General features: G+C 69.2%; 56 protein-coding genes and 1 pseudogene (1 of these 57 running past the window's edge). 32 read left to right on the top strand and 25 right to left on the bottom strand.

Annotation, left to right across the window (positions count from 1 at the left end):
• The 5 genes from CQ047_RS04150 to CQ047_RS04130 all read left to right on the top strand — a co-directional run.
• Positions 1-1,026: the 3' portion of a CdaR family transcriptional regulator gene (locus tag CQ047_RS04150; protein ID WP_105673024.1), read on the top strand. 171 nt of this gene lie to the left of the window's left edge; only the last 1,026 of its 1,197 coding nucleotides appear in the window; the start codon falls outside the window, past its left edge; the stop codon is at positions 1,024-1,026.
• A 94-nt stretch (positions 1,027-1,120) separates the two neighbouring features.
• Positions 1,121-2,041, top strand: coding sequence for an ACP S-malonyltransferase (locus tag CQ047_RS04145; protein ID WP_105673099.1), 921 nt, complete (start codon positions 1,121-1,123; stop codon positions 2,039-2,041).
• Positions 2,038-3,039 carry a beta-ketoacyl-ACP synthase III gene (locus CQ047_RS04140; RefSeq protein WP_105673023.1) on the top strand — a complete coding sequence of 334 codons (1,002 nt, stop codon included), beginning with the start codon at positions 2,038-2,040 and terminating at the stop codon, positions 3,037-3,039. Before CQ047_RS04145 ends, CQ047_RS04140 begins: the two co-directional genes overlap by 4 nt.
• Before the next feature lie 68 nt (positions 3,040-3,107).
• Positions 3,108-3,356, top strand: a complete 249-nt coding sequence (locus CQ047_RS04135; protein WP_017830435.1) for an acyl carrier protein — start codon at positions 3,108-3,110, stop codon at positions 3,354-3,356.
• A 97-nt stretch (positions 3,357-3,453) separates the two neighbouring features.
• Positions 3,454-4,692, top strand: coding sequence for a beta-ketoacyl synthase (locus CQ047_RS04130; protein WP_105673022.1), 1,239 nt, complete (start codon positions 3,454-3,456; stop codon positions 4,690-4,692).
• A gap of 63 nt (positions 4,693-4,755) precedes the next feature.
• Here the strand turns inward: CQ047_RS04130 and CQ047_RS04125 are convergent, their stop codons facing one another.
• On the bottom strand, positions 4,756-5,421 hold the full coding sequence (locus CQ047_RS04125; protein ID WP_105673021.1) for a YitT family protein: 666 nt from the start codon (positions 5,419-5,421) through the stop codon (positions 4,756-4,758).
• A gap of 95 nt (positions 5,422-5,516) precedes the next feature.
• Between CQ047_RS04125 and CQ047_RS04120 the strand changes: the two genes are divergently transcribed.
• Positions 5,517-6,917 (top strand): PLP-dependent aminotransferase family protein, encoded by a 1,401-nt coding sequence (locus CQ047_RS04120; protein ID WP_105673020.1) that lies wholly within the window; start codon positions 5,517-5,519, stop codon positions 6,915-6,917.
• A 134-nt stretch (positions 6,918-7,051) separates the two neighbouring features.
• Here the strand turns inward: CQ047_RS04120 and CQ047_RS04115 are convergent, their stop codons facing one another.
• Both CQ047_RS04115 and CQ047_RS04110 read right to left on the bottom strand, forming a co-directional pair.
• Positions 7,052-7,555, bottom strand: coding sequence for a DUF3145 domain-containing protein (locus tag CQ047_RS04115; protein ID WP_105673019.1), 504 nt, complete (start codon positions 7,553-7,555; stop codon positions 7,052-7,054).
• Positions 7,556-7,731: 176 nt separating this feature from the next.
• Positions 7,732-8,505 (bottom strand): hypothetical protein, encoded by a 774-nt coding sequence (locus tag CQ047_RS04110; RefSeq protein WP_105673018.1) that lies wholly within the window; start codon positions 8,503-8,505, stop codon positions 7,732-7,734.
• Positions 8,506-8,630: 125 nt separating this feature from the next.
• On the opposite strand from CQ047_RS04110, the gene CQ047_RS04105 reads away from it, so the two are divergent.
• The 3 genes from CQ047_RS04105 to CQ047_RS04095 are packed head-to-tail and all read left to right on the top strand — an operon-like array spanning position 8,631 to position 12,260.
• On the top strand, positions 8,631-10,631 hold the full coding sequence (locus CQ047_RS04105; protein ID WP_105673017.1) for a DUF262 domain-containing protein: 2,001 nt from the start codon (positions 8,631-8,633) through the stop codon (positions 10,629-10,631).
• A 46-nt stretch (positions 10,632-10,677) separates the two neighbouring features.
• Positions 10,678-11,925 carry an alpha/beta fold hydrolase gene (locus CQ047_RS04100; RefSeq protein WP_219844587.1) on the top strand — a complete coding sequence of 416 codons (1,248 nt, stop codon included), beginning with the start codon at positions 10,678-10,680 and terminating at the stop codon, positions 11,923-11,925.
• A gap of 53 nt (positions 11,926-11,978) precedes the next feature.
• Positions 11,979-12,260 (top strand): hypothetical protein, encoded by a 282-nt coding sequence (locus CQ047_RS04095; RefSeq protein ID WP_105673016.1) that lies wholly within the window; start codon positions 11,979-11,981, stop codon positions 12,258-12,260.
• 66 nt (positions 12,261-12,326) lie between these two features.
• On the opposite strand, the gene CQ047_RS04090 is transcribed toward CQ047_RS04095, so the two are convergent.
• The 3 genes from CQ047_RS04090 to glgA form a co-directional block, all read right to left on the bottom strand.
• Entirely contained in the window at positions 12,327-12,584 is a 258-nt protein-coding gene (locus tag CQ047_RS04090; RefSeq protein ID WP_017202258.1) for a type B 50S ribosomal protein L31, read from the bottom strand.
• Positions 12,585-12,675: 91 nt separating this feature from the next.
• Positions 12,676-13,461, bottom strand: coding sequence for an ABC transporter ATP-binding protein (locus CQ047_RS04085; protein ID WP_105673015.1), 786 nt, complete (start codon positions 13,459-13,461; stop codon positions 12,676-12,678).
• Positions 13,462-13,478: 17 nt separating this feature from the next.
• On the bottom strand, positions 13,479-14,663 hold the full coding sequence (glgA, locus tag CQ047_RS04080) for a glycogen synthase (protein ID WP_105673014.1): 1,185 nt from the start codon (positions 14,661-14,663) through the stop codon (positions 13,479-13,481).
• Between the two features lie 47 nt (positions 14,664-14,710).
• On the opposite strand from glgA, the gene glgC reads away from it, so the two are divergent.
• The 4 genes from glgC (at position 14,711) to CQ047_RS04060 (ending at position 23,046) form a co-directional block, all read left to right on the top strand.
• Positions 14,711-15,952 carry a glucose-1-phosphate adenylyltransferase gene (gene glgC / locus CQ047_RS04075; protein WP_105673013.1) on the top strand — a complete coding sequence of 414 codons (1,242 nt, stop codon included), beginning with the start codon at positions 14,711-14,713 and terminating at the stop codon, positions 15,950-15,952.
• 46 nt (positions 15,953-15,998) lie between these two features.
• Positions 15,999-16,634 (top strand): phosphoserine phosphatase SerB, encoded by a 636-nt coding sequence (gene serB, locus CQ047_RS04070; protein WP_105673012.1) that lies wholly within the window; start codon positions 15,999-16,001, stop codon positions 16,632-16,634.
• Positions 16,635-16,833: 199 nt separating this feature from the next.
• On the top strand, positions 16,834-22,341 hold the full coding sequence (locus CQ047_RS04065; RefSeq protein ID WP_181155827.1) for a glycosyl hydrolase family 8: 5,508 nt from the start codon (positions 16,834-16,836) through the stop codon (positions 22,339-22,341).
• A 9-nt stretch (positions 22,342-22,350) separates the two neighbouring features.
• On the top strand, positions 22,351-23,046 hold the full coding sequence (locus tag CQ047_RS04060; RefSeq protein ID WP_105673010.1) for an alpha/beta fold hydrolase: 696 nt from the start codon (positions 22,351-22,353) through the stop codon (positions 23,044-23,046).
• 3 nt (positions 23,047-23,049) lie between these two features.
• On the opposite strand, the gene CQ047_RS04055 is transcribed toward CQ047_RS04060, so the two are convergent.
• Entirely contained in the window at positions 23,050-23,760 is a 711-nt protein-coding gene (locus CQ047_RS04055) for a beta-ketoacyl-ACP reductase (protein WP_105673009.1), read from the bottom strand.
• Between the two features lie 135 nt (positions 23,761-23,895).
• Here CQ047_RS04055 and CQ047_RS04050 point away from each other — a divergent pair, with 135 nt between their 5' ends.
• From CQ047_RS04050 to CQ047_RS04035, 4 genes are read left to right on the top strand one after another with little or no spacing between them, the layout of a single operon-like run.
• On the top strand, positions 23,896-24,492 hold the full coding sequence (locus CQ047_RS04050) for a DUF4190 domain-containing protein (protein WP_105673008.1): 597 nt from the start codon (positions 23,896-23,898) through the stop codon (positions 24,490-24,492).
• Between the two features lie 51 nt (positions 24,493-24,543).
• The gene (locus tag CQ047_RS04045; protein ID WP_105673007.1) at positions 24,544-24,897 is read left to right on the top strand and encodes a DUF3099 domain-containing protein; all 354 of its coding nucleotides are present in this window, start codon (positions 24,544-24,546) and stop codon (positions 24,895-24,897) included.
• Positions 24,894-25,088 carry a hypothetical protein gene (locus CQ047_RS04040; protein WP_105673006.1) on the top strand — a complete coding sequence of 65 codons (195 nt, stop codon included), beginning with the start codon at positions 24,894-24,896 and terminating at the stop codon, positions 25,086-25,088. The genes CQ047_RS04045 and CQ047_RS04040 overlap by 4 nt, the downstream gene beginning before the upstream one ends.
• Positions 25,085-25,897: an SURF1 family protein gene (locus tag CQ047_RS04035; RefSeq protein WP_105673005.1), complete on the top strand. Its 813-nt coding sequence runs from the start codon at positions 25,085-25,087 to the stop codon at positions 25,895-25,897. The genes CQ047_RS04040 and CQ047_RS04035 overlap by 4 nt, the downstream gene beginning before the upstream one ends.
• A gap of 4 nt (positions 25,898-25,901) precedes the next feature.
• Here CQ047_RS04035 and CQ047_RS04030 read toward each other — a convergent pair whose 3' ends face one another.
• The 5 genes from CQ047_RS04030 to CQ047_RS04010 all read right to left on the bottom strand — a co-directional run bounded on the left by CQ047_RS04030 (position 25,902) and on the right by CQ047_RS04010 (position 30,009).
• On the bottom strand, positions 25,902-26,633 hold the full coding sequence (locus CQ047_RS04030) for a hypothetical protein (protein WP_105673004.1): 732 nt from the start codon (positions 26,631-26,633) through the stop codon (positions 25,902-25,904).
• A 76-nt stretch (positions 26,634-26,709) separates the two neighbouring features.
• On the bottom strand, positions 26,710-27,348 hold the full coding sequence (locus CQ047_RS04025; RefSeq protein ID WP_105673003.1) for an HAD family hydrolase: 639 nt from the start codon (positions 27,346-27,348) through the stop codon (positions 26,710-26,712).
• On the bottom strand, positions 27,336-27,770 hold the full coding sequence (locus tag CQ047_RS04020) for a cupin domain-containing protein (protein WP_105673002.1): 435 nt from the start codon (positions 27,768-27,770) through the stop codon (positions 27,336-27,338). Before CQ047_RS04020 ends, CQ047_RS04025 begins: the two co-directional genes overlap by 13 nt.
• Positions 27,767-28,351 (bottom strand): pyridoxamine 5'-phosphate oxidase family protein, encoded by a 585-nt coding sequence (locus CQ047_RS04015; RefSeq protein ID WP_105673001.1) that lies wholly within the window; start codon positions 28,349-28,351, stop codon positions 27,767-27,769. Before CQ047_RS04015 ends, CQ047_RS04020 begins: the two co-directional genes overlap by 4 nt.
• A gap of 59 nt (positions 28,352-28,410) precedes the next feature.
• Entirely contained in the window at positions 28,411-30,009 is a 1,599-nt protein-coding gene (locus CQ047_RS04010; RefSeq protein WP_105673000.1) for an ABC-F family ATP-binding cassette domain-containing protein, read from the bottom strand.
• A gap of 164 nt (positions 30,010-30,173) precedes the next feature.
• On the opposite strand from CQ047_RS04010, the gene CQ047_RS04005 reads away from it, so the two are divergent.
• The 4 genes from CQ047_RS04005 to CQ047_RS03990 all read left to right on the top strand — a co-directional run bounded on the left by CQ047_RS04005 (position 30,174) and on the right by CQ047_RS03990 (position 34,162).
• A complete protein-coding gene (locus CQ047_RS04005; protein WP_105672999.1) occupies positions 30,174-30,794 on the top strand; it encodes a DedA family protein in 621 nt (206 codons plus the stop codon).
• 4 nt (positions 30,795-30,798) lie between these two features.
• Positions 30,799-31,998: a sensor histidine kinase gene (locus tag CQ047_RS04000; protein WP_105672998.1), complete on the top strand. Its 1,200-nt coding sequence runs from the start codon at positions 30,799-30,801 to the stop codon at positions 31,996-31,998.
• Entirely contained in the window at positions 31,995-32,666 is a 672-nt protein-coding gene (locus CQ047_RS03995) for a response regulator transcription factor (RefSeq protein WP_105672997.1), read from the top strand. Before CQ047_RS04000 ends, CQ047_RS03995 begins: the two co-directional genes overlap by 4 nt.
• A gap of 116 nt (positions 32,667-32,782) precedes the next feature.
• Complete coding sequence (locus CQ047_RS03990) at positions 32,783-34,162, top strand: acyltransferase (protein ID WP_105672996.1); 1,380 nt, start codon at positions 32,783-32,785, stop codon at positions 34,160-34,162.
• Here the strand turns inward: CQ047_RS03990 and CQ047_RS03985 are convergent.
• The 3 genes from CQ047_RS03985 to CQ047_RS03975 are packed head-to-tail and all read right to left on the bottom strand — an operon-like array spanning position 34,048 to position 35,907.
• Positions 34,048-34,641: an energy-coupling factor transporter transmembrane component T gene (locus CQ047_RS03985; RefSeq protein WP_105672995.1), complete on the bottom strand. Its 594-nt coding sequence runs from the start codon at positions 34,639-34,641 to the stop codon at positions 34,048-34,050. The two genes, CQ047_RS03990 and CQ047_RS03985, sit on opposite strands and share 115 nt — an antisense overlap.
• Positions 34,638-35,330, bottom strand: a complete 693-nt coding sequence (locus CQ047_RS03980; protein ID WP_258132466.1) for an energy-coupling factor ABC transporter ATP-binding protein — start codon at positions 35,328-35,330, stop codon at positions 34,638-34,640. Before CQ047_RS03980 ends, CQ047_RS03985 begins: the two co-directional genes overlap by 4 nt.
• Positions 35,320-35,907 (bottom strand): biotin transporter BioY, encoded by a 588-nt coding sequence (locus CQ047_RS03975; protein WP_105672994.1) that lies wholly within the window; start codon positions 35,905-35,907, stop codon positions 35,320-35,322. The genes CQ047_RS03980 and CQ047_RS03975 overlap by 11 nt, the downstream gene beginning before the upstream one ends.
• A gap of 94 nt (positions 35,908-36,001) precedes the next feature.
• Here CQ047_RS03975 and CQ047_RS03970 point away from each other — a divergent pair, with 94 nt between their 5' ends.
• Positions 36,002-36,580, top strand: a complete 579-nt coding sequence (locus CQ047_RS03970) for a TetR family transcriptional regulator (RefSeq protein WP_105672993.1) — start codon at positions 36,002-36,004, stop codon at positions 36,578-36,580.
• Here CQ047_RS03970 and CQ047_RS03965 read toward each other — a convergent pair.
• The 7 genes from CQ047_RS03965 to sufB form a co-directional block, all read right to left on the bottom strand.
• Entirely contained in the window at positions 36,543-37,913 is a 1,371-nt protein-coding gene (locus tag CQ047_RS03965) for an MFS transporter (RefSeq protein WP_105672992.1), read from the bottom strand. The genes CQ047_RS03970 and CQ047_RS03965 overlap by 38 nt on opposite strands.
• Positions 37,910-39,064: a MalY/PatB family protein gene (locus tag CQ047_RS03960; protein ID WP_105672991.1), complete on the bottom strand. Its 1,155-nt coding sequence runs from the start codon at positions 39,062-39,064 to the stop codon at positions 37,910-37,912. Before CQ047_RS03960 ends, CQ047_RS03965 begins: the two co-directional genes overlap by 4 nt.
• An 86-nt stretch (positions 39,065-39,150) precedes the next feature.
• A complete protein-coding gene (locus tag CQ047_RS03955) occupies positions 39,151-39,480 on the bottom strand; it encodes a metal-sulfur cluster assembly factor (protein WP_105672990.1) in 330 nt (109 codons plus the stop codon).
• Positions 39,481-39,490: 10 nt separating this feature from the next.
• On the bottom strand, positions 39,491-40,261 hold the full coding sequence (sufC, locus tag CQ047_RS03950; protein ID WP_105672989.1) for a Fe-S cluster assembly ATPase SufC: 771 nt from the start codon (positions 40,259-40,261) through the stop codon (positions 39,491-39,493).
• Positions 40,262-40,588: a non-heme iron oxygenase ferredoxin subunit gene (locus CQ047_RS03945; protein WP_105672988.1), complete on the bottom strand. Its 327-nt coding sequence runs from the start codon at positions 40,586-40,588 to the stop codon at positions 40,262-40,264.
• Positions 40,585-41,790 (bottom strand): Fe-S cluster assembly protein SufD, encoded by a 1,206-nt coding sequence (gene sufD, locus CQ047_RS03940; protein ID WP_105672987.1) that lies wholly within the window; start codon positions 41,788-41,790, stop codon positions 40,585-40,587. The genes CQ047_RS03945 and sufD overlap by 4 nt, the downstream gene beginning before the upstream one ends.
• Positions 41,790-43,208: a Fe-S cluster assembly protein SufB gene (sufB, locus tag CQ047_RS03935; protein ID WP_105672986.1), complete on the bottom strand. Its 1,419-nt coding sequence runs from the start codon at positions 43,206-43,208 to the stop codon at positions 41,790-41,792. Before sufB ends, sufD begins: the two co-directional genes overlap by 1 nt.
• A 234-nt stretch (positions 43,209-43,442) precedes the next feature.
• On the opposite strand from sufB, the gene CQ047_RS03930 reads away from it, so the two are divergent.
• Positions 43,443-44,393, top strand: coding sequence for a heme A synthase (locus CQ047_RS03930; protein ID WP_105672985.1), 951 nt, complete (start codon positions 43,443-43,445; stop codon positions 44,391-44,393).
• 65 nt (positions 44,394-44,458) lie between these two features.
• Positions 44,459-44,926, top strand: a complete 468-nt coding sequence (locus tag CQ047_RS03925) for a hypothetical protein (protein ID WP_146114264.1) — start codon at positions 44,459-44,461, stop codon at positions 44,924-44,926.
• Here the strand turns inward: CQ047_RS03925 and CQ047_RS03920 are convergent.
• Entirely contained in the window at positions 44,872-45,777 is a 906-nt protein-coding gene (locus CQ047_RS03920) for a heme o synthase (protein WP_105672983.1), read from the bottom strand. The two genes, CQ047_RS03925 and CQ047_RS03920, sit on opposite strands and share 55 nt — an antisense overlap.
• Before the next feature lie 265 nt (positions 45,778-46,042).
• On the opposite strand from CQ047_RS03920, the gene tkt reads away from it, so the two are divergent.
• Genes tkt through pgl form a run of 6 tightly spaced genes read left to right on the top strand, consistent with a single transcriptional unit; the run spans position 46,043 to position 54,140 of the window.
• Positions 46,043-48,139 carry a transketolase gene (gene tkt, locus CQ047_RS03915; RefSeq protein ID WP_105672982.1) on the top strand — a complete coding sequence of 699 codons (2,097 nt, stop codon included), beginning with the start codon at positions 46,043-46,045 and terminating at the stop codon, positions 48,137-48,139.
• On the top strand, positions 48,136-49,248 hold the full coding sequence (tal, locus tag CQ047_RS03910; protein WP_105672981.1) for a transaldolase: 1,113 nt from the start codon (positions 48,136-48,138) through the stop codon (positions 49,246-49,248). Before tkt ends, tal begins: the two co-directional genes overlap by 4 nt.
• Positions 49,245-50,852 (top strand): glucose-6-phosphate isomerase, encoded by a 1,608-nt coding sequence (locus tag CQ047_RS03905; RefSeq protein WP_105672980.1) that lies wholly within the window; start codon positions 49,245-49,247, stop codon positions 50,850-50,852. Before tal ends, CQ047_RS03905 begins: the two co-directional genes overlap by 4 nt.
• A 23-nt stretch (positions 50,853-50,875) precedes the next feature.
• Positions 50,876-52,423: a glucose-6-phosphate dehydrogenase gene (zwf, locus tag CQ047_RS03900; protein WP_105672979.1), complete on the top strand. Its 1,548-nt coding sequence runs from the start codon at positions 50,876-50,878 to the stop codon at positions 52,421-52,423.
• Positions 52,420-53,355 carry a glucose-6-phosphate dehydrogenase assembly protein OpcA gene (locus tag CQ047_RS03895; RefSeq protein ID WP_105672978.1) on the top strand — a complete coding sequence of 312 codons (936 nt, stop codon included), beginning with the start codon at positions 52,420-52,422 and terminating at the stop codon, positions 53,353-53,355. The genes zwf and CQ047_RS03895 overlap by 4 nt, the downstream gene beginning before the upstream one ends.
• Complete coding sequence (pgl, locus tag CQ047_RS03890; protein WP_105672977.1) at positions 53,352-54,140, top strand: 6-phosphogluconolactonase; 789 nt, start codon at positions 53,352-53,354, stop codon at positions 54,138-54,140. Before CQ047_RS03895 ends, pgl begins: the two co-directional genes overlap by 4 nt.
• Before the next feature lie 63 nt (positions 54,141-54,203).
• Here the strand turns inward: pgl and CQ047_RS03885 are convergent, their stop codons facing one another.
• A complete protein-coding gene (locus CQ047_RS03885) occupies positions 54,204-55,187 on the bottom strand; it encodes a DMT family transporter (RefSeq protein ID WP_105672976.1) in 984 nt (327 codons plus the stop codon).
• A 61-nt stretch (positions 55,188-55,248) separates the two neighbouring features.
• On the opposite strand from CQ047_RS03885, the gene def reads away from it, so the two are divergent.
• Positions 55,249-55,815, top strand: coding sequence for a peptide deformylase (gene def, locus CQ047_RS03880; protein ID WP_181155826.1), 567 nt, complete (start codon positions 55,249-55,251; stop codon positions 55,813-55,815).
• Positions 55,816-55,932: 117 nt separating this feature from the next.
• Positions 55,933-56,463 (top strand): septum formation family protein, encoded by a 531-nt coding sequence (locus CQ047_RS03875; RefSeq protein WP_105672974.1) that lies wholly within the window; start codon positions 55,933-55,935, stop codon positions 56,461-56,463.
• A 56-nt stretch (positions 56,464-56,519) separates the two neighbouring features.
• Here CQ047_RS03875 and CQ047_RS18990 read toward each other — a convergent pair.
• Positions 56,520-56,716, bottom strand: a pseudogene (locus CQ047_RS18990) (hypothetical protein); the annotation flags it as partial.

Below are 56,716 nucleotides of genomic sequence, written 5' to 3'. Positions count from 1 at the left end.
TACGACGATCCGACCTCGACGCCGTGGATCGCGGCCGACATCTTCGCCGCGGCTCCTCGTGAGCTGCTGCGCAGCGTCAGCCTGCAGCAGACGCTGCAGCTGATCCGCGTCACCGTCGAGGTCACCGAGGAGCGCGTCGCGGGCAAGGGCGACCTGCTGCGCGAGGCGATCCTGCTGTACTCGCGCGACGTCGCGTTCGCCGCCGCCGACGTCTACGCGCGCGCCGCGGAGGCGCGCGGCCTGTGGGACGCGCGTCTGGAGGCGCTCGTCGTCGACTCGATCCTCACCGGCGAGGCCGACGAGGAGCTCCCGAGCCGCATCGCGGCTCTCGGGTGGCACGGTCACGGCGAGGTCGCCGTCCTCGTCGGCACGACTCCCCCGCAGTTCGACGTCGATCTCGTCCGGCGCACCGCCCGCAAGCTCGCGGTCGACGTGCTCATCGGCGTGCAGGGCTCCCGCCTCGTGCTGGTGCTCGGCCGCGCCCGCATCGCGGGCCAGGAGGGCGAGGACGAGGAGCTCGGCTTCCAGGAGATCGCCACCAGGCTGGAGCCGTCGTTCGGCCCCGGATACGTCGTGCTCGGTCCGGCCGTCGCGGCACTCGTCGACGCCAGCCAGAGCGCTCGGGCAGCCCTCGCCGGCTTCGCCGTCGCGCGGGCATGGCGCAACGCCCCCCGCCCGGTCGAGGCGGACGACCTGCTGCCAGAACGCGCCCTCGCCGGCGACCCGCTCGCGAAGCAGACGCTGATCGAGCGGATCTACCGACCACTGCAGGCGCACTCGACCGATCTCGTCACGACCCTGTGGAGCTACCTCGACAACGGTCGCTCTCTCGAGGCCACGGCGCGTGAGCTCTTCGTGCACCCGAATACCGTGCGCTACCGGCTCAAGCGGGTCAGCGAGGTCATCGGCTGGGACGCGACGGGTCCGCGCGAGGCGCTGATCCTGCAGACGGCGCTGATCCTCGGCTCGATCGGCGCGGCCGAGCAGGTGCGCCGTCGCGCGCCGCTGCGTCGACCGACCCGCTGACCCGCCCCCAGGCTGTACGCCACACACAAGGGATCTTCGGAATCTTGTGATGGATCATCCACCGTTCCTGCGTGATCGTTGGCAGACTGGGGAGGTGATCGTCTACGCCTGCCCTGGACAGGGTTCTCAGACTCCCGGCTTCCTCTCCCCCTGGCTCGAGCTCGACGGCGTCGCCGAGCAGCTCGCCGCCTACTCCGAGGCGGCACAGGTCGACCTCATCGCCCACGGCACGGAATCGGATGCAGACACCATCCGCGACACGCGCATCGCGCAGCCGCTGATCGTCGCGGCCTCCCTCGTCGCGGGTCGCGCCCTGCTCGAGCGCTCCGGACGTCAGCCCGACGGCATCGCCGGCCACTCGGTCGGAGAGCTCGCCGCACTCGTCGGCTCCGGAGTGATCTCCGCTGCGGACGCGATGCGGCTCGTCGGCATCCGCGGCCGGGCGATGGCGGATGCCGCGGCCCAGGAGGCCACCGGCATGAGCGCCGTGCTCGGCGGCGACGAGGATGCCGTCCTGGCCCGTCTCGCGGAGCTCGGCCTCACCCCGGCCAACTACAACGGCGGAGGGCAGATCGTCGCCGCGGGTGCGCTCGACAGCCTCGCCGCGCTCGCGGCGGAGCCTCTGCGCGGCACCCGCGTCATCGCCCTGCAGGTCGCAGGCGCGTTCCACACGAGCTACATGGCCTCGGCCGTGGCCGCGCTGCGCGACGCCGTCCGGGGCGTCGACGCCGCCGACCCGAACATCACGCTGTGGACCAACCGCGACGGATCCGTCGTCACCGACGGTGCGACCGCGCTGGACTACCTCGTCGACCAGGTGTCCTCCCCCGTGCGCTGGGACCTGTGCATGGCGTCCTTCGCCGACGCGGGGATCACCGGTCTCATCGAGCTCACGCCCGCCGGAGCGCTCACCGGCCTCGCCAAGCGCGGACTGCGCGGCGTGCCGACCGTCGCCGTGAAGACCCCCGAAGACCTCGATGCAGCCGTCGCGCTGCTGAACGGAGAAGCCGCATGAGCGTCACCCTGAACCAGCTCACCGGGCCGGCCTACACCCGCATCTACTCCTATGGAGCGGCGCGCGGCGAGAACGCCGTGCCCAACGACGACCTGGTCGGGCCGATCGACTCCAGCGACGAGTGGATCCGTCAGCGCACGGGCATCGTCACGCGCGTGCGCGCCGACAAGGGCACCGACGCGATCGATCTGGCGACGGCTGCGGGCATCGAGGCGATCGAGAAGGCAGGCGTCCCCGCTGATCAGGTCGACCTCGTGATCGTCGCGACCATCAGCAACCCGAAGCAGACGCCGTCGGTGTCGGCCATCGTCGCCGACCGCGTCGGGGCCAACCCCGCTGCCGCGTACGACATCAACGCCGCGTGCGCCGGCTACGCCTACGCCGTGGCACAGGCCGACGCGCTGATCCGCGCCGGCGCCGCACGCTACGCGCTGGTGATCGGCACCGAGAAGCTCTCCGACATCGTCGACCCGACCGACCGGAGCATCTCCTTCCTCCTCGGCGACGGGGCCGGCGCCGCGCTCATCGGCCCGAGCGACACCCCGGGGATCGCGCCCGCCGTGTGGGGCTCCGACGGTTCGAAGGCGGATGCCGTCGGCATGAACTTCACGCTGACCGAGTTCCGCGACGGAGAGTCCCCCTGGCCCACGCTGCGCCAGGAGGGCCAGACGGTGTTCCGCTGGGCCGTGTGGGAGATGGCCAAGGTCGCCCGCGAGGCGCTGGACAAGGCGGGTGTCGAGCCGTCCGACATCGCGGCGTTCATCCCTCACCAGGCGAACATGCGCATCATCGACGAGTTCGCCAAGCAGCTCAAGCTGCCGGAGACCACGGTGATCGCCCGCGACATCGAGACCACGGGCAACACGTCCGCGGCATCCATCCCGCTCGCCAGCCACCGGCTGATGACCGAGCACCCCGAGCTGTCCGGCGGTCTCGCCCTGCAGATCGGCTTCGGCGCGGGCCTCGTCTTCGCCGCGCAGGTCGTCGTCCTCCCCTGAGAACGTCCCGACCTTCCCTAGACTGTTTCACGGTTCCGAATACAACCCGCAAGAAAGAGGAAGACCACATGGCTTTCACCAACGATGAGGTCCTCGCCGGCCTCGCAGAGCTGATCACCGACGAGACCGGCATCAACGCTTCCGAGGTCGCCCTCGAGAAGTCGTTCACCGACGACCTCGACATCGACTCGATCTCGATGATGACGATCGTCGTCAACGCCGAGGAGAAGTTCGGCGTCACCATCCCCGACGACGAGGTCAAGAACCTGAAGACCGTCGGCGACGCCGTCAGCTTCATCGTCGCAGGCCAGGAGTAATCCCGGGGCACGGATGCCACCCCCGCCACCCGCGGGGCGTGGCATCCTCACCCCTGCCCTCACCTCGCACGCAACCCGTACGACAAGGAACCACACCATGACCAAGCGCATCGTCGTCACCGGCATCGGCGCCACTTCCGCCATCGGCGGGACCGCCCCCGAGAACTGGAGCAACCTCCTCGCAGGCGTCTCCGGCACCCGGACCCTCGAGCACGACTGGGTCGCGCAGTACGAGCTGCCCGTGACCTTCGCCGCAGAGGCGATCGTCCGCCCCGAGGAAGTGCTCCCCCGCCACGAGGCGAAGCGTCTCGACCCCTCCTCCCAGTTCGCCCTGATCGCCGCGCGCGAGGCGTGGGAGGATGCCGGATCGCCCGAGGTCGCCCCTGAGCGCCTCGGCGTCGACTTCGCCACCGGCATCGGCGGCCTCTGGACCCTCCTCGACGCGTGGGACACGCTGCGGGAGAAAGGGCCCCGTCGCGTCATGCCGCTCACGGTCCCGATGCTCATGCCGAACGCGGCCGCGGGCAACCTGTCTCTGCAGTTCTCGGCGCGCGCCTACGCGCAGACCGTCGTCAGCGCCTGCGCCTCCAGCACCGAGTCGATCATCCACGCCTTCCATCACCTGCAGGAAGGGCTCGCCGACGTCGTGATCGCCGGCGGCGCCGAGTCGGCCATCCACCCGATCACGATGGCGTCGTTCGCGTCCGCGCAGGCGCTCTCGCGTCGCAACGACGACCCCGCGACCGCATCGCGCCCTGGCGCCATCGACCGTGACGGCTTCGTCATGGGAGAGGGCGCTGCTGTGCTCATCCTCGAGACCGAGGAGCACGCGAAGGCCCGCGGCGCCAAGATCTACGGCTACGTCCTCGGAGGTGGCGTGACGGCTGATGCATACCACATCACCGGCAACGACCCCGAGGGCAACGGCGCCGCCCGCGCTGTCACCCACGCCCTCGGCGAGGCGGGCATCACCGCCGACCAGGTGACGCACATCAACGCGCACGCCACGTCCACCCCCGTGGGCGACCCCAACGAGTACGTGGCACTCAAGAAGGTCTTCGGCGACCGGATCGACGAGATCCCGGTGTCCGCGACCAAGGCCTCGACCGGGCACCTGCTCGGCGGCACCGGCGCGCTGGAAGCGATCTTCACCCTGCTCGCGCTCCGCGACCGCGTCGCTCCTCCGACGATCAACATGACCGAGCCCGACCCGGCCGTGCCCTTCCGGCTGTCCGGCGAGCCGCAGCCGCTGGGCGACGGTCCTCAGATCGCCATCAGCAACTCGTTCGGCTTCGGCGGCCACAACGCCGTCGCCGTCTTCGCCAGCGCCGACTGACGACAGGACGCACGACGAAGGCCCTCGGGAATCTCCCGGGGGCCTTCGTCGTGGGCGCCGCGTCTAGCGACTCGAAGCCGGGGACAGCCGGCGAGAACGCGTCGTGCGCACCCTCGTCATCCAGGGCAGGAACCAGCCGATGAGCGGCCCCACTCCGAAGGCGAAGAGGACGGTGCCGACTCCGACCGGTCCGCCGAGCAGGAACCCGACGACGAGCACGGTGCCCTCGATGAGCGTGCGGACGATCCACACGCGCCACCCGGTCCTGCGCACCAGCCCGGTCATCAGGCCGTCGCGCGGTCCGGGACCGAAGTCGGCTGAGATGTACAGCCCTGTGGCGAACGCGAGCAGGAGGAGGCCGGCGACGAACATCGGCGCTCCCACCCAGATCGACGACGGCGCGGGCACGAGCGCGAGGGTCAGGTCGGCGCTGGGGCCGATCAGCAGGGCGTTGAGGACCGTTCCCAGCCCGACCCGCTGTCGCAGCGGGATCCACAGGAGCAGCACGACGAGCGCGACGAGGTTCGTGACGACGCCGTATCCGATCCCGGTGCGGCCGGAGACTCCGAGCGCGAGCACATCCCAGGGCGAGACGCCGATACCGCCGCGCACCATCAGTCCCAGCGCCACACCGTAGAGGAAGAGGCCGAGGACGAGTTGCACGATGCGCTCGACGAGGTCGCGCCGGCTCGTGGCGGTGATCGGGAGGAGGACGGATCGGAGGAGCATCCCTCCATGGTGGCCTGCCCGTGAGGGCCGATAGGGAGGCCACTCGACGAGAAGTGGCCTGACGACGCGAGGCCACTTTGCGGCATGCTGGGTACATGGGATCTCGTCTGGTCGATCAGCTCGGCGCGCAGCACGTCGCCGGCGCCACCGCCGCGGCCCTCGCCGAGCGGATCCGCGCCCTCATCCTCGACGGGCGTCTGACCGTCGGCGAACGCCTGCCCAGCGAACGCGCCCTCGCCCTCGAGCTGCGGCGTTCGCGTTCCACCACGACCCGCGTGTACGGGCTGCTGGAGACCGACGGCTACGTGACGCGCCTGCACGGCGGAAGCACGAGGGTGGCTCTTCCGAACGTCGCGCCGTCGGCGAGCAGCGGCGACGACGAGTCGGCCATCGACCTCTCCATCGCGTCGATGGACTCGACTCCCGGACTGTACGACGCGACCGTCCGCTCGCTCCCCCGTCTCGCGGCCATGCGCGGCACCAGCGGGTACTCGCTGCAGGGCCTCCCCGAACTCAGGCACGCCGTCGCGCAGCGGTTCACCCGACGCGGCGTCGACACCGATGCCGACGAGATCATCATCACCTCCGGCGCACTGAACGCCGTGAACCTCATCCTCGCGGCGATGGGCCGACGCGGAGAGCGGGCGCTCGTCGAGCAGCCCACCTTCCCGCACGCCCTGGAGGCGCTGCACCGTCACGGCTACCGGCTGGTACCGACCCCGGTCGATGCCGACGGCTGGGACCACCGGCACTTCACCGACACGCTGCTGCGCAGCCGTCCGCACGTCGCGTACCTGATCCCCGATTTCCACAACCCCACCGGTGCGACACTGCCGGAACCGGAGCGGGCGCGCATCGCGACCACGGCGCGCAGCTCCGGCACGCGGCTCATCGTCGATGAGACCACGACCGAGCTCGACATCGACCGCGGCTCGTCCCCGCTCCCGATGGCGGCGTTCAGCCCCGAGGTGATCACGGTCGGCTCGATGTCGAAGATCGCCTGGGGCGGCATGCGCGTCGGGTGGATCCGCGCTGATCGGGCGGTGATCACGAGGCTTCTCGCCACCCGTCCATCGTTCGAGCTGGGCACCGCGCTGCTCGAACAGTGCATCGCGGTCGAGCTGCTCTCCGATATGCCTTCGCTCACCGATCACGTCCGCACCCGGCTGCGCGCCGGACGAGCGGCGGTGGCCGAGGGATTGATCGGGCTCGAGGGCATCACGATGCCGCCCACTCCCGGCGGCCTCTCCGCCTGGGTCGACCTCGGCGCGCCGATCTCGACGTCGCTGTCCCTGGCGGCGCGCTCCCACGGACTCGTCCTGCCGCCCGGCCCTCGCTTCACGACCGGGGGCGTCCTCGAGAGGCGCCTGAGGATCCCCATCACCCTCCCGCCCGAGCGCACGGCGGAGGCGATGAACCGGCTGCGCCTCGCCTGGGACGAGGTGCGACACGGCTCGCCTCAGCGCGGCGAGCTGCGGCACGAGGCCGTGGTGTGACAGACGAGGACCCCGTCCCTTGATGGGGCGGGGTCCTCGTCATTCAGGATGGGGATACGTCTTCTCAGCGTCCGGGGCGAATCACCGGCATCCGATACTCACGCCTTCCCATCCCAGGTCTCCGGAGCATGGGGCTAGCCCACCTTGTGGAGCCAGACCACGCGGGCGTCATCGCTCGCGTGCCGGAAGGGCTCCAGCTCCTCGTCCCAGGCCGAGCCGAGCGCGATGTCGAGTTCGCGCTGCAGCTCGGCCACGTTTCCCGCCGCGATCTCCATCGCGTAGCGGATGCGGTCCTCGCCGATCACCACGTTGCCCGCGGCATCCGTCTGCGCATAGTGGATGCCGAGATCGGGCGTGTGCATCCACCGGCCGCCGTCGCTGCGAGGAGTCGGATCTTCGCTCACCTCGAAACGGAGGTGCTCCCACCCGCGGATCGCGGTCGCCAGAGCTGCACCCGTTCCGACCGGTCCGTCCCAGTAGAACTCGGCGCGACGGGCGCCGTCGAGCACCGGCTGCTCGGTCCAGTCGAAGTTCACCGCACGCCCGATAGCGCGTCCGACTGCCCACTCGAGGTGCGGGCAGAGCGCGCGAGGCGCAGAGTGGATGAACACCACTCCGCGTGCGTAAGCCGTCGCCATGATCTCTCCGTTTCATCAGGTGCGTCTTCCCCAACGACCTGAACCACGAGAACTGGCGAGAATATGCGGTTGTGCGCCTATTGTCGCCCAGATCAGGAGAAATCACAAGCATGTGATTCACAGAGAGAAAGGGCCCCGGTCGATGTCGACCGGGGCCCTTTCGATGAGACGGAGGCTCAGGCCTCGCTCATCGCCATCTTGACCTGCTGGCCCTTGGCCGCGTAGTAGGCGGCGCGAGCGGCGTCACGCTGAGCCTGCTCGGCGTAGCCCGCCTCGAGCACGTCCTGCGGGACCTCGACGTTCGGGACGTCCTGCGTGCCGTTGTACTTCTCGATGTAGGCGTCGAGCTCGGGACCGGAGGTCCACGAGGTGATCAGGCAGTAGCGGGGGTCGGTGCCCACGTGCGTGGCGGCGTGCCACAGGCGCTGGGTGTCGACGATCAGCTGCGCGCCGGCCGGAAGGGCGATGCGGTACTCGATGCTCGGGTCGGTCCGGTTCTCACGGAGGACGAAGAAGCTGTCCTTGTCATCGGTGAGGTTGAAGAAGCCGCGCACGACCCAGCCGGTGCCGTCGGGGTTCAGACGGTTGTTGTCGTCCTGGTGGAGGTTGTAGAGGCACTCGCCGTAGGGGGTCGGCTGCAGCTCGATCACGCGGCAGCGGCCGACGTTGGCGCCCGGCTCCTGCGCGCGGCGCGTGAGGTTCGGCGCCTTGGCGGTCTGCGAGTCGATCCACACGCCGTCCTTGTCGGTGCGCGGCGGCTTGTGGTTCCAGAAGCCGTTGCACTCGATCTCGCCCTTGGCGCTCGCGAGAGGCGCGAAACGGGTGTCGCCCGAGGACTTCCAGTCGTTGTACTCGATGTCGAGCCACTCCTGGGGGTCGAGCTCCTGGTTGTAGCTGTCGAGGACGACGAAGCCCTTGTCCTCGAGTGCTGCGGACTTGATGTATCCCATGATCTGAACCAGATCCTTTCATCGGGGGCCAGCACGTTTTAACAGGCCCTGATAAGGCAAGCCTAACAGGGCGCCCTGATCGCGCACCGGAGGGTCGCCGTGCATAACCGAATAGACTTTTTCCCATGAGCTCTGCCACCAACGTCGAGGCGACAGCTGTCAACACGATCGAGTGGCTCTCCGCCGGATCCACCACGATCGTCGTTCCCGTGTACCAGCGCCAGTACCGCTGGGACATCGGCGGATGCGAACGCCTCCTCAGCGACATCCGCGCAGTCGCCGATCAGGAGCACGGCCACCGGCACTTCATCGGGTCCATCCTCTCGGCGCACGACACGGCTGCCGACGGCGATCTCATCCTCATCGACGGTCAGCAGCGTCTCACCACGCTGATGCTGCTCGTCGCCGCGTTGCACCACGCGGTCGGAGACACCGACCCTGCGCTGGCCGCCGAGCTCAGCGCGGTCCTCGTCCGCGACGACGACTCCTCCCGCACGCGGCTCCGTCCGCACGAAGCCTGGGCCGACCTGTACGAGTCGGTGGTGCTCGACCGTCGCGACGACGTCGACCGGGAGTCGCGTTTCGACGACAACTACGCCTTCTTCCGCAGCCAGGTGCACGTCGACGAAGCGCCCCGCATCTGGCGCGGGCTGCAGCGCCTCGAGCACGTCTCGATCACGCTCGGCGCCGACGCGAACGCGCAGCAGATCTTCGAGAGCCTGAACTCCACCGGGGAGCCGCTGCGCGACCACGAGCTCATCCACAACTACATCCTGATGGGACTCACGCACGCCGAGCAGCTCGACGTCGAGGCGCGCTTCTGGCTGCCGATCGAGCAGCACACCGGCGAGACGATCGGCGCGTTCTGGCGCCACTACCTCGTGATGACGACGGGGCGCGAGGTGGCGGCCAACGGCGAGCACGGCGTGTACAGCGCGTTCCGCCAGTCCTTCCCCCGGGTGGATGTCGAGCATCTCCAGTCGGATGCCGAGGTCTGGCGCCACTACGCGGAGATCTACGGCATCCTCCTCGATCCCTCTCGGGAGCCCGATGCGGAGATCTCGCGACAGCTCGGATACGTGAACACGTTCGGGCGCGCGGCGTATCCGCTCGTCCTGAGCGTCTACAGCGATCATTCCCGAGGGCTCATCGACCGCGACGAGCTCATCGAGACCCTGGAGTGGATCCAGACCCTCTATCTGCGCCGCACGCTGGTCAACCTGCCGAACGAGCGTCTGGTCGCCCGACTCTGCCGCGCGCGTGCGGAGGGGCGCGACGCGCTGGCCCGGGCGTTCGCCCGCATCACCCCGTCGGACGAGCGCGTGAGCGCGGTCCTCAAGTACAGCGAGCTCCCCCACGCCGCGTACGTGCTGGGCAGGCTGGAGGGCGTCGAGAATCCCCAGGACTACGACGTCGAACGGATCGTGCCCGCCGTGCCGCACGACACCTGGTCCGGCGACGGCGTCCGCGGCTGGGACGACTACAGCGACGACGAGCAGAACAGCCTCCGCGCGCTCGCCCCCACGCTCGGCAACCTCACCCTCCTGGAGCCGCGTCTCGCCGAGCGCGTCTTCGGCGCGGCCTATCCGATGAAGCGGGCCGAGGCCTACGCTCGCAGCTCCGTGCCGGCGACCCGCGACCTCGAGCGCACGGAGGCCTGGAGCACCGCGGCCATCACCCGGCGCACGATCCTCCTCACCTCCGATCTGCTGCGGATCTGGGCGCGTCCTGCGCTGCCGGAGATCGACGACGACGGCCTCACCCCGATCCTCGACGCCGTGCGGCGACGTGGCTGGCCGGCCGGCTGGGAGCGGGAGTTCGACTACGTCGAGTACCGCGGAGAGCGCTGGGAGGTGCCCGACGTCAAGTACCTCTTCAACCGGGTCATGCGACGCGCCTGGACCGACACGCGCGAGGCCGCCCTCTCCTACTGCGCGACGCACGGCGGGCCGATCTACGCGGAGATGGCGTGGAAGGGCCACTGGGACCAGCTCGACGAATCGCACTTCCTCTACATGGGCTGGGACAGCAACTACATGATGACCGCGGTGCAGGGTGTGCTCGACGAATCGGGCCTCGCCTCCGAGGTGTTCGTGAAGTACTCCTACATCGGCAACGTGATGTAGTCGTTCTCGACGGTGTTACCGTCATCGCGGACGATAGGCTCGACGGGTGAGCACCATTGTCCGTCGCCTGCTGGATCTGACCGTCGAAGAGCACACGCTCACCGTTCCCCTGGTGTGGTCGGATCCGTCCGATCCCCGCACCATCGACGTGTTCGCCCGTGTGGTGTCGCGCGAGGGCGGCGAGGCGCTCCCCTACCTGGTCTTCCTGCAGGGCGGCCCCGGCCACGAGGCTCCGCGGCCGTTCCACTCGTCGACCGCCCCCGCGTGGCTCGACGAGGCACTCGCCCACCACCGCGTCGTCATGATCGACCAGCGCGGAACGGGCCTGTCGACGCCGGTGGGAGACGCCGATCTGCAACGCGGCTCGACGTCCGTCGCCGAGCACCTCACCCATCTGCGTGCGGACTCCATCGTGCGCGACTGCGAAGCGATGCGCGAGCACCTGGGTGCTGCGACCTGGAGCGTGCTCGGGCAGTCCTTCGGCGGGTTCACGACCCTCGCATACCTGACGACGGATGCCGCATCCCTCGAGAACGTCTTCATCACCGGCGGCCTCAGCACCGTCACGCGCTCCGCCGACGAGGTGTACGCCCTCTGCTACGACAAGATGCGGACCGCATCCGAGAAGTACTACCGCCGCTTCCCGGAGCACCGCGACGTGATGCGCCGCCTCGTCGACCTCGCGACCGCGGGTGGCATCACCCTGCCGGACGGCGAGGTCGTCTCGGCGTCCCGTCTGCGCTCCGTGGGCTCCGCCCTGGGAACGAACGACGGCTGGCAGACCCTCTGGTCGCTCCTGGAGCGGGACCCCTCGTCGAACGCCTTCCGCTACGACCTGATGCACGCCATGCCGTTCGACGGCCGCAACCCGCTCTACTTCGCGTTCCACGAGTCGAGCTACGCCAGCGGTGAGGCGACACGGTGGTCGGCGGAGCGCGTCGAGCCCGCCGACTTCGTCGAGGACGTCACGCTGTTCACCGGCGAGCACATCCGCCGCGAGTGGACGGAGACCGTCCCCGCGTTCCAGCCGTGGCGTGAGGTCGTCCTGGAGCTCGCTGAGTTCGAGTGGCCGTCGATCTACGACGCCGACACGATCGCCGCGTCCGGCGCCACCGGAGCGGCCGCGGTGTACGTGAACGACGTCTACGTGCCCCTCGAGTTCTCGCTCGAGACGGCCGCGCTGCTGCCGGGCGTGCAGCTCTGGGTCACCAGCGAGCACGAGCACAACGGCCTGCGGTCGGGCCCCGTGCTGTCGCACCTCGTCGACCTCGCGCAGGGCCGCCGCCTCCGCTGAGAATCCCCCGCACGACGGATGCCGACGTCGTGCGCCCCGCGTAGCCTGGGCGCATGAAGGACATCGTCGGCTGGTTCTACGTCGCCATGGTCGCCGGCATGGGACCGGGGCTGATCGTCTTCGCGATCGTCAGGACGATGTCGAAGAAGACCGTCGAGGAGAAGTACGAAGGCACGGGCGGCGGATTCGGCGGAGCCTTCGACGCGATCTGGATGCCCTCGGCCTACGAGGCCGGCATGGAGCGCGACCGCCAGACCCGACGGACGGCACCCGCACCATCGCCAGGCGATCCGCCGAACGCCATCGACGGCGATCGCATCGTCATCGACATCTGACCGGATCCCCGGCGCAATGACGAAGGCCCCGCTCTCCGAGGAGAGCGGGGCCTTTCGCGGCGGTCCTTACTTGGAGGAACCGCCGAAGCCCTTGAAGCGCTGGTTGAACTTCTCGACGCGACCGGCCGAGTCCATGATGCGCTGCTTGCCCGTGTAGAACGGGTGCGAGGCCGAGGAGATCTCGACGTCGATGACGGGGTACTCCACGCCGTCCAGCTCGATGGTCTTGTCGCTCGTGACGGTCGAACGGGTGAGGAAGGTCTCGCCCGAGCCGAGGTCGCGGAACACGACGGCCTTGTAGTCGGGGTGGATGTCAGTCTTCATGGGATTCCTTAGTTGATGCCCTGGATTGTGCCAGAGTCGGGGAAGTCTGCGGTGCGGTGAGCACCAAGGATCGAGTTTAGCAGATGGGCGATCAGGATGCCGCGCGCGCGGCGTAGCGTCCGCCGTCCTCGGTGAGCACGATCGGCATGCCGAACGCCTCGGTGAGGGACTCGGCCGTGAGGGTCTCCGCGATCGGCCCTGCCGCGACGACCCTGCCCTCGCGGATCAGCATCACGTGGGTGAAGCCGACGGGGATCTCCTCGACGTGATGCGTGACCATGAGCATGGCCGGGGTCGTGGGCGACGAGGCGTAGCCGCTGAGCAGGCTCAGCAGCTCCTCGCGGGATCCGAGGTCGAGAGAGGCGGTCGGCTCGTCCAGCAGCAGGAGCTCCGGATCGGTCATCACGGCGCGCGCGATCTGCACGCGCTTCTGCTCGCCGTCGCTCAGCGTGCCGAAGGTGCGGTCGGCGAGGTGATCCAGCTTCCACTCGGCGAGGACGCGCAGCGCACGGCGCTCGTCGATGCTCTCGTAGAGCTCGTTCCAGCGGCCGAGAACCGAGTACGCGGCCGTGAGGACCGTGTTCAGCACCGTCTCGTCCCTCGGCACCCTCTTGGCCATCGCCGACGACGCGAAGCCGATGCGCGGGCGCACCTCGAAGACGTCCGTGCGACCCAGGGTCTCCCCCAGCACCGTCACCGTTCCCGAGGTCGGGTGCATGAGCGTGTCGGCCAACTGGAGGAGCGTGGTCTTGCCCGCCCCGTTGGGTCCGAGGACGACCCAGCGCTGATCGTCCTGGACCTGCCAGGTCACGTGATCGATGATGTTGCACCCCTCGCGGCGCACGACGACGTCGGTGAACTCCAGAGCGCTTGGCATGCTGCCAGCCTATCTGCTCAGTCCGTCAGCTCCGCGTAGAGCGCGCGCGTGGTGTCGGCGATCGCACTCCAGCTGAACTCGTCGCGTGCACGAGCGCGACCGGCCTCGCCGTACTCCCTCGCCCTCGCCGGATCCGACGCCACCTCGGTGAGCACCGCGGCGAGGTCTGCGACGTACTTCTCCGGATCGACGGGTGTGCCGGTGCCGTCCTGCACCTGCTCGATCGGGACCAGGCGTCCGGTGCGACCATCGGCGACGACCTCGGGGATGCCGCCGGTCGCCGTGCCGACCACGGCGGCGCCGCACGCCATCGCCTCGAGGTTCACGATGCCGAGGGGCTCGTAGACCGAGGGGCAGACGAACGTGGTCGCTGCCGTGAGGATCGCGGAGAGCTCGTCACGCGGCAGCATCCGCTCGATCCAGATGACGCCCTCCCTGGACTGCTGCAGCAGGCGCACGCCCTCCTGCACCTCCGCCATGATCTCGGGAGTGTCCGGAGCGCCGGCGCACAGGATCAGCTGAACATCGGCGGGCAGCCGCCCTGCGGCCTGCAGCAGGTACGGCAGACCCTTCTGACGCGTGATGCGTCCGACGAAGACCACGGACGGCCTCGACGGGTCCATGCCGATCGACGCCAGGAACTCCGGGTTCTGGACCGGACGCCAGCGCTCGACGTCGATGCCGTTGTGGATGACCCGAACCTTCGCGGGGTCGACGTTCGGGTAACTCCGCAGGATGTCGTTGCGCATGCCGGCGCTCACCGCGATCACCGCGGCGGCGTTCTCGTAGGCGAGCTTCTCGATCCCGCTCGACACCGCGTAGCCACCGCCGAGCTGCTCGGCCTTCCATGGCCGGAGGGGTTCGAGGCTGTGCGCGGTGAGCACGTGCGGGATGCCGTGCAACTGCGAGGCGATGTGACCGGCGAAGTTCGCATACCAGGTGTGACTGTGCACGAGGTCGGCGTCGGCGATCGCCGAGACGATCTCGAGATCGGTGCCGAGCGTCTGCAGCGCGGCGTTCGCGTCGGCGAGCTCCGAGGGGGTCCGATAGGCGAACGTCCCCGGTTCGTCACGGGGCGCGCCGAAGGCGCGGACACGCACCTCGATGCTCTCTCGCAGAGCCGTGACGAGCTCCGCGACGTGCACGCCAGCACCGCCGTAGATCTCCGGCGGATACTCCTTCGTGATCATTTCAACTCGCATGTGCGAAACGCTAGTACACGCAGGGATTGGCACTCTAGGGTGGAGCCATGTCCGCTCCAAAGAAGATCTTCGGCATCATCCTCGCCGGCGGCGAGGGCAAGCGTCTCATGCCCCTCACGGCTGACCGCGCAAAACCTGCAGTGCCCTTCGGCGGACAGTACCGATTGATCGATTTCGCCATCTCGAACCTCATAAACTCAGGCTTGAGACAGATCGTCGTCCTCACCCAGTACAAGTCCCACAGCCTCGACCGTCACATCTCGCAGACCTGGCGGATGTCCGCCCTCCTCGACTCGTACGTCACGTCAGTGCCCGCCCAGCAGCGGCTCGGCAAGCGCTGGTTCTCCGGCTCCGCCGACGCGATCCTGCAGAGCCTCAACCTGATCAACGACGAGAAGCCCGACATCGTGATCGTCATCGGCGCCGACCACGTCTACCGCATGGACTTCCAGCAGATGCTCGACGCGCACATCGCGTCGGGCGCGAAGGCCACGGTCGCCGGCATCCGACAGCCCCTGGCCCTCGCGTCGCAGTTCGGGGTCATCGACGCCGACATCGAGTCCGGACGCATCAAGCAGTTCCTGGAGAAGCCCACGGATGCCGAGGGGCTCGACGACTCGCCGCACGAGGTCCTCGCGTCGATGGGCAACTACATCTTCGACGCCGACGCGCTGATCGCCGCCGTCGAGGCAGACGGGGAATCCCCGACCTCCGGCCACGACATGGGCGGCGACATCGTCCCCTACTTCGTCGAACGGGGCGAGGCCGGCTACTACGACATGAAGCAGAACGACGTGCCGGGCTCCTCGCCGCGCGACCGCTCGTACTGGCGAGACGTGGGTACGATCGACTCCTTCTTCGACGCGCACATGGACCTGATCTCCACGCTGCCCGTGTTCAACCTCTACAACATGGAGTGGCCGATCCACTCGCAGGCGGTGAACTCCCCGCCCGCGAAGTTCGTGCGCGACTCGGTCGGACGCATCGGCAACGCGATCGACTCGATCGTGTCCCTCGGCTGCGTGCTCTCCGGAACGCACGTCGAGCGCAGCGTGGTCGGCCCGTGGACCCTCGCGGGAGGCGGCTCGACCATCACCGACTCTGTCCTGTTCGATCACGTCCGCGTGGGCGCCGGCGCCCGCGTGCACAGGGCGATCCTCGACAAGAACGTCGTTCTGGCCGACGGCGCGACGGTCGGCGTCGACCGCGAACGCGACCTGGCCCGCGGCTTCACCGTCACGGACTCGGGGATCACCGTGGTCGGCAAGGGCGTCTTCGTCGACCGCTGACGTCATGCGGCGTTCGAGCCCGGCGGCTATCGCTAGGCTCGAATCCGTGACCTCCGCGCGCTTCCTCGTCGTCCTCGATGCCGATTCCACCCTCATCCGCAATGAGGTGATCGAGCTGCTCGCCGACGAAGCAGGACGGCGCGAGGAGGTGCAGGCGGCGACCGAGGCGGCCATGCGCGGGGAGGTCGATTTCGCCACGAGCCTGCGCTCGCGCGTCGCGGCCCTCCAGGGCGTCGAGGTGTCGTCGTTCGAACGGGTTCTGGCCCGGATCGAGCCCACGACCGGAGTCCGAGAGCTCACGGCGGCGGTGCACGAACGCGGCGGGGTCGTGGGCGTCGTGTCCGGCGGATTCCACGAGATCCTGGACCACGTGGCTCCGGGTCTCGGCGTGGACCGCTGGCGCGCCAATCGGCTCGAGGTCTCCGACGGAGCGCTGACGGGTCGCGTGGACGGCGAGATCGTCGACGCCGAAGCGAAGGCATCATCGCTGCGGGAATGGGCCGCGGAGCTCGGAGTGCCATCGTCCGCGACGATCGCGATCGGCGACGGCGCCAACGACCTGAGGATGATGGCGGCCGCGGGCCTCGGACTCGCGTTCAATGCGAAGCCGGCCGTCCGCGCCGCCGCCAGCCTGGTCATCGGCCCGCAGGACCTCGGCGAGGTCATCGCTCTACTTCCGTAGCGTCCCGTACCGGCCGATGAACGGCCGATGCGCCTTTCGTGCCGGCGGATGAACTCTCCTCTCGTCCGGTCTCTCGTCATTGACCCGTGCCTTCGTGTGTGGATAGCATTCCCATAACAGATCGTAAATGATCTTTACTATCGAAATCCACCCTCGCCTCATAGGTCGCTGCCGTCGACCGCCCCACGAAGGACACTCGATGACCTCCTCGGACACCACGCACCCGCTCCGGCTCTCCCGCTCCGGAGTCGTGCGCACCCTGGCCGCGATCACCGCGGCACTCACGCTCTCGGCACTCATCGCTCCTACCGCGCAGGCTGCCGGACCCGAATCGGTGGCGGAATGGCGTTTCGCGACGGCGCCCTCCGTCGTCGACGCCAGCCCGGCCGCGAACGTCTTCACCGCGACGGGCGGCGCGGACACCGCGGCGAGCCTGCGTCCCGTCACGACCGACCCGCTGCTCTCCTACACCTACGACGAAGCCGAGCGCTCGGTGCGATACCAGGGCTGGAACGACGGCGTGGGCATCAAGGGGTGGGTGGTCACCCTGGACACCCGTGGCTATGCCGACCTCACTCTCACCTCACAGCAGCGCTCGTCCGGTTCGGGACCGCGCGACTTCGCTGTGCAGGTCAGCACCGACGGCCAGAGCACCTGGCAGGACGTGCCGGGTGGCGTCGTCACCGTGGGCACCGATTTCGCGACCGGCGGTTCCGTCGCGTCGCTCCCGCTGCCGGCATCCGCCGCCGACCGCGCCGACGTCGCGATCCGCTGGGTGGTGACCTCCACCACCAGCGCGAGCGGATCGACCGTCGGCGCGACCGGCTCCAGCCGCATCCGCGACATCTCGGTATCCGGCACATCCACCGGCACACCGGTCGAGCGGCCCACCGTCGCGACCGCGCTCTCCCCGCTGAACGGCGCCGTCGACGCGCCGCTGGACGCTGTGCTCACCGTGACGTTCAACAAGCCGATCGCGCTCGCATCGGGCGCGACGGCATCGGTCGTCGATGACGGTGGCTCCCCCGTCGCCGACGTCGCCGCGACCGCGAACGGCACCCAGCTCTCGCTGACGCACGCTCCGCTCCAGCCCGGACGCGGATACACCGTCACCCTGCCCCGCGCCGCGGTGGCCGGAGCGGCGGACGGCATCGCCCCGGCATCCGACATCGTGTGGTCCTTCCGCACCCCCGCGGCCCCGCGCGCCTCCGTGGCGGAGTGGGCGTTCGCCGACGACGGCGACGACGGCGTCTTCTGGGCCACCGACAGCGCCTATGCCGACCACTCCGCCCTCACCAGCGTCGGCACCCGCGGCGAGTACGGCTTCCACGCCGACCGCGGCAACGCGATCTCCGTGCAGGGCTGGGGCGGAGGCGCCGGCACCAAGTACTGGCTGGCATCGCTGTCCTCCGTCGGTTTCGAGAACCTCTCCCTCTCGTCGGAGCACAGCGCCTCGGGCTCGGGTCCCCGCGACTTCGTCGTCCAGATGAGCACCGACCGGGTCACCTGGACCGATGTCCCCGACTCCACGATCAAGACCGCGACGCACACCTTCACCTGCCCTGACGACACGTGCCGCCTCACCGACGTCCCGCTGCCCGCGGCCGCATCCGGGGCCTCGACGCTGTTCCTGCGCTGGCTGCAGGCCACCGACACTCCCTCCAACACCGACGACAACACCACCGTCGGCGGCTACGGCGACAGCTTCCTCCGCAACATCCGCATCTCGGGCGACCGGATCGACGGCGCCCCGCTCGTGATCCCGACCGTCGACGTGCAGACGGCCCCGGTCGATGCCGCGGCGACCGTCGACCTCGCCGCACCCGTGACCCTCCGCGTCAACAAGGACGTCTCGATCGTCGACGCCTCCTCCATCTCGATCGTCGACGAGACCGGAGCCGCCGCATCCGGAGTCGTCCCGACCGCGAAGGACGACCTCGTGTCGATCGCCCACCGGGACTTCGGATTCGGACACCGTTACACGGTCACGGTTCCGGCCGCGTCCATCGCGGGTGCCGACGGCGTCTCCCCCGTCCGCGACATCGTCTGGAGCTTCAGCACCTTGGCGAAGACACCCACCGCGTTCTCGATGAACTTCAACGGCGACACCCGCACCTCGATGAGCTTCGCCTGGTACACCCCGCCCGAGGTCACGGCGACGCATGTCCAGATCGCTCCCGCAGGCGCCCGCGACGGCGACGAGTTCCCCGACGACGGCGTGATCGAGTTCGATGGGAAGAGCGAGATCATCGACACGTTCGTGACGGAGAGCGACCGTGAGGCGCGCCGCACCACGAAGTACGCGAGCCACAAGGCGACGGCGGACGGGCTCTCCCCCGGAACCTCCTACGTGTACCGCGTCGGCGACGGCACACCGAACGGCTGGGGCGGGATCGGCAGCTTCACGACCGACTCGGCGATCGCGGAGCCGTTCCACTTCCTCTTCGGGTCCGATTCCCAGGCTTCCGATCTCGGGAGCTTCCTGGAGTGGCAGGACACCTTCGAGAAGGCGTCGGCGAAGGTGGACGACCCGAAGTTCCTCCTCGTCACGGGTGACCTCGTCGACAACGGGGACCTCGAGGAGCAGTGGCAGTGGATGCTCAACAGCGCCGCCGACCAGTTCGCCACCGTGCCCTACGTGCCGGTCCTCGGCGGGCACGAGGTGGAGGACTCGGGAACCCTTCCGAACAACAATTTCTTCAACCACTTCAACGAGCCCCGGGATGCCGCGGGCACCGGCGCCCACGAGGGCTCGGTCTACTCGTTCGAATACGGCGACGCCCTGTTCATGCAGTTCAACTCCCAGTACGGCGGAGGACTCGACGAGAACGGTGACACCGCCTGGGTCGATCCGCAGTTCAGCAAGCAGCTCGACTGGCTTCGTCGCACCGTCGCCGAGACCGACAAGCGGTGGAAGTTCGTGTCCCTGCACAAGGGCGTCTACTCCGCAGGAGAGAACGTCTGCAACTGGGAGGCCGACCGCGTCGCGTTCTACGAGAAGACGCTCGTGCCGATCTTCCAGGAGACGGCGGTCGACGTGGTGCTCGAGGCGCACGACCACATGTACATGCGCTCCCACCAGATGCGCGACGGCCACCCGGTCGACACCATCACGGATGAGAACGGTCAGATCGTCGTGCAGTACGACGTGACGGATCCGAACGGCGTGCTCTACCTGATGCCCAACGCGCTCGGCAACAAGTTCTACGAGACGCCGGAAGGGTGCGACACCTCTTTCGCGGCGATCAATGCCCAGCCGGAGAAGAAGATGTTCGTGGACTTCTCCGTGTCGCGCGACACCCTGTCCTTCACCGCGTACACGGCGGCCAAGGAGGACGAGATCGCCGGCTCCGACGGACTGCGCGAGTTCGACCACTACTCGATCACCCGCACGGACGGCACCCCAGATCCAGTACGCGACGCGAGCGTGCGCATCGCCGACGGCGCGGCGTCCTTCTCCTGGAAGGCGCCGACCGCTTCGGTCGAGCCCGTGCGGGGTTATCGCATCTACGAGAAGAACGACCGCGTGGGCGTGAACTGGAGCGCGTACATCCCCGCCGAGACCGGCAAGGAGCAGTACACGTTCGTCCAGCCCATCTCCGACGACCCCACGGTGCGCTACGAGTTCGTCGTGCGCGCCGTGGGCGCGAAGGACAACTCCGCGCCGGTGGCCATCGCGCCGCCTCGGGCGTCCGATGACGAGAAGGCGCCGTCGGCGCCCGTCGGCGTGACCCTCAGGGCGGCGTCGCCGTTCCAGGTGAACGTGAGCTGGCTGCCGTCGGTGGACGACGTCGCGGTGACCGGGTACAAGGTCTTCCGGGACGGGGAACTGGTCGCGCGGACCACGACGACGACCTTCCAGGACGCGGGGCGCGAGCCGGGCACGACCTACGAGTACCGGATCAGCGCCTACGATGCCGCGGGCAACGAGTCGGCGAAGAGCACCCCGGCGACGGTGTCGACCCCGCGGAACCCCACGACGACGGATCCGCAGCGCCCGTTCGGTCAGCACACGGTCTACGCACCGGGGACGCTGCGTCCCGGCGTGGGCCAGGAGCGGATGGATGCGACGGTCGCCTCCCTCTACGACGCGTGGAAGGACGCGTATCTGACGCAGAACCCCTACGAGTCGGACCAGTACTACGTCTACTACAACGGCAACGGCGAGGCGGGGGAAGACGCCCCCGATGCGGTGACCACGTCGGAGTCCAACGGCTACGGAATGCTCATCACCGCGATCATGGCCGGGCACGATCCGCAGGCGCAGACCCTGTTCGATGCGCTGCTGCGCTTCGCGAAGGCCCACCCGAGCAGCGTCGATCCCGACCTGATGGCCTGGCAGCAGCGAGATGACGGCACGGCGATCGTCAACACGACGGAGGTCGACGAGGAGGGCGAGGAGTACGGCGACGACGCGGCATCGGACGGCGACCTCGACATGGCCTACGCGCTGCTCATGGCCGACGCGCAGTGGGGCAGCGGAGGGGCGTTCGACTACCTCTCCGAGGCGCGTCGTCTCATGGCGGCGATCCTGAGGAGCGAGGTCCATCCGACGGATGACGTGATCCTCCTCGGCGACTGGACCAGGGACGAGATCGTCTTCGGCCGGTCGACGCGCACCTCCGACTTCATGCTCCAGCACTTCAAGGACTTCGCGAAGGCGACGGGGAACCCGCGCTGGACCGACGTGGTGGACGCGACGCAGTCGGCGTCTCACGACCTCTTCTCGCGCTTCAGCCCGACGACGGGTCTGCTGCCCGACTTCGCGATCCGCGACGGGGCCGGGTACCGACCGGTGGATCCGGGATTCCTGGAGGACGACAACGACGGCGCGTACAACTGGAACGCCAGCCGCGTGCCGTGGCGCCTCGGCACCGACTATCTCCTCACCGGCGACGATCGCACCCGGGAGCAGCTGTCGACGATGAACTCGTGGCTGCAGACTGCGACTCACGGCGATCCCTCGGCCATCGCTCAGGGGTACTCCCTCGAGGGGCAGCCGCTGGACGAGTGGACCGACCTGGCGTTCTCGGCGCCGTTCACGGTGAGCGCGATGGTCGAGGGCGGGAACCAGGAGTGGCTCGACGCGCTCTGGGAGGCGAACACCGCCGAGCCCGTCACGACGTACTTCGGCGACAGCATCCGGATGCTGTCCCTGATCGTCGTGTCGGGCAACTGGTGGTCACCCACCGGGGTCGGTCTGCCGGAGACGGCCGTCGCGCCCGTCGCACCGACAGGCCTGACGGCCACCGCGACAGCCCCTGCCTCCGTGCGACTCGAGTGGCAGAGCACGGCGGGAATGCTCAAGACCGCGGCCACCGGCCGCGCCGAGGTGATCGGCTACCGCGTCTTCCGCGACGGCGTGGCGGTCGCGAGCGTCGCGGAGGGCACGTCCTTCGTCGACTCCGGCCTCGTCGGCGGCACCACCTACCGCTATCACGTGACCGCGGTGGACTCGCTCGGACAGGAGTCGTCGCCCAGCGATGTCGCCGCGGTGACGACCCCGAAGTCCGGCGGCGGAACGCCCGTCGACCCGGGAACCCCCGGGTCCCCGCACGGCGGCGGACTCGCGACGACGGGCGGGAGCGTGCCGATCTGGATGCTCCTCGGTGGCCTGGCGCTCATCGCGGTCGGAGCGATCGCGCTGATCCGTCGCAGACGCGGTGGACGATCCGGACGCTCCACGGATGTCGGAGGCGACGCGTAGGGTCTGCGCATGGACATCATCCTCATCCCCGGTCTCTGGCTCGACGCGTCCAGTTGGAACGAGGTGGTCCCCGCCCTGGAAAGGGCGGGGCACCGCGTGCATCCCCTCACCATGCCCGGTGTCGGCGCACCGGCCTCCGAGTCCGCTGACATCGGCATCGCGGACTGGGTGGCGGCGGGCGTCGCAGCGGTCGACGCCGTGGACGGCCCCGTCGTGGTGGTCGGCCACAGCGGAGGCGGCAACGTCGCGTGGGGCGTCGTCGATGCGCGGCCCGATGCGGTGTCTCGCGTCGTCTTCGTCGACACGGTGCCGCCGCCGCCCGGCCAGGGGATCAGCGAGTTCGAGACGATCGACGGCGTCGTCCCCTTCCCCGGTTGGGACTTCTTCCCTCCCGAAGACGTCGACGATCTCGACGAGGCGACGAGGGCGCGCACGGCTCCCCTGGCGCTGAGCGTTCCGGCGCGGGTTCCGACCGATCCGATCGCGCTCTCCGCAGACGCCCGCTACGGCGTTCCCGCCACGCTCCTCATGGGAGGGCTCGACCAGGAGACCCTGGAGTCTCTGCTCGAGCAGTGGGGTCCGTACGCCGAGGAATACCGCGCCATCGAAGACGCCGAGGTCGTGCGCATCGGGTCAGGGCACTGGCCGCAGTTCTCCGTGCCCGAACGTCTCGCGGCGCTGATCGGCGCCGCGGCGTCGAGATGAGGGTCAGTGCCCCATCCCGAGACCGCCATCGACGGGGATGACGGCGCCGGAGATGTAGCCGGACTCGTCGCTCGCCAGCCAGGTGACGACGCTGGCGACCTCGTCGGGCGTCGCGAAGCGCCCGGCGGGGATGCTCGCCTTGTACTGCTTCTGCGTCTCTTCGGGCAGCTCCGCCGTCATGTCGGTCTCGATGAAACCCGGAGCCACGACGTTCGCCGTGATGCCGCGGCCACCCAGCTCGCGGGTGAGTGAACGGGCGAACCCGACCAGGGCGCTCTTGGACGCCGAGTAGTTGATCTGGCCGGCCGAACCGTAGAGACCGACGACGCTGGAGATGAGGATGACGCGGCCGAAGCGGGCGCGCAGCATTCCCTTCGAAGCCCGCTTGACGACGCGGAAGGAGCCGCCGAGATTGGTGGCGACCACGCTGTCGAAGTCGTCCTCGCTCATGCGGAGCAGCAGCGTGTCCTTGGTGATCCCGGCGTTCGCGACGACGATCTCGACAGGACCGAGCTTCTCCTCGACCTCGGTGAAGGCGGCGTCGATCGCAGCGGCATCCGTCACGTCGGCTCGGACGGTGAGTGTGCCCTCAGGCCCCTCGCCGCTGCGGACCGTGACCGCGACGCGGTAGCCGTCGCGGACGAATCGCTCGGCGATCGCTCGTCCGATGCCGCGGTTGCCTCCGGTGACGAGGACGACGCGCTGAGAACTCATTTTCACTCCTGATCCGGCCGGCTGGGTCCGTGGCCTGGTCGACATCGATCCTATCGATGATGCCGTGTGCGACCGGGATGACGTTTGACAGAACAACACGCGGCTGAAACGCTGAAGGCGACGAAAGGCTTCGACGTGAGCGACAACAGCATCCCCGGTCCTGCAGGCGAGCCGCAGCCGATCCAGCCTCCGGCAGCTCCGCCCGCTTCTCCGCCCCAGGCCTACCCGGCGGGCGCTCCCGGCCAGGCGTACCCCGGCGCGGCTCCCGCCTATCCCCCGGCTCAGCCCCCGTACGGCGCCCCCGCCGCTCCGCAGCCGTACGCGGCTCCGGCAGCCCCGCCCGCCTACGGCGCACCCGCGCCCCAGCAGCAGTACTACGCGTCGGTGCCCCCGACCCAGCCTGCCCCCGGGTATCCGTACGGCGCCCAGGGCTACACGGCTCCCCGTCCGAACAGCGGACTCGCGCTCACGTCGCTGATCTGCGGCATCGGCGGGCTCGTGCTGTTCTGGTTGTGGGCCCCCGTCGTCGCCTCCATCGTCGCCGTCATCACCGGCCACATGGCTCTGAAGCAGATCAAGAGCAACCCCGCCCTCGGCGGCCGAGGCATGGCCATCGCGGGACTCATCACGGGTTACGCCGGCATCGGGCTCCTCGTCGCGCAGATCGCGATCGTCCTGTTCGCGTTCTTGTTCTTCGGCGCCTTCTCCGTGCCGTTCCTCGTCAACAGCTGATCCCCTGCGGCGAGCTCCACAGCCTCCCCGGCGGCGTAGGCTTGATGCATCGTGAAGAACAAGCGTCTGGTGCCCGCCGTCACCTCCCTGCCGCAGTCGCCGCGGGACGAGGCCGACCATCGCGTGCGCCGCTACGCGCTCACGATGACGATCCGCGTGGTGTGCTTCGGACTGATGGCGCTGGTCCAGCCCTACGGGTGGTACACCTGGGTGTTCGGGATCGCGGCTGCCGTCCTCCCCTACATCGCGGTCGTGTTCGCGAACGCGGGCAGCGACAGCACGGAGACGACCGCCGAGTCGCCGGTGCAGGAGATCGAGGCGACGACTCGCCTGTCGGAGACCGTCGAGACGCCGTCCGAGACCCACATCATCACGATCCACGAACGTCGGCAGGACGAGGAGTGACGGCACTGGAGTGCTCGCGCGCCGGCTGCCGGAGCGCGGCGACGAAACAGGTCGTGTGGCGGAATCCGCGCATCCACGCGGCCGATCGCGAGAAGATCTGGCTCGCCTGCGATGACCACGCGGGGTTCCTGCACGACTATCTCGCGGCGAGGGACTTCCCCGTGACGATCAGAGACGGAGTCCCCGCATGAGCCAGCGGATGCTGCGCTGGACGGTGTACGTGCTCATCGCGATCGGATTCGCGATCGCGTGCGTCTTCCTGTCGCACTGGCAGTTCGATCGCAATGCCTCCCGCACCGAGCAGATCGCCCTCGTCGAGCAGAACTACGAGGCCGATCCCGTACCCCTGGACGATCTGATCGGATCCGACGGACGCTTCCACGCAGGCGACGAATGGCATCCGGTGACGCTGAACGGCTCGTATCTCACCGACCAGCAGCTGCTCGTCCGCAACCGCCCGCACGGAGGGACGGTCGCCTTCGAGATCCTGGTGCCGTTCCAGACCGGCGACGGCCGAGTCTTCATCGTCGATCGCGGGTGGGTCGCGCCCGGCGAGGGCGACACCCCGGACGCCGTTCCCGCACCGCCGCAGGGAGAGGTCGAGGTCGTCGTGCGGCTTCGACCTGGCGAGAGGCTCCCCGCGTCCGGCCGTGGAGCCGCCGAAGGCCAGGTGGCGACCATCCACCTGCCGACGGTGGCCGCGCTCGTCGGAGGCGACGATGTCGTGACCAGCGCCTACGGCCAGCTCGTCAGCGAGAAGCCGGCGGCCGCACCCCTCGGCACCTTCGACTCCCCCACCGACGACCCCGGCCCGCACCTGTCCTACGCGATCCAGTGGATCCTGTTCGCGATCATGGGCTTCATCTTCATCGGGTACATCATCCGCACCGAGATCGTGAAGCACCGCGAAGAGGTCGAGGGCATCCCGGTGAAGGAGAAGCGCAGGCGCAGCCGCGACCGTGACGCCGACATCGAAGACGAACTGCTCGACGCCCGCTGACCCGTCAGCCGTCCCACGCACGGACCCGACGGACGATCGCCGTCTTCGGATACTCGCCGGAGGGCGGCGCCGTCTCGAACAGATCGATCAGCAGGAACAGCGGGTACTCCGGCGCCTGGCGGATTCTGCGGAGGACGATCCCCTCGCATCCGATGATCGTCTCCCCCGCTCCCCAGATGACGGTCCACGTATGCGGAAGACCCGCGTCGAAGGGCAGCGTCACCTCGGCCATGTCGGTGGTCATCCGCGGGTCGTGATGCGCCTTCACGCCGGAGCGAGCGACCGTGGACGCGCCGATCGCGTCCGCATCGATCTCGAAGACGCAGATCTCTCCCGAGTCGTCGGCGGATAAATGCTCCGTTCCCACGAGCCAGGCCGCGAGCATGCAGCCGGGATCGTTGCTGGCGCTCACGGAGATGTCGATGCGGCCGTGATCCGGCGCGAACAGCAGCCTCGTCGGCGTCTCGGTGCGCACGACGAGACCATCGGGGCGGTGACGATGAGTCCCCCGCGCCGACCCCGTAGGGCCCGAGAACACACCGGTCTGGAGATTCGACACCCGAAGAGGCGCGTCCTCAGGACGCCAGTCGAGTTGATCCGCGTCGATACGCAGCTCCAGCCCGTCGCGGCTGTTCGCGTACCTCGCCTCCGACCGCTCAGGGACGGTCCACTGCGGGAGATAGTGCGCGACCCAGCGGGCGGGATCGACGCCCGTGGAGAAGTCGTCGTCGAACACCGGGGGCGAGGATGGCGGATCCGGCAACCGGACGTCTGTTGTGCGCACGGCACATGGTCTCACCGACCGCAGACATTCAGCCGGCGAGCAGCGGGATCAGCTCCTCCAGGGCGGCGATGCGCGTCCGCTCCTCCGGTGCGACCTGGTGTCCGCCGTCGAAATGCACGAAGGATGCTCCGAGGGCGTCCGCGATCTCCCGGTCATGATTGGTGTCGCCGATCATCAGCACCTCGTCGGCGTCGAGTCCCGACGAATCGAGCCAGCCCTGGATCGCATCGTGCTTGGACGCACGGAACGGATCGTGAATGGACAGCACGGCCTCGAACTCATCGGCGATGCCGTGCGGCGCCATCTGCGCGCTCAGGACGTCGGTCAGGGTCGCCGAGGCCAGGACCTGCCGGTGTCCGAGTCCGGCGACGGCCGCGATCGTGCGGTGCGCACCGGCGTGCAGCGAGGCCTCCCCCGTGCGCCGCGCGAGGAGCTCGAGGTATCTCCGGGCAGCCGGTTCGAACAGCGCGTCGCGGATGCCCAGGTCGGCGTAGAAGTCGCGGATCGGGAAGCGGAACGCCGAGCGGTAGGCCGCAGCATCCCCCAGCTCGTCGAGTCCGTGTTCCGACAGCACGCGGTTCATCACCTGTCGGCACAGGGCCGCGTCGTCGAGCAGCGTGCCGTTCCAGTCCCAGCAGACCGCGCGGACGCGCGTCAGTCCGTCCACGGCATCGGACGCTCGGGAAGACGGGAGCTGTCGTCCGGAAGGTGCGGCAGCTCCTCACCTCCGGCACGCACACAGAGCCAGCGCAGTTCGCCTGGGCTGTCTGGGCGTGCACGCCAGGTGCGGGCGACACCCTGCCCGACACGGATGACGGTGCCTGGTCCGACCTCGACGACATCATCGTCCAGGCCCATCTGGCCTCGCCCGCCGAGGAAGACGTAGACCTCCTCGACCTTCTGGTGCACGTGCCAGTACCCCGCCTCCTCGCCCGGCAGGAGCGCATTGGCCGTCATCCCGATGAACTGCATCGTGAGCTCGTGATCGACGACGCGACGACCGTCACGGGACCGCGCCTCGTCGAACCCGCCGAAGTGCCCCCGCCACTCGTCGAGCGCGCCGATCTCCGTCACCTGGTATCCGGTCATCGTCCGTCCTCCGTTCCTGCGCCGCTGCGGCTCCAGCCCGCGGCATCCCTCGTGTACACGATTCTCGCGTGACGCCGATCGCCCGACCCCTGCCAGAACTCGATGCGGTCGGGGACGAGACGCCAGAGCACCCAGTCGTCTGCGGCCACCCCGTCGCGTGCGGCAGCGGAGCGCGCAGCGAGGTCAGCGGCGCTCTCTTCGGGACTCGCCTCCTCGACGCGTCCGCGGACGCGGACGGCACGGACCTGCGGTTGCCACCAGAAGTTCAACGCCGCGACCGGACGCGCCGCCAGCTGCTCGCCCTTCGTCGAGGAGCGCAGCCCCGCGAACGCCCAGCCGCGCAGGGACACGTCCTTCAGGATGAGGGTGCGCGCATCGGGGATGCCCTCGGCGTCCACGGTCGCGAGCGTCATCACGTGCGGCTCCGGAACCCCCGCCGACACGGCGCACTCGAGCCACTCGAGGAACAGCGCGACCGGGTCGGTCGGGAGACCATCCAACGCGAGGACCGGAGCGCGTCCGGTCAGCGAGGCCAGCGCACGCAAGCGGTCGACGACGGGGGCGGGAGATTCCTTCGGCACGCCCCCAGACTACGACCGAGCGCCGACAGAGCACCCCGCGCGGCCGACGACGGGTCAGGTCACGCGAGCTCGATGAGGTCCTGGTACTCCTGGCTCCAGATGTCCTCGACGCCGTCGGGCAGGATCAGCACGCGCTCGGGGTTGAGCGACTGCACGGCGCCGGGGTCGTGCGAGACGAGCACCACGGCGCCCTCGTAGTGCGCGAGCGCGCCGAGGATCTCCTCGCGGGAGGCGGGGTCGAGGTTGTTCGTCGGCTCGTCGAGCAGCAGCAAGTTCGCCGACGACACGACCAGGGTCGCGAGCGACAGACGCGTCTTCTCACCTCCGGAGAGCACGCCGGCCGGCTTCAGCACGTCGTCGCCCGTGAAGAGGAACGAACCGAGGACCTTGCGCGCCTCGGTCTCGGTGATGTGCGGAGCGGCCGAGACCATGTTCTCGAGCACCGAACGGCTCACATCGAGGTTCTCGTGCTCCTGGGCGTAGTAGCCGACCTTCAGACCGTGGCCCGGTTCGAGCTGCCCGGTGTCGGGCTGGTCCACGCCCGCGAGCATCCGCAGCAACGTCGTCTTGCCCGCGCCGTTCAGGCCGAGGACGACGACCTTGGATCCGCGGTCGATCGCGAGGTCGACGTCGGTGAAGATCTCCAGCGAGCCGTACGACTTCGACAGACCGCTCGCCATCATGGGCGTCTTGCCGCAGGGCGCCGGCTTCGGGAACCGGAGCTTGGCGACGCGGTCCTCCTGGCGCACCTCATCCAGACCGGCGAGCAGCTTCTCGGCGCGTGCGATCATCTGGTGAGCGGCGGCGGCCTTGGAGGCCTTGGCGCCGAAGCGCGCGGCCTGCTGCTGCAGGGTCGTCGCCTTCTTCTCCGCGTTCGCGCGCTCCTTCTTGCGACGCTCCTCGTCGGCGGCGCGCTGGCGGAGGTAGTTCTTCCAGTTCATGTTGTAGGCGTCGATGACCTGACGGTTGGCATCGAGGTAGAACACGCGGTTCACGGTCTCGCCGACGAGCTCGACGTCGTGGCTGATGACGATCAGCCCGCCCTTGTAGTTCTTCAGGAACTCGCGGAGCCACACGACACTGTCGGCGTCGAGGTGGTTGGTGGGCTCGTCGAGGATCATCGTCTCGGCATCCGAGAAGAGGATGCGCGCGAGCTCGATGCGGCGGCGCTGACCGCCGGACAGGGTCTTGAGGGGCTGATCGAGGATCCGATCGGGAAGCGAGAGGTTGTTCGCGATGGACGCCGCCTCGGCCTCGGCCGCGTAGCCGCCCTGCCCCTCGAACTCCTCGGTGAGCCTGGCGTAGCGCTTCATCGCCTTCTCGGCGACGGCCGGGTCGTCCGAGCCCATCGCGACCGTGGCCTCGGCCATGCCGAGCGCCAGCGTCCCGAGGCCGCGAGCGTCGAGGATGCGCGTGCGTGCGAGCATCTCCGGGTCGCCCGAGCGGGGGTCCTGCGGCAGATAGCCGAGCTCGCCCGAGCGCGTGACGCTGCCGCCGGACGGGAGCACGTCTCCGGCGAGCACCTTCGTCAGAGTGGTCTTGCCGGCGCCGTTGCGCCCGACCAGACCGATCTTGTCTCCATCGGAGACGCGGAACGAGACATTCTCCATGAGCAGGCGTGCGCCAACGCGGATTTCGAGTTCGTGCACGGCAAGCACAGCGGGATGTCCGTTCGTTCGGGGTGGGAGGCGGCCGATGGGCCAGCCTCCCAGTATAAACCGGCACGCTCATCGAGCATTCCCAGGAAGATCACCCCACAGGGTGACGAGGACGATACCGCGGGTGGATGCCGTCCGATGCGCCCGCTTCCTAGCGTGGAGGGGTGGACGTCATCAACGAGATCATCATGCAGACCGTCGCCTCTCCCTGGCTCTACGTCGTGCTCTTCGCCGTGACGATCATCGACGGCTTCTTCCCACCGGTGCCCAGCGAGACCGTGCTCGTCGCCGCGGCGGCGGTCGCCGCCTCCTCCGGCCAGATCGCGACCCTGTGCGCCCTCGGCGTCATCGCGGCCGTCGGAGCGGCGATCGGCGACAACATCGCCTTCGCGATCGGGCGTCGCGTCGGCACCACCCGCTTCTCCTGGATGAGACGACCGCGCATCCAGGCCGCGTTCGCCCACGCCCAACGCGCGCTGGATCGACGCAGCGCCGCGCTCATCCTCGGGGCGCGGTACATCCCGGTCGGCCGGGTCGCGGTCAACATGTCGGCGGGGGCGCTCGGGTTCCCGTGGCGTCGCTTCGTGCCGCTCAGCATCGTCGCCGGCATCAGCTGGAGCGCCCTGAGCATCGCGATCGGGCTGTTGGCGGGGGCCTGGATCAAGGACCAGCCGCTCCTCAGCGCGGTCATCGGGGTCGCCGTGGCGCTGTCGATCGGGATCGTGATCGACAGGATCGCCTCGTCACGGCGTCGCCGCGAAAGCGCTCTGCAGCTGGCAGGATGACAGCATGGCCCGCCGCCTCCGTCTCCCCCGCATCAGTGCGCGCACCGGCGCGCTGATCGGCGTGTCCGCGGCGTCGGTCGCGCTGTTCGCCGTCCTGGTCTCCCTGCACGCGACGATCTACGGCACCCTGCTGCCGCTGGTGTTCATCCTCGGGGCCGCGATCTGCGCTGCCCCTCTTCTCTCGCTGACCCGCCCCCTGACCGCGATCGCGATGTTCTGCGGCGGCGCGTTCGCACTCCCCCTGCTGGTCTCCGCGTCCGGCGGCCCCGCGGCGCCCTGGCCGTGGTCGGTGCCCGCCATGCTCGCCTTCGTGCTGTTCGTCGGCGTCGTGACCTTCCGTCACGGCGCCCGCATCGGCGCCTACCCGCTCGTGATCGGCATGATCGGATCCCTCGCGGTCCCCCTGCTCCGCCCCGACGTCCATGCGGGCAACGCCGCGACCGCGAATCTCATCGTGACGGCATCCGTCGCCTGCGGCGGCTACCTGATCGCGATGCTCGCGGCCGGCAGGCTGCACGTCGCTCAGGAGCTGTCGCGCGAGAGGGAGCACTCGGCCCTCGAGCAGTCTCGCCGGGCGCTCATGGAGGAGCGCACGCGCATCGCCAGGGAGCTGCACGACGTCATCGCGCACAGCATGTCGGTGATCCAGGTGCAAGCATCGACGGCCCGCTACCGCCTGCCGGGCATCGGCGCGGAGGCGACCACGGAGTTCGAGAGCATCGCAGCGACGGCCCGCACCTCGCTGATGGAGATGAGAAGGATGCTCGGCGTGCTGCGCACCGAGGATCAGAGCGCCGAGCTCGCTCCGCAGCACGACATCGAGGATATCCCCGGGCTGGTCGACAGCATCCGTCGGGCCGGGGTCGCCGTGGGACTGGAGATCACCGGGGCGACGTCCACGGCCCCGGTGGCGGTGCAGATCGCGGCCTACCGCATCGTGCAGGAGGGACTGAGCAACGCCGTCAGGCACAGCCCGGGCGCCCCCGTCGCGGTGCGGTTGCAGACAGACCACGGCGCGCTCCGCATCCGCGTCTCCAACCCGGCCGCACACGCCGAGGGCCCTGCCGGCTCCGGACACGGTCTGCGCGGCATGCGCGAGCGCGCGGAGCTCCTCGGCGGTTCCCTCACCGCAGGCCATCAGGACGACGGCAGCTGGTCCGTCATCGCCGAGCTGCCCCTCGACATCGCACAGGAGAACCCATGACGATCAACGTCCTCATCGCCGACGACCAGGCCATGGTCCGGGCGGGGTTCGCCGCGCTCCTCGACGCCCACGACGGCATCCGGGTCGCCGGGCAGGCCGCCAACGGCGCGGAGGCGGTCGCGATGTCGGCCCGGCTCGACCCCGACGTCATCCTGATGGACGTGCGGATGCCGGAGCTCGACGGCATCGAGGCGACCCGTCGCATCCTCGGTCCCGGCTATCCCGCGGCTCACGTTCCGCGCATCCTGATGCTGACCACGTTCGACATCGACGACTACGTGTACGACGCCCTCGAAGCGGGGGCGAGCGGGTTCCTGCTGAAGGACGCCCTGCCCGAGGAGCTCGTGCACGCCGTACGCGTCGTGGCAGGGGGCGACGCGCTGCTGGCCCCGAGCGTGACCCGGCGGCTGATCGAGCAGTTCTCCAGCCGCAGACCGCGTGCTCCCCGCGCCGCCACGGCCCTCTCCGACCTGACCGACCGCGAGCGCGAGGTGCTCGTGCTGATCGGTCGAGGGCGCTCCAACAGCGAGATCGCGGCCGACCTCTTCATCGCGGAGCAGACCGTCAAGACCCACGTCGGCAAGGTGCTCGCCAAGCTCGGGCTGCGTGACCGCGTGCACGCCGTCATCCTCGCGTATGACGCGGGCCTCGTCGAACCCGCGTCCTGACGTCCGTCATGCCGCTGTCTCACCCCACGGTAGGGGGCGAGAACGGCACCGCGGGGTGATGCCTCGCCACTCGCCGGCTCCATAGTCTCCTGGGACACCGCTCCCGAGGAGGACCCATGAGCACCGTTCAGACACCGCCCGCCGTCGCATCGTCGGCCGTACCGCGGAGCACCCGCGACACGGGGATCGATCTGCTCCGCGCGCTGTGCGTGACCGGGGTCGTGCTGCTCCACTCGATCATGGTGGGTGTGACGGTCTCCGGAACGGACCCCGTGTTCGCGAACGCCGCGGAAGGCTCCTGGTGGATCGTCCCGGTGAGCTGGATGCTGCAGGTGATGCCGCTCTTCTTCATCATCGGCGGATTCGCCGGCGTCATCGCGTACCGCAGGCAGCGCGAGCGCGGAGGAACCGCCACGGCCTTCGTCGCCGCCAGGGTGCACCGCCTCCTGCGCCCCGCCGTCTTCGCGATCGGCCTGGTCGGTGCGGCTCTCGCGGTGCTCGCTCTCTCGGGCGTCCCCGCCGACCTCATCGCGATCGCCGGATTCCGCTACGGGCAGCCGCTGTGGTTCCTCGGCGTCTTCCTGCTCTGCCAGGCGCTGCTGCCCGCGCTGTCGGCGGCCCATGACCGGGCTCCGCTGCGCACCCTCGGCGCGCTCGCCGCAGCGGCCCTCGTCGTGGACGGCATCCGCGCGGCGACCGGCATCGATGGCATCGGATTCGTGAACCTCGCCTTCGTGTGGATGGCTCTGCAGCAGCTCGGATTCTTCTTCGCCGACGGCTCGATCGATGCCCTGAGCCGCCGCGTCCGGAAGGGCGTCGCCGTCGGCGCCGCCGCGCTCCTGGTCCTCTCCTTCGCGACCGGGGTGTACTCCCCCGACCTCATCGCGAACATCAACCCGCCCACGGGCGCCCTCCTGCTCGTCGGCGCGGTGCACCTCAGCCTCGTCTCCCTGTTCCGCGATCGCATCTCGGCGTTCAGCCGTGGGGCGCGCGCGGCCGCGTTCAGCTCCTTCGTGAACGGACGCACCATGACGATCTACCTGTGGCACATGCCCGTGCTGCTCGTGATGGCCGGGGCCTCGGCGATGGTCGCCCTGGGCACCGGAATGGCGCTCCCCGAACCGAGCAGCACCCTCTGGTGGCTCGGACGGCCGCTCTGGCTCGCCACCGCTCTGGCTCTCACGGCGCTGGTCGCGCTCGCCCTCACGCGGTTCGAGACCGCAGCGGCGCCCTCTCCCTCGATCTCGGGGCGCGGAGTCGCCGCAGCGACGCTGATCGGTCTGTGCGGGGTCGTGCTCCTGCTCGTCGCGGGGACCTCCGTCCTGACCGCGGCCATCGCGGTGGGCGCGCTGCTGATCGCGCTGCGTCTCGCCCGCGCTGCTCAGCCGAGCCCGCGCGCCGCCAGCGCATCGCCCACATCGTCGGCATGGCGCAGCGTCCGCACCATGAGCGGAACGATCCAGCGGATGCCGAGTCTCGCCCCCCGCGCGCGCTGAGCCTCGCGCACCTGATCGGCGAAACCCGCGACGACGGGGACCATGGTGATCGCCAGCGACACCGTCATCGCCACGGCCTCGACGTCCACTCCGCAGCGACGGAGCGGCCGGAGCGCCGCATGGAGCACCGCCAGCAGCTCCCCCATCCTCGTCGTCAGGGTGAGCAGCCCGGCCAGCAGCACCAGCGCGACGACACGTCCGGTGTTGATCCAGGCGGTGAGCGGCCCGACGAAGATCCACAGCGCGGCGCCCAGCACGAGCACGATCCACCGGAGGCGCCAGAGCTCGGCGGCAGGCACGATCGGCGGGAACCGCGCGAGTCCGTACAGGGAGAACACCGACGCCAGAGCGACCCCGATGATCCACGGGTCCGGAGGGGCGAGGGACAGCGCGACGGCGGTCGCAGCGAGTACGGCGAGCTTCACCGCTGCGGGGAGCCGGTGCACGGCACTCGTGCCAGGGCGATAGAGCTGGATCATCCGCACATCCGCCGATACGTCGGGATGAGCTCGTCAGGATCGCCCACGTCCACCAGGCGGCCGTCGGCGAAGAGCACCGCCGCATCGCATCGCCCCGCGAGCTCGAGGTCGTGGGTGACGACGACCACCTGAGCCTCCAGGGACAGCAGCAGATCGCCGACACGGCGCGCGTTGCGCAGATCGAGCAGGGTCGTCGGCTCATCGGCCACCACGAGCGCCGGCTCGGTGATCAGCACCGAAGCGAGGGCCAGCAGCTGCTTCTGCCCTCCCGACAGCGCCGATGCGGGAACGTCGGCGTGACCGGCGAGCCCGTGCTCGGCCAGCGCCTCCGTCACCCGACGGTCGATCTCGGCCCGAGGAAGGCCGCGGAGCGACAGCGCCACATCCTCGGCGGGTGTCGGCATCAGGATCTGCGCCTGCGGATCGGTGAACACGAAGCCGACCCGGCGGCGGAGCGCCGCGCGGTCGCGCGAGGAGTCGAGGCCGTGCACCGACACCCGCCCCGTCGACGGGGAGACGAGTCCGTTCAGCAGCCGGGCGAAGGTCGACTTGCCCGAGCCGTTCGCCCCGATCACCGCGATCCGCGGCGCGTCCATCGCGAGGCTGACCTCCGAGAGGATGCGCCGGCCGTCGCGCTCGACCGAGACCCGGTCGAGCGCGACGGTTCGCAGATCGGTCTCAGGCCGCACGCGCCCGCGTCCGCTCGAGCCGGATGGAGCCGCCGAAGGCCGGCGGGTACGCCCTGGCCAGCGCCAGGGTCAAGGCGGTGGCCGCGGCCGCCTTCAGCAGGTCCCCGGGGAGGAAGACCACCGTCGATGCCGCCGTGGGGAGAAGATCGACGCCGAGCACGAGCGACTGCACGGGGATGCCGAACAGGTAGACAACGAGGATGCCGCCGACGACCGTGCCGATGGCTGTGCGCCACCAGGTCAGCCGTCCGCTGCGGACGATGAGGCCGATCACGATGACGCCGAAGATCCAGCCCAGCATGTAGCCGGCGGTCGGCCCCACGAACACGCCGAGGCCTCCCCGCCCGCCCGCGAGCACGGGGAGTCCGATCGCTGCGAGCACCAGGACCAGGAGCACGGCGAGCGGTCCTCTGCGGGGTCCGAGCACCGTGCCGGCCAGCATGACTCCCAGGGTCTGCGCGGTGATCGGGACTCCGCCGGGCAGCGGGATCGTGACCGTTCCGAGGACGATGATGAGCGCGGCGAAGATCGCGATGCGCGCGAGATCACGGCCGAGATCGCGGGGGGCGTCGGTCATGGGTTTCCTTCCGTCGGGGTTCAGGGGTCTCGGTCGGGTGCCGATCCACTTCCTGAACACTGTTCACTTGAACGGTGTTCACTATAGTGGGGTCATGAGCCCCGACCACAACTCCGTCCGCCACGACCGTGACGGGGTCGCCAGCGCGGCGCTCGCCCTGCTCGACGAGGTCGGGCTCGCCGATCTGTCGATGAGACGCATCGCCGGACGGCTGGACATCCAGCCGAGCGCGCTGTACTGGCACTTCCAGAGCAAGCAGGAGCTCCTCGCGGTCCTCGCCGACCGCATCACGGCCGGGATCCCCCGCGACGACGCCGACGTGCTCACGATCGCGCGGAGCATCCGCGACGCGCTCTTCGCGTACCGCGACGGCGCCGAGCTCGTGCTCAGCACCTACGCGCTGCGCCTGGGGTCCTCCTACGCACAGACGGCTCTCGAAACGGCTCTCAGAGGCCTGCCCGATGCGCGGGATCGCGCCACCGCCATCCTGCACTTCGTGCTCGGTCACTCCACGCTCGTGCAGCAGCGCATGCACGCAGACAGTCACGGCGCGGCGAACACGGTCGACGAGATCGACGTCACGGCCGGACTCGACCTCGTCTTCGACCTCGGCGTCCGTGCACTCGCCGGAGAGGTCAGCGCAGCGGCGTCTCCGCCGCGTGACCGAGTCTGAGACCGGGCACCACAGCCACCACCGCCAGCGCGATCCCGAAGACGAACACCGCGCCGAAGGCGCCGGCGCCCCCGCCCAGCGTCGCGACTCCCAATCCGGCGAGGGCGATCGCGACGGCGGAGCCGGTCGAGTCCGCGATCGACAGCGCCGAGGAGTTGAAACCCTGGTTGGTCTCATCGGAGTACGCGAGCGTCAAGACCGTGAGGCGCGGATAGAGGAGCCCCATGCCGCCGCCCGCGAAGCCCCATCCGACGATCACGAGAACCGGCGAGAGGCCGAGCAGCGCGGCCGAGAGCACGCACAGCAGCGCCAGCACGATGAGCCCGGTGCTGATCACCGCGATCCTGCGATTGCCGAGCCGCTCCCCGAACCGACCCTGCAGCTCAGAGGCTCCGGCCCACGCGAACGCCGAGAGCATGAGGCCGACGCCGGCCCAGGTCGCCGTGAACTCGAAGCGCTCCATGAGCAGGTACGGCACGTACGCCTCGGAGGCGAAGAACGCTCCGGAGGCGATCCCGCGCATCAGGACGACGCTGGGCAGTCCGCGCCGCGACCGCAACGTTCCCCGCGGCAGCAGCGGCAGCACCGCGAACCCGATCAGCAGCACCGCGCCCGCTGCGACCGGCCAGCCGATACCCGGCTCCATCTCGGCAGCGAATCCGACGAGAACGGCGAGCACGGCGACGACGACGGCGAGCAGGAGCCGAGTGACGAGCGCCCGTCGATCCTGCGGCTCACCGTGGCCGAGGTCGACTCCGCGCAGACGGACCGCGATGGTCAGGAAAGCCGCAGCGGTGAGCACAGCCACTCCGAGGAACGTCCAGCGCCAGTCGACGTACTCCGCGACGGCGCCGGCCAGGAACGGACCGATCATCGACGGCACGACCCAGGCCGCCGCGAAGGCCGCGAACACCTTGCCGTGCAGCTGCGACGGATAGAGCCGCGCGACCACGACGTAGAGCGCGACCGTCTGACCACCCGTGCCGAGCCCCTGCACGAGCCGCCCGATCAGGAACTGGTGCATCGTGACGGCGAAGCCCGAGATCAACAGCCCCAGGATGAACAGCGAGACCGCGACGTAGAGGGCGCCTCGCGGACCCCGCGCATCAGACCAGGCGCCCGCGGCGACCATGCCGATCACACTCGTCGCCAGCGTGCCGGCGAACGCGACCGCGTACAGCGACTGGCCGTCGAGCGCGTCGCTCACGACCGGCATCACCGTCGTCACGGCGAGAGCCTCGATGGCCCCGAGGAAGATCAGTGCGATGGCGCCGACGGTGACCCAGATGCGTTCGCGGTCCCAGATCGAAGCGGCGGTCGCGGTCTCCGTCATCGGCCCACGAGCGCGGCGATGCGCTCGACGGCCTCGGTGAGGATCTCGGGATTCGTGCCGAAGTTCAACCTCACGAACCCCTCCCCCTCTGCACCGAAGGTCGATCCGGCGTTCAACGCCACCTTCGCGTCCTTGAGGATGCGGCGGGCGGGGCTGTCGCCGAGTCCGAGGCGGGAGACGTCGATCCACGCCAGGTAGCCCGCATCGGGGATGCGATAACGGGCGCCGGGCAGGAGCCGTGCGAGGAGGTCCTCCAGCAGCACCCGATTGCGGTCGAGGGTGCGCACGAGACCGTCGAGCCACTCGTCGCTCTCCTCGCCGAACGCGGCGACGGCGGCGAGGAGCCCCAGCTGCCCTGTGCGCCAGACGACCTCGATCGGCAGCGAGCGGAGCACGGCCGTCGTCGCGTCGTCGGCGGTGACCATCAGCGCGCACTTGAGGCCCGCCAGGTTGAACGCCTTGCTGGCGCTGACGACTGCGTAGCCGACGCGCTGGGCGACCGGACTCACCGAGAGGAACGGCGTGAACCCGGTGCCGGGCTGCGCGAGCAGCGCATGGATCTCATCCGACACCACCGCGGCGTCGAACTCGTCCGCGAGGTCCGCGAGCGCGGCCAGCGCGTCGCGGTCGTGCACGGTACCGGTCGGGTTGTGCGGGTTGCACAGCAGGATCGCCCGCGCGCCGTCTTCGAAGGCAGAGCGGATGCCGTCGAGGTCGAGCTCCCAGGCGGTGCCGGTGTCGCGGAGCGGCACCCGTTCCACCTCGGCTCCCGCTTCCTCCACGAGGTCGTAGAACGGCGGGTAGACGGGCGGCGTCACGATCACGCGCTCGCCCGGCTGCACGACGCGACGGAGGATCTCGACGATCCCCATGCTGACATCGGCCGTGGACCGCAGGCGCGCCGGGTCCACCTCCCAGTCGAAGCGGCGCTTCGCGAACGCGGCATACGTCTCGGCCAGCGGGCCCCGCGACGCGATGTACCCGGTGTCGCCCGTCTCGATCGCGCGCTGCAGCGCCGCCTGCACCGTCGGCGCCAGCGGGAAGTCGGTCTCCGCCACGAACAGCGGCAGGACGTCGGCGGGATACTCCCGCCACTTCTCGCTGGTGCGCTCACGGAGCTCGCTCAACGGCAGCGCTTCGACCTCGACCATGTTCCTCCGGGCTTCCCCTCGCTGGTGCGCGCTCGGCGATGAGGCACGAGCGCGTCGGCCGCCGCGCGGCAGTGCTCCGATCCGCGTCAGATCGCGAAGCCGAGCGCGCGCATCATGTCGCGTCCGTCGTCGGTGATCTTCTCGGGACCCCACGGCGGCATCCACACCCAGTTGATGCGGAAGCGATCGACGACGTTGTCCAGCGCCTGGGCCGTCTGGTCCTCGAGGACGTCGGTGAGCGGGCACCCGGCGCTGGTCAGCGTCATGTGGATGACGAGAGCGTCGTTCTCGTCATCCCAAGCGAGATCGTAGATGAGGCCGAGGTCGACGACGTTGATCCCGAGCTCGGGATCCATGACGTCCTTGAGCGCCTCGGTGACCTCGTCGTACTTCTCGTCCGTGAGGGTCGCTGTCATGGCTGTCAGCCTACGCCTCGACGGGAGCCGTGGGGTCGAGGAAGCGGTCGTAGCCCTCTTCCTCGAGACGGTCGGCGAGCTCGGGGCCGCCTTCCTCCACGATCTTGCCCGCGACGACCACGTGCACGAAGTCGGGGCGGATGTAGCGGAGGATGCGCGTGTAGTGCGTGATCAGCAGCACGCCGAGACCGGTGGCCTCCTTGGCGCGGTTGACGCCCTCGGAGACGATCTTCAGCGCGTCGACGTCGAGACCGGAGTCGGTCTCGTCGAGGACGGCGAACTTCGGCTTGAGCACCTCGAGCTGGAGGATCTCGTGGCGCTTCTTCTCGCCACCGGAGAAGCCCTCGTTGACGTTGCGCTGCGCGAACTTCGGGTCCATGCGCAGGTTCGACATCGCCTGCTTGACGTCCTTGGTCCAGCTGCGGATCGCTGGGGCCTCGCCGTCGAGCGCGGTCTTCGCCGTGCGCAGGAAGTTGGTCACCGTGACGCCGGGGATCTCGACCGGGTACTGCATCGCGAGGAACAGACCGGCGCGGGCGCGCTCGTCCACGCTCATCTCCAGGACGTCCTGACCGTCGAAGGTGATGGAGCCGGAGGTCACCGTGTACTTCGGGTGACCGGCGATCGTGTACGCGAGGGTCGACTTGCCCGAGCCGTTGGGGCCCATGATGGCGTGGGTCTCACCCGTGTTCATCGTGAGGGTGATTCCGTTGAGGATCGGGGTGGTCCCCGCCTCCGTCTCGACCGTCACGTGGAGGTCGCGGATTTCGAGAACAGACATTCAAACTTCCTTTGTCACAGTCGGATCGATGAGCACGTCGTCGCCGTCGATCTCGACGACGTAGACCGGGACGGGCTCGAAAGCGGGGAGATTCTGGGGCTTGCCGGTGAGCAGCGAGAACGCCGAGCCATGAGCCCAGCACTCGACGGTGTCGCCCTCGACGAAGCCCTCGGAGAGGGAGATGTCACCGTGCGTGCAGGTGTCTCCGATGGCGTGGATCACGCCATCGGAGTCCTTGATGACGGTGATCGGCACGCCGGCGGGGTCGACCCGCAGCGGCATGTCGGTCTCGAGGTCGGCGACGCCGCAGACGCGCTCGGCGCTCACGCGGTCACCGCCGCGAGCTCCGTCTCGATCGTCGCGAGCAGCTCGGTCTCGAGCGCCGGGATGCCGAGGCGCTGGACGATGTCGCTGAGGAAGCCGAGCACCACCAGGCGCCGCGCCTCCTCCTCGGAGATGCCGCGGGCCTGCAGGTAGAACAGCTGCTCGTCGTCGAAACGTCCCGTCGCGCTGGCGTGGCCGGCGCCGAGGATGTCGCCCGTCTCGATCTCGAGGTTCGGGATCGAGTCGGCGCGCGCACCCTCGGTGAGGACCAGGTTGCGGTTCGCCTCGTAGGAGTCGGTGCCGGTCGCGTTCGCGCCGATCAGCACGTCGCCGATCCAGACGCTGTGCGCTCCCTCGCCCTGCAGCGCGCCCTTGTAGAGGACGTCGCCCTTGGTGTGGGCGCCCTTGTGGTGCAGGTAGACCTGGCTCTCCAGGTGCTGACCGGCATCCGCGTAGGAGAGGCCGTAGAGGTACCCCTCCGAGCCGTTGCCCGCGAGCTCGACGTTCGGGTTCACCCGGACCAGAGCGCCGCCGAAGCTGATCACGAAGTGCTTGAGGGTCGCGTCCGCGCCCACGCGGGCCTGGTGCGCCGACGTGTGGATCGCGTCGTCCTGCCACTGCTGCAGGCTCACGACGGTGAGCCTGGAGCCGTCGCGGGCGATGATCTCGACGTTCTGCGAGTACTGCGCCGAGCCGGAGTGCGCGAGGACCACGGTCGCGGAGCTGTGCTCGAGCGCCTCGATCACGATGTGCGCATCGGCGCGGAGCCCGGCGCCGAGGCCGGTCACCTGCACGAGGATGGGCTCGGCGACCTCCTCCTCGCGCGGGATGCGGATGTGCAGAGCCTCGGCGGCGCCCTGCCAGGCGACGGCGGCCGTGATGTCCTCCGCGAGGAAGACCTCGCCGCGCGGAGCGTCGCCCGCAGCGAGCGGAGCCGCGACGTACTCCTCACCCGCGGGGAAGGCGTAGCTGACGCCGTCGTTGGGCGCGGCGACCTCGAAGAGCGGCTTCAGCTGCGCGACCGGGGTGTGCTTCCAGTTGACCTCGCGGCCCGAGGGCGCGCCGAAGTCGGTCGGATCAAAGGAGTGCGGACGCTCTGAGCGGGTCTGCACCGGGACGAAACCGGCGTCGGCCACCTGGGCGGCCGGGTCGATGTGCGCGTTCGTGTGCTGCGCCTCTGCGGGCGCGGTCGTAGGGGCCGTCACTAGCCGACCGATCCTTCCATGCCCATCTCGATGAGCTTGTTCAGTTCCATCGCGTACTCCATGGGCAGCTCACGCGCGATCGGCTCGATGAAGCCGCGCACGATCATCGCCATCGCCTCGTCCTCGGGCATGCCGCGGGACTGCAGGTAGAAGAGCTGCTCCTCGCTGACCTTCGAGACCGTGGCCTCGTGACCCAGCTGGACGTCGTCGACGCGGATGTCGATCGCAGGGTAGGTGTCGCTGCGGGACTTCGTGTCGACGAGCAGCGCATCGCAGCGCACGGTGTTCGCGGAGTGGTGCGCGGCGGCATCCACCCGCACCTCGCCGCGGTAGCCGGCGCGACCGCCGCCACGGGCGATCGACTTCGAGACGATCGACGACTGCGTGTACGGCGCCATGTGGATCATCTTGGCGCCGGCGTCCTGGTGCTGGCCGGGGCCCGCGAAGGCGACCGAGAGGGTCTCGCCCTTGGCGTGCTCGCCCATCAGGTAGATCGACGGGTACTTCATCGTCACCTTGGAGCCGATGTTGCCGTCGACCCACTCCATGGTCGCGCCCTCGTGGGCGACGGCGCGCTTGGTGACGAGGTTGTAGACGTTGTTCGACCAGTTCTGGATCGTCGTGTAGCGCACGCGGGCGTTCTTCTTCACGATGATCTCGACGACGGCCGAGTGCAGCGAGTCCGACTTGTAGATCGGAGCCGTGCAGCCCTCGATGTAGTGGACGTAGCTGTCCTCGTCGGCGATGATCAGGGTCCGCTCGAACTGGCCCATGTTCTCCGTGTTGATGCGGAAGTAGGCCTGCAGCGGGATCTCCACGTGAACGCCCTTGGGGACGTACACGAACGAGCCGCCGGACCAGACCGCCGTGTTCAGCGCCGCGAACTTGTTGTCGCCGGCGGGGATCACGGTGCCGAAGTACTCCTCGAAGAACTCGGGGTGCTCGCGCAGCGCGGTGTCGGTGTCCATGAAGATGACGCCCTGCTCCTCCAGGTCCTCGCGGATCTGGTGGTAGACGACCTCGGACTCGTACTGCGCGGCCACGCCGGCGACGAGTCGCTGGCGCTCGGCCTCGGGGATGCCGAGGCGCTCGTAGGTCTCGCGGATCTCCGCGGGGAGCTCCTCCCACGACTGCGCCTGCTTCTCGGTGGAGCGCACGAAGTACTTGATGTTGTCGAAGTCGATGTCGCTGAGGTCGGCACCCCAGGTCGGCATCGGCTTGCGTCCGAAGAGCTGATAGCCCTTGAGACGCGTCTTCAGCATCCATTCGGGTTCGTCCTTGAGGGCAGAGATGCCTCGGACGACCTCTTCGGAGATGCCGCGCTTCGCCACGGCTCCCGCGGCGTCGGCATCGTGCCAGCCGAACTCGTACACCCCCAGACCATCAAGCTCCGGGCGGTCGATCAGCACATCCGACATCACACACTCTCCTTATTGGGCCTCAACGGTGTCATCCGCCCCGACACACCTGATCCCCGTCGAGTCTGCGGGAGCGGGTGCCGCTGGTGGGGCCCTCATCACCGGCGCTTCCATCGCGCCTAAACTGTCAGGGATGCGTTCCGCGGTCACGCGGGCATCCCAACACCCCGATTCTACAGGTTCCCTCAGACGTGCGGGCCGTCATGTCCGCGTCACGGGGGTTCCGGAGGACCCATGCCCGACACCGCCACCGCCGACTCCCCCGCAACGAGGACCGGTTTTCTGTCCCGCGTCCATGATTGGCTGCCCTCCGAGATCGGCCGCCGACTGACCGTCGCGGCCTGGCTGTCTTTCCTCGCCGAGGTCATCATCATCGGCACCGGAGGGGCCGTACGCCTCACCGGTTCGGGGCTCGGCTGCTCACAGTGGCCGCTGTGCACGCCCGAGTCGCTCGTGCCGACGCCCGAGCAGGGCATCCACGGCATCATCGAGTTCGGCAACCGCACCATGACCGGAGTGGTCGGCCTCCTCGCACTCGCCGTGGTGTTCTTCGTCCTCCGCTTCCGCGCCCGGCGTCGCGACCTCTGGGTGCTCTCCCTCGTTGTGCTCGGCGGCATCGTGATGCAGGCCGTCGTGGGCGGCATCACGGTGTGGACGGGCCTGAATCCGTTCATCGTCGGCTTCCACTACGTGTCGTCGCTGCTGCTGGTGTGCATCACCGCGGCGTTCCTCGTTCGCCTGTACGCGGTCCCCGGACCGCGCGAGAAGGCGGTGCCCGCCTGGTTCGCGATCCTCTCGCACGTGACCGGCCTCGCCCTCGCCGTCACGATCGTCTTCGGCGTGCTGACCACGGGTTCCGGCCCGCACTCCGGCGACGCAGAGGTGCTCCGTCACGGCTTCGACGCCACCGTCCTCGCGCACGTGCACTCGTGGCCGGGCTACATCCTCGCCGGACTCGTCGCGGTGCTGACGATCTCCGCCTGGGCGCTGCGCCTCGAACCCCGCAGATGGCTGCTCGTCCTCGTAGCGGCGATCCTCGTGCAGGTCGGGGTCGGCGTGTGGCAGGCCCGCGAAGGGCTTCCGGAGATCCTCGTCGGCATCCACATGGTGCTCGCCGCCCTGTCGGCGGCGACCTACACCGTCGTGGTGCTCCACCTCAAGCGCCCCGCATCGCCGCGATCCTGATGCGCCCAGCCGACGCATAGACGGCACATCGGAGACGCAACAGAAGCTGCGTCATGGTGGGCGGCATGAAAAAGTCACTCACGCACAGCATCGGCTTCTGGCTCCTCCTGCTCGTCTCCCTCGTCGCCGCGGCGGTCGGCGGATGGATCATCTCGGGCCAGCTGAGCACGATGACCTCGACGCTGCTCGACGGCACCGCCACCGGAGTCGAGGTCTACGTCGGACAGTCGCTCATCGTGTTCGGCGCTGCGCTCGTCGGCGCCGGCGTGCTCGGGATCCTGATCGCGCTCGCGCTCGTCGCCGTGCAGGCGATCCTTCCGGCGTCGCAGCCGGTCGCCGTCGAGGCCATCGACTGGAGCGCTCAGAGCGCGCCCGCAGAGGACGTCGCGTCGGCAGAGCCCGAGGCCGTGGAGCCTGAGTCGGTCGTCGATCCCGAGGCTGTCGCGGAGACCGCGTCAGAGGACTCCGCGACCGAGGATCAGAACGGGAGCAGCGGGTCGATCGCGACCGCGACGAAGATCAGCGTCAAGTAGGTGATCGAGGCGTGGAAGACCCTCATCGGACGCGCCTCGGTCCCCCGCACCGCACGGTTGTACAGGCGGTGCGACTCGTAGATGAACCAGCCGCCGAAGACGAGCGCGGAGACGGTGTAGACGAGCCCCATGCTCGCGATCGGCACGAGCAGCAGTGAGCAGGCGACGGTCGCCCACGCGTAGAGGATGACCTGGAGTCCGACCTGCGACGCGTTGCGGGTGACGCCGAGCATGGGGACGTCGACGTCGTCGTAGTCGTCCTTGTACTTCATGGAGAGCGGCCAGTAGTGCGGCGGCGTCCAGAGGAAGATCAGGGCGAAGAGGATGAAGGCCGGCCAGTCCAGGGAGCCGGTCACGGCCGCCCAGCCGATCAGCACGGGGAAGCATCCGGCGATGCCGCCCCACACGATGTTCTGCTCCGTGCGGCGCTTGAGGATCATCGTGTAGATCACGACGTAGAAGAAGATGGCGGATGCCGAGAGCACCGCGGCCAGCCAGTTCGTCGTCACGTACAGCCACACCGTCGAGAGGACGGCGAGGGTCCATGAGAACACGAGCGCACCGCGCGGCGTGATCTCGCCGGTGACGAGCGGCCGGTTCTCGGTGCGGTGCATGTGCGCGTCGATGTCGCGATCGAGGTACATGTTGAACGCCGCTGCGGAGCCTGCGCTCATGGAGCCGCCGATCACCGTCGCAAGGACGAGCCACAGGTTCGGCAGGCCGCCCTGAGCGAGGAACATCACCGGGACGGTGGAGACCAGGAGGAGTTCGAGCACGCGCGGCTTCGTGAGGGCGACGTAGGCCTTCACCGTACGACCGACGGACTTCTTCGCAACGGTCTGATCAGACATCGTCGAGATCTCGATCGCCTCCTCCGGGCACGCGTGGGCAGCCCTTTCAGTCTAGGGCACGGGGCGAGAGCCACCGTCCGCCCGTCCGCGCACCACGAGGGGAATTCCTCTCCCCTGAATGCGTTGTAGTCCGATGTAACGCGGTAACACGCACCGCTATGCTGAAAACACTCGCGCGCCCGGCGCTCAAGCATCCCCTTCCGTATCGTTGCGGACCGCGACAGTGCATACCGGGCGCTCTCGAACTGTTGAGAAGGGCTTCACCGTGTCGGAATTGCAGTGGGAAGAGATCGATCGGCGCGCGGTGGACACCGCTCGGCTGCTGGCGGCGGATGCCGTGGAGAAGGTCGGCAACGGCCACCCCGGCACCGCGATGAGCCTGGCGCCGGCCGCCTACCTGCTGTACCAGCGGGTGCTGCGTCATGACCCCGCCGACACCGACTGGCTCGGCCGCGACCGCTTCATCCTCTCCGCGGGTCACTCCTCCCTCACGCAGTACGTCGAGCTCTACCTCGGCGGCTTCGGACTGGAGCTCGACGACCTCAAGGCTCTGCGCACGTGGGGCTCGCTGACCCCCGGCCACCCCGAGTACGGCCACACCAAGGGCGTGGAGATCACCACCGGCCCGCTCGGCCAGGGTCTCGCCTCCGCGGTCGGGTTCGCCTACGCCTCGCGCTACGAGCGCGGCCTCTTCGACCCCGAGGCCGCTGCGGGCACCAGCCCCTTCGACCACTTCATCTACGTGATCGCCGGCGACGGCGACCTGCAGGAGGGCGTCACCAGCGAGGCCTCGTCGCTCGCGGGCCACCAGCAGCTCGGCAACCTCATCGCGATCTACGACTCCAACCAGATCTCCATCGAGGACGACACGAACGTCGCCTTCACCGAGGACGTCGCGAAGCGCTACGAGTCCTACGGCTGGCAGGTCCAGGTCGTCGACTGGAAGAAGACCGGCCAGTACGTCGAGGACGTCGCCGAGCTCTACGCCGCGATCGAGGCGGCCAAGGGCGAGACCGACAAGCCGTCGCTCATCATCCTCAAGACGATCATCGGCTGGCCGTCGCCCGGAAAGCAGAACTCCGGCAAGATCCACGGCTCCGCCCTCGGCGCGGACGAGCTCGCCGCGACCAAGAAGGTCCTCGGCTTCGACCCCGAGGAGCACTTCGCGGTCGCCGACGACGTCATCGCCCACACCCGCGGCCTCGCGGCACGCTCCGCAGAGGTCCGCGCGGCCTGGCAGGAGTCGTTCGACGCCTGGGCGGCGGCGAACCCCGAGCGCAAGACCCTGCTCGACCGCCTGGAGGCCAAGGAGCTTCCGGCAGGCATCGACGCGGCCCTCCCCGTGTTCGAGGCGGGCAAGGACGTGTCGACCCGTGCCGCATCCGGCCAGGTCATCAACGCCCTGGCCGCCGAGCTCCCCGAGCTCTGGGGCGGTTCGGCCGACCTCGCCGAGTCGAACCTCACCACGATCAAGGACGCCAAGTCCTTCATCCCCGCCGAGTGGTCCACCCACGAGTGGTCGGGCAGCCCTTACGGCCGCGTCCTGCACTTCGGCATCCGCGAGCACGCGATGGGTGCGATCGTCAACGGCATCAAGCTGCACGGTCCGACCCGTCCGTTCGGCGGCACGTTCCTGATCTTCAGCGACTACATGCGCCCGCCGGTGCGTCTGGCCGCGCTCATGGACGTGCCCAGCATCTTCGTGTGGACGCACGACTCCGTCGCCCTCGGAGAGGACGGCCCGACGCACCAGCCGATCGAGCAGATCGCCACGCTGCGCGCCATCCCGAACTTCACGCTCGTGCGTCCGGCCGACGCCAACGAGACCGCGGCGTCCTGGCTGGAGATCCTCCGCCGCCAGGGAGGCCCGACCGGCATCGCCCTGACTCGTCAGAACATCCCCGTGTTCGCGCGCGGCGAGGGCGCGGCATCCGGCGACACCTTCGCCTCCGCATCGAACGTCTCGAAGGGCGCGTACGTGCTGGCCGAGGCGCCGAACGGCACCCCCGACGTGATCATCATCGCCACCGGTTCCGAGGTCCAGCTGGCCGTCGACGCGCGTGCGGCGCTCGCTGCCGAGGGCGTGAACGTCCGTGTCGTCTCCGCGCCCTCTCTCGAGTGGTTCGCCGAGCAGGACGAGGCGTACCGTGAGAGCGTGCTCCCGAAGAGCATCACCGCCCGGGTCTCGGTCGAGGCCGGTTCCGTGCTCAGCTGGCGCGGGATCGTCGGCGACCGCGGCCGCTCGGTCGGCATCGACCACTTCGGCGCCTCCGCCGACTACAAGACCCTGTTCGAGAAGTTCGGGATCACCACCGAAGCCGTCATCCAGGCGGCACGCGAGACCATCAAGGAGAACGCATGAGCACCCCCACCTCAGACCTCGCAGCCGCCGGTGTCAGCATCTGGCTCGACGACCTGTCCCGCACCCGCATCTCCTCCGGCAACCTCGCCGAGCTGATCGCCTCGCGCAACGTCACGGGCGTCACCACCAACCCGACGATCTTCGCGAACGCCATCACGAACCCCGACGACACGTCGTACGACGCGCAGGTCGCCGAGCTCGCGGCATCCGGCGCGACCGCGGAGGAGGCCGTGTTCGCGGCCACCACGCAGGACGTGGCCGCCGCGCTCGACGTGTTCCGCCCCGTGTGGGAGGCCACCGGCCACGTCGACGGACGCGTGTCGATCGAGGTCTCCCCCGACCTCGCGCACGACACGGACGGCACGGTCGCCCAGGCCAAGCAGCTGTGGGCAACGGTCGACCGTCCGAACCTGCTCGTGAAGATCCCCGCGACCAAGGCTGGCCTTCCCGCGATCGCGCAGGCGATCGGCGCGGGCATCAGCGTCAACGTCACGCTGATCTTCAGCCTCGAGCGCTACGCCGAGGTCATCGAGGCGTACCTGACCGGTCTCGAGACCGCGAAGGCGGCGGGCATCGACCTCTCGACCATCGAGTCGGTCGCGTCCTTCTTCGTGTCGCGGGTCGACACCGAGACCGACAAGCGCCTCGCCGCCATCGGCTCGGACGCCGCGGACGCCCTCAAGAACAAGGCCGGCCTCGCCAACGCGCGCCTCGCCTACGAGCTCTACGAGAAGACCTTCGCCGGTGAGCGCGCGCAGGCGCTGATCGCCGCGGGCGCGAACCCGCAGCGCCCGCTGTGGGCGTCGACCGGCGTCAAGGACCCGAACCTGCCCGACACCCTCTACGTCACGGAGCTCGTCGCCGCGGGCGTCGTCAACACGATGCCCGAGAAGACGCTCGAGGCGACCTTCGACCACGGCGTCGTCACCGGCGACACGATCACGGGCGGCTACGAGGAGGCCCGTGCGGTCTTCGCGGGGCTCGCCGACCTCGGCATCGACTTCGCCGACGTCACCCAGGTGCTCGAGGACGAGGGCGTCGCGAAGTTCATCGACTCCTGGCATGACCTGCTCAGCCAGGTGAGCGAAGGGCTCGAGGCGCAGCGATGACCTTCGCGCTGCACGCCTCGGGCGCGGCGAAGGCCGCGATCGAGGAGAGCGTCCCCGGACTGGTGCACGACCTCGTCGCGTCGCGCATCACCGGGGGCGACGCGACACTCTGGGGCCCGGATGCCGAGTCCGAGGCAGCCGTGCGGCTCGGATGGGTCGAGGCCGTGTCGATCTCGCGTCCCCTCGTGGGTGAGATCGTGGCGCTGCGCGACGAGCTCGCCGCGAAGGGCGTCACGCGCGTCGTCCTCGCGGGCATGGGCGGATCCTCCCTCGCCCCCGAGGTCATCTCGCAGACGGCGGGCGTTCCGCTCACGATCCTCGACTCGACCTCGCCGGCGCAGGTGCTCGCCGCTCTCGACGACGGGCTCGAGAGCACCGTCCTCGTCGTGTCGTCGAAGTCCGGCTCCACCGTGGAGACCGACTCTCAGCGCCGCACGTTCGAGACGGCGTTCCGCGACCTCGGCATCGATCCCGTCGAGCGCATCATCGTGGTCACCGACCCCGGTTCGCCTCTCGACGCCTCGGCCCGCGACGCCGGCTATCGCGTCTTCAACGCCGATCCGAACGTGGGTGGACGCTACTCGGCGCTCACCGCGTTCGGTCTCGTCCCCTCGGGTCTCGCCGGCGTCGACATCGACGAGCTGCTAGACGAGGCCGAGGCCTCGCTGCTGGAGGTCGCGGTCGACTCCGCCGAGAACCCGGCTCTCCGCCTCGCAGCGGCGATCGCGGCCACCAGCCCGCGCCGTGACAAGCTCGGACTCATCACCGACGGCACGCACATCAACGGCCTGCCCGACTGGATCGAGCAGCTCATCGCGGAGTCCACGGGCAAGGACGGCACCGGCATCCTCCCCGTCGTCCTGCTGCCCGTGTCCCCGGAGCTCGACGCGAACCCCGCCGACCTGCAGATCGTGCGCCTGGTCGATGACGCGAACGAGTTCCACCTCCGCGAGAAGCACCAGGGCGAGATCCTCGTCTCCGGCACGCTCGGCGCGCAGTTCATCGTCTGGGAGTATGCGACGGCCATCGCCGGATACCTGCTCGGCATCAACCCGTTCGACCAGCCCGACGTCGAGTCCGCCAAGATCGCTGCCCGCGGTCTGCTGGACGCCCGCCCGGAGGCCACGGCTCCGGCGTTCATCGAGAACAGCGTCGAGGTCCGCGTGTCCGACCCCGAGCTCGCCGCCTCCGGCACGATCGAGGGCGTCCTCGACTCCCTGTGGGCCCGATTGGGCGACGACGGCTACGTCTCGATCCAGGCCTATGTGAACCGACTCGACGTCCCGCAGCTGCAGGGCCTCCGCGAGCTCGTCGCCGCCGACTCCGGTCGACCGACGACCTTCGGCTGGGGACCCCGCTTCCTGCACTCCACCGGTCAGTACCACAAGGGCGGTCCGGCACAGGGCGTGTTCCTCCAGCTCCTGGAGCGCACCGACGTCGACCTCGAGATCCCCGGTCGGCCGTTCACGTTCGGTCAGCTCATCGAGGCGCAGGCCGCGGGTGACGCCGCGGTGCTCGCGGAGCACGGCCGTCCGGTCGTCACGCTGACGATCACCGACTCGTCGGCAGACGTGCTCACCCTTTTCGAAGCAGCACAGAAGTAAGCAGCCAGGAGAATCCCCCACCGATGTCTGTTCCCATCTCGCGCGGGCACAACCCGCTGCGCGACCCCGATGATCGCCGTCTCAACAGGATCGCCGGGCCCAGCGCCCTGGTGATCTTCGGAGTGACCGGCGATCTGTCGCGCAAGAAGCTCATGCCCGCGGTCTACGACCTCGCCAACCGGGGCCTGCTCCCGCCGGGCTTCGCGCTCGTCGGATTCGCCCGAAGGGACTGGGAGGATCAGGACTTCGCGCAGGTCGTGTACGACGCGGTCAAGCAGCACGCGCGAACCCCCTTCCGCGAGGAGACCTGGACGCAGCTGCTGCAGGGCATCCGCTTCGTGTCCGGCGAGTTCGACAACCCCGAGTCGTTCCGCAAGCTCCGTGAGACGGTGGATCAGCTCGACGTGGAGCGGGGCACGATGGGCAACCACGCGTTCTACCTGTCGATCCCGCCGAAGTCGTTCGCGGTCGTCGCGCAGCAGCTCAAGGACTCGGGCCTCGTCGGAGACGACGAGGGAGAGGACCGCTGGCGCCGGGTCGTGATCGAGAAGCCCTTCGGGCACGACCTCGAGTCCGCTCGCGAGCTGAACAAGGCCCTCGAGGTGGCGTTCTCCGCGGACTCGATCTTCCGCATCGACCACTACCTCGGCAAGGAGACGGTCCAGAACATCCTGGCGCTGCGCTTCGCCAACGAGCTGTACGAGCCGATCTGGAACCGCAACTACGTCGACCACGTGCAGATCACGATGGCCGAGGACATCGGCGTCGGCGGCCGCGCCGGCTACTACGACGGCGTCGGCGCGGCCCGTGACGTCATCCAGAACCACCTGCTGCAGCTTCTCGCCCTCACCGCGATGGAAGAGCCGATCAGCCTGTCCGCGGAGCACCTGCGTGCCGAGAAGGAGAAGGTCCTCGCGGCGGTGCACGTCCCGGACGACCTCGCCCTGGCGACCGCACGCGGGCAGTACGCCGGCGGGTGGCAGGGCGGCGAGAAGGTCACCGGGTTCCTCGACGAGGAGGGGATGAACCCCGAGTCGGCGACGGAGACCTACGCGGCCATCAAGCTGGAGATCGACACCCGCCGCTGGTCGGGGGTGCCGTTCTACCTGCGCACCGGCAAGCGGCTCGGCCGACGGGTGACCGAGGTCGCGGTCGTCTTCAAGCGCGCACCGGAGCACCTGTTCGGGCGCAGCAACACATCGGAGCTCGGTCAGAACGCGCTCGTGATCCGCGTGCAGCCCGATGAGGGCGTGACCATCCGGTTCGGCTCGAAGGTGCCGGGCAACGGCACGAACGTCCGCGACGTGACGATGGACTTCGGCTACGGGCACGCCTTCACCGAGGCGAGCCCCGAGGCCTACGAGCGCCTGATCCTCGACGTCCTGCTGGGCGATCCGCCGCTGTTCCCGCGGCACGAGGAGGTCGAGCTCTCGTGGAAGATCCTCGACCCGGTCGAGGAGTACTGGGCTGCCGAGGGCGGCCCCGTCGAGCAGTATGCACCCGGATCGTGGGGCCCGGCATCCGCTGATGCCCTGTTGGCCCGCGACGGACGAGTCTGGAGACGCCCGTGATCATCGACCTTCCCGACACGACCGTCAGCCAGGTCGCGAAGAACCTCGTCAAGGCCCGTGAGGAGGGCGGCGTCGTCGCTCTCGGCCGCGTGCTCACCCTGGTCATCTCGGCGCGGAACGGCGTCGCGGAGGCCGCCATCGACGCGGCCAACGACGCATCACGCGAGCACCCGATGCGCGTCATCGTGCTCACCACCGGGGGCGGCGAGTCGCGACTCGACGCCCAGATCCGCGTCGGCGGAGACGCCGGAGCCAGCGAGGTCGTCGTGCTGCGCGCCTACGGCGATGCGGCGAGCAACGAGGAGAGCCTCATCACCGGCCTCCTCCTCCCCGACGCCCCGGTGGTGGCCTGGTGGCCGGAGGAGGCGCCCGTCTCCCCCGCGACCTCGCCGCTCGGCAGGATCGCCCAGCGACGCATCACGGATGCCGCGACCTCCCCCGACGTGCGCGACCGCCTCGCCCTGCTCGGCGAGACGCACGCCCCCGGAGACACGGATCTGGCCTGGACCCGGCTCACGCACTGGCGCGAGCAGCTCGCCGCCGTGCTCGATCAGCCTCCGTACCTCGAGGTGACGGATGTCGAGGTGCGCGGCGCCGTCGCTTCCCCCTCGACCGCACTGCTCGCGGCCTGGCTGCAGATGGCGCTCGAGGTGCCGGTGCGCTGGTCGTACGAGGACCCTGAGCACTGGCAGGAGGGCATCAAGTCGGTGCGGCTCACCCGTGCAGACGGGGACATCCTGCTGGAGCGTCCGACTCCGGGCGTCGCCGTGCTCACGCAGCCCGAGCAGCCCGACCACGACCTCCACCTGCCGCGCCGCACGCTCAGGGAGTGCCTCGCCGAGGAGCTGCGTCGCCTCGACCCCGATGTCCTGTACGGTCGAGTCATCACCGAGGGCTGGGAGAAGCTGGGTCCGCCCGAGACAGGAGAATGATGTCGATGCAGACAGCGTCCGCAGAGAAGCGGGTCGTCGTCGAACCCACCCCCGCCGCCGTCGCGGCGCGGGTGGCCGACCGGTTCATCGCTCGGTTGCGAGCACGCACGCGCAACGGCCGGATCGCCCACATCGCCCTCACGGGCGGTTCGATGGGCGGTGCGGTGCTGCGCGCGACGGCGGAGAATCCACGGTCGGCCGACATCGACTGGTCGCTCGTCCACTTCTGGTGGGGCGACGAACGCTTCGTGCCCCGTGCTCACGCCGACCGCAACGCCGTGCAGTCCCGAGCGGCTCTCCTGGACAGCATCCCGGTCCCCGTCGAGAACGTCCACGAGATCGCGGCATCCGACAGCGGCCTCACCCTCGACGAGGCGGCCGCCGCGTACGCGGCGGAGCTCGCGCGGTTCGGAACCGATGAGAATCCGTGGCCGTCGTTCGCGGTGTGCTTCCTTGGCGTCGGACCCGACGGCCACATCGCCTCGCTCTTCCCGGACCGCCCGGAGGTCACGGTGACGGATGCCGCGGCCCTGCCCGTGCGCGACTCCCCCAAGCCTCCGCCGGAGCGCGTCACTCTCACCCGACCGGTGTTGAACTCCTCCAAGCGCGTCTGGCTCGTGCTCACGGGCGCCGACAAGGCCTCCGCGCTCGGTCTGGCCCTCGCGGGCGCCAGCTACACCAGCGTGCCCGCAGCGGGCGCCAAGGGGCGCAAGCGGACGGTCTTCTTCGTCGACGAGGCGGCTGCCTCCGAGGTCTCCCCCGACCTCATCGACCCCGCGTACTGATCGGACGCGAACCCGGACCTCGACGGCCGTGACGGTCGTGGCGTCCGAGTGCGCGGAGAGCGCCTACTTCTGCTCGTCCGCTCCCGTGGCGCCGTCGCTCCCCCGCGGGATGCCGAGCTCCTGACTCTCGCTGAGAACCTGCGGGTGGTACCGGGCGAGACCGACCACGCCCCACACCGCGATGGCGCCGGCGACCCCGAAGATCACGAGCACCCAGCCGGGCGCCGCCGCCGCTTCGCCGAGCACGAGCATTCCGATGAGCACCGCGATCAGCGGGTCGACCACCGTGAGACCGGCGATGACGAGGTCGGGCGGACCGGAGCTGTACGCGGTCTGCACGAAGTACGCGCCGACGGCGGATGCCGCGATCAGGGCGATCACGCACACGAGGGTGATCCACTCGAAGTTGCCGGCCTCGATGCGATTGATGACCGCTTTGGCGAGGGTGGCCACGAAGCCGTAGAGGATGCCGGCGCCGATGACGTAGAAGAGAGCCCGCATGCGGTGACGCAGCACGAGCCAGCAGGCGCCGAGCACGATGATCACGACGAGCAGGATCGCCAGGATCGTGAAGAGCTCGATGTCGCTGATGGGTTTCTCCGCCGCGAAGATCGCGGCGAAGGAGACGAAGAGGAAGATGCCGCCGACGCAGCAGACGATCGCGGTGATGGACTGCCTCGTCGGCGTGTGTCCTGAGACCCTGGCGTTGAGCAGGGTCGTGATCACGAGGGCGATCGCGCCGAGCGGCTGCACCACGATCAGCGGCGCCTGGGAGAGCGCGGCGAGCTGGCACACGATGGCCAGTCCGAGCATGAGCGTGCCGATGATCCAGGACGGACGCGTCAGCAGTCTTCTGATCTGGTCGAGGCTCAGCCCGGTCGCGCCGTCCGCGCCGCTGAGCTGCTCGACCTTCTCCACCCCACGGTGCTGATACTGCGCGCCGAGGGACATGAAGACGGCGCCCGCGAGGGCGAGCGGGATGCCCAGGAGGAGTCGCGGATTCTGGAAGACGCCGACGAGCTGGTCGCCGACATCCGCCCCACTCATCCATACGGAGATGCTCACCCTACGACCCTACCCGGCGATGTGCGCCCAGTATGGTTATGGCGTGGCTGTACTTCCGATTCGCATCATGGGCGATCCCGTCCTGCACTCTCCCGCTTCCGCCGTCGAGGCGATCACCGACGAGATCCGCACCCTCGTCGCCGACATGTTCGAGACGATGGACACCGCGCCCGGCGTGGGACTCGCCGCCCCTCAGGTCGGCGTACCGCTGCGCATCTACACCTACGCCTACGTCGACGACGACGATCAGCCGTGGCGTGGCGTCATCATCAATCCCGAGCTGTGGATGACCCCTCTCGAACCCGGCGACCCCGACCCCGATCTGGAGTCGGAGGGCTGCCTCTCCTTCCCCGGCGAGCGGTTCCCGCTGCGCCGCTCCGAGCGGGTGCAGGTGACAGGAACCGACCTCGACGGCTCACCGGTCGCGATCGCCGTCGACGGCTGGCGCGCGCGCATCATGCAGCACGAGTTCGATCACCTCGACGGCATCCTCTACGTGGATCGCCTGTCGGACGGAGACTGGAAGACCGCGCAGAAGATCGCCCGCAAACGCGGATGGGGTCGACCCGGCGCCAGCTGGATGCCGGGCGTCGACGACCTCGAGGGCTGAGACTCTCAGCCTGGTCAAAGGGGTTTTCGAGTTGCATCACAGACTCCGGGACGGATAGCGTTTCCTGAGGCGGGACTCTTCTGTGCCCGCTCACCACAGTCCTGGAGGGGAAACAACATGAAACTGCGCACGCGACACGCGCTGGCTCTCGTCGGATCGGCGGCGGCGCTCTCGTTCGCACTGACCGGCTGCAGCGCACTGAACGGCATCCTGGGGAGCGGCAACGCCGATGCAGACCGCGACGACAAGACCGGCCAGGTCACCGAGAGCGCCAACATCGGCATCTTCGCGCTGAAGGTCGGCGACTGCAAGATGGAGAGCCCCTCGGGCCTCCTCGAGAGCGCCGATGTCGTGCCCTGCACCGAGCCGCACGACGAAGAGGTCTTCTTCGAGTACAAGATGCCCGACGGCGAGTACGACGCCACGGCGATCGACACCGCCTCGCAGGAGCAGTGCACCGGTGAGGGCTTCACGTCCTTCGTCGGCATCCCGTGGGACCAGTCCGCGCTCGGCGTCTACCCGATCACCCCGACCCAGGACACCTGGGACTCCTACAACGACCGCGTGATCCAGTGCGTGATCTTCGATCAGGACGAGTCGGGCAACATCATCCAGTCGAGCACCTCGCTCAAGGGCGCCGCACGCTGATCCGGCCTCACACAGCAACAGAAGGCCCCGCCATCCCGGCGGGGCCTTCTTTTGCGTTACAGGCCCGGGCGCGGCCGCAGGAACAGCCGCCACCAGTGCGTGTCGACGATGATCGAGCCGAGCTTCGTCCCGATGCAGAGGCTCGCGAAGATCGCCAGCGCCGCGGCGACGGGGTCGATGTCGAACGAGGTGATCGCCACGAGTCCGACGGTTCCCGGCACGAGCAGGAGGAACGCGGGCTGGAAGGTGATCG

The organism is Microbacterium sp. MYb72, from assembly GCF_002979415.1.
Classification (GTDB): Bacteria; Actinomycetota; Actinomycetes; order Actinomycetales; family Microbacteriaceae; genus Microbacterium; species Microbacterium natoriense.
Note: the sequence above shows the minus strand (reverse complement) of the source record. Positions and strands in the feature narration are given on the sequence as shown.

Coding starts and splice junctions, on each gene's coding strand:
- CQ047_RS04140 (WP_105673023.1), top strand. CDS start 2,038: ATGAGCGTCACCCTGAACCAGCTCACCGGGCCGGCCTACACCCGCATC.
- CQ047_RS04135 (WP_017830435.1), top strand. CDS start 3,108: ATGGCTTTCACCAACGATGAGGTCCTCGCCGGCCTCGCAGAGCTGATC.
- CQ047_RS04130 (WP_105673022.1), top strand. CDS start 3,454: ATGACCAAGCGCATCGTCGTCACCGGCATCGGCGCCACTTCCGCCATC.
- CQ047_RS04125 (WP_105673021.1), bottom strand. CDS start 5,421: ATGCTCCTCCGATCCGTCCTCCTCCCGATCACCGCCACGAGCCGGCGC.
- CQ047_RS04120 (WP_105673020.1), top strand. CDS start 5,517: ATGGGATCTCGTCTGGTCGATCAGCTCGGCGCGCAGCACGTCGCCGGC.
- CQ047_RS04115 (WP_105673019.1), bottom strand. CDS start 7,555: ATGGCGACGGCTTACGCACGCGGAGTGGTGTTCATCCACTCTGCGCCT.
- CQ047_RS04110 (WP_105673018.1), bottom strand. CDS start 8,505: ATGGGATACATCAAGTCCGCAGCACTCGAGGACAAGGGCTTCGTCGTC.
- CQ047_RS04105 (WP_105673017.1), top strand. CDS start 8,631: ATGAGCTCTGCCACCAACGTCGAGGCGACAGCTGTCAACACGATCGAG.
- CQ047_RS04095 (WP_105673016.1), top strand. CDS start 11,979: ATGAAGGACATCGTCGGCTGGTTCTACGTCGCCATGGTCGCCGGCATG.
- CQ047_RS04090 (WP_017202258.1), bottom strand. CDS start 12,584: ATGAAGACTGACATCCACCCCGACTACAAGGCCGTCGTGTTCCGCGAC.
- CQ047_RS04085 (WP_105673015.1), bottom strand. CDS start 13,461: ATGCCAAGCGCTCTGGAGTTCACCGACGTCGTCGTGCGCCGCGAGGGG.
- glgA (WP_105673014.1), bottom strand. CDS start 14,663: ATGCGAGTTGAAATGATCACGAAGGAGTATCCGCCGGAGATCTACGGC.
- glgC (WP_105673013.1), top strand. CDS start 14,711: ATGTCCGCTCCAAAGAAGATCTTCGGCATCATCCTCGCCGGCGGCGAG.
- CQ047_RS04065 (WP_181155827.1), top strand. CDS start 16,834: ATGACCTCCTCGGACACCACGCACCCGCTCCGGCTCTCCCGCTCCGGA.
- CQ047_RS04060 (WP_105673010.1), top strand. CDS start 22,351: ATGGACATCATCCTCATCCCCGGTCTCTGGCTCGACGCGTCCAGTTGG.
- CQ047_RS04055 (WP_105673009.1), bottom strand. CDS start 23,760: ATGAGTTCTCAGCGCGTCGTCCTCGTCACCGGAGGCAACCGCGGCATC.
- CQ047_RS04035 (WP_105673005.1), top strand. CDS start 25,085: ATGAGCCAGCGGATGCTGCGCTGGACGGTGTACGTGCTCATCGCGATC.
- CQ047_RS04020 (WP_105673002.1), bottom strand. CDS start 27,770: ATGACCGGATACCAGGTGACGGAGATCGGCGCGCTCGACGAGTGGCGG.
- CQ047_RS04000 (WP_105672998.1), top strand. CDS start 30,799: ATGGCCCGCCGCCTCCGTCTCCCCCGCATCAGTGCGCGCACCGGCGCG.
- CQ047_RS03995 (WP_105672997.1), top strand. CDS start 31,995: ATGACGATCAACGTCCTCATCGCCGACGACCAGGCCATGGTCCGGGCG.
- CQ047_RS03990 (WP_105672996.1), top strand. CDS start 32,783: ATGAGCACCGTTCAGACACCGCCCGCCGTCGCATCGTCGGCCGTACCG.
- CQ047_RS03985 (WP_105672995.1), bottom strand. CDS start 34,641: ATGATCCAGCTCTATCGCCCTGGCACGAGTGCCGTGCACCGGCTCCCC.
- CQ047_RS03975 (WP_105672994.1), bottom strand. CDS start 35,907: ATGACCGACGCCCCCCGCGATCTCGGCCGTGATCTCGCGCGCATCGCG.
- CQ047_RS03970 (WP_105672993.1), top strand. CDS start 36,002: ATGAGCCCCGACCACAACTCCGTCCGCCACGACCGTGACGGGGTCGCC.
- CQ047_RS03965 (WP_105672992.1), bottom strand. CDS start 37,913: ATGACGGAGACCGCGACCGCCGCTTCGATCTGGGACCGCGAACGCATC.
- CQ047_RS03960 (WP_105672991.1), bottom strand. CDS start 39,064: ATGGTCGAGGTCGAAGCGCTGCCGTTGAGCGAGCTCCGTGAGCGCACC.
- CQ047_RS03955 (WP_105672990.1), bottom strand. CDS start 39,480: ATGACAGCGACCCTCACGGACGAGAAGTACGACGAGGTCACCGAGGCG.
- sufC (WP_105672989.1), bottom strand. CDS start 40,261: ATGTCTGTTCTCGAAATCCGCGACCTCCACGTGACGGTCGAGACGGAG.
- sufB (WP_105672986.1), bottom strand. CDS start 43,208: ATGTCGGATGTGCTGATCGACCGCCCGGAGCTTGATGGTCTGGGGGTG.
- CQ047_RS03930 (WP_105672985.1), top strand. CDS start 43,443: ATGCCCGACACCGCCACCGCCGACTCCCCCGCAACGAGGACCGGTTTT.
- CQ047_RS03925 (WP_146114264.1), top strand. CDS start 44,459: ATGAAAAAGTCACTCACGCACAGCATCGGCTTCTGGCTCCTCCTGCTC.
- CQ047_RS03920 (WP_105672983.1), bottom strand. CDS start 45,777: ATGTCTGATCAGACCGTTGCGAAGAAGTCCGTCGGTCGTACGGTGAAG.
- tal (WP_105672981.1), top strand. CDS start 48,136: ATGAGCACCCCCACCTCAGACCTCGCAGCCGCCGGTGTCAGCATCTGG.
- CQ047_RS03905 (WP_105672980.1), top strand. CDS start 49,245: ATGACCTTCGCGCTGCACGCCTCGGGCGCGGCGAAGGCCGCGATCGAG.
- zwf (WP_105672979.1), top strand. CDS start 50,876: ATGTCTGTTCCCATCTCGCGCGGGCACAACCCGCTGCGCGACCCCGAT.
- pgl (WP_105672977.1), top strand. CDS start 53,352: ATGATGTCGATGCAGACAGCGTCCGCAGAGAAGCGGGTCGTCGTCGAA.
- CQ047_RS03885 (WP_105672976.1), bottom strand. CDS start 55,187: ATGAGTGGGGCGGATGTCGGCGACCAGCTCGTCGGCGTCTTCCAGAAT.
- CQ047_RS03875 (WP_105672974.1), top strand. CDS start 55,933: ATGAAACTGCGCACGCGACACGCGCTGGCTCTCGTCGGATCGGCGGCG.